The sequence below is a fragment of the Virgibacillus byunsanensis genome, assembly GCF_042675965.1.
Taxonomy (GTDB): Bacteria; Bacillota; Bacilli; order Bacillales; family Amphibacillaceae; genus Virgibacillus_R; species Virgibacillus_R byunsanensis.
Map to the genome: position 1 here is coordinate 1 of NZ_JBHTKJ010000065.1, position 57,251 is coordinate 57,251.

The 57,251-nt window shown below is 37.9% G+C and carries 63 protein-coding genes, 1 pseudogene and 1 riboswitch (1 of these 65 running past the window's edge); of the genes and pseudogenes, 13 read left to right on the plus strand and 51 right to left on the minus strand.

Features of this window, described 5'->3' with window-relative positions:
* Positions 1-172 precede the first annotated feature (172 nt).
* Complete coding sequence (locus ACFQ3N_RS17625) at positions 173-673, plus strand: DUF3231 family protein (protein WP_390364052.1); 501 nt, start codon at positions 173-175, stop codon at positions 671-673.
* A gap of 48 nt (positions 674-721) precedes the next feature.
* Positions 722-1,939, plus strand: a complete 1,218-nt coding sequence (locus tag ACFQ3N_RS17630; RefSeq protein ID WP_390364198.1) for an MFS transporter — start codon at positions 722-724, stop codon at positions 1,937-1,939.
* 5 nt (positions 1,940-1,944) lie between these two features.
* Here the strand turns inward: ACFQ3N_RS17630 and ACFQ3N_RS17635 are convergent, their stop codons facing one another.
* Positions 1,945-2,559: a YitT family protein gene (locus ACFQ3N_RS17635; RefSeq protein ID WP_390364054.1), complete on the minus strand. Its 615-nt coding sequence runs from the start codon at positions 2,557-2,559 to the stop codon at positions 1,945-1,947.
* A 183-nt stretch (positions 2,560-2,742) separates the two neighbouring features.
* Here ACFQ3N_RS17635 and ACFQ3N_RS17640 point away from each other — a divergent pair, with 183 nt between their 5' ends.
* Complete coding sequence (locus ACFQ3N_RS17640; protein ID WP_390364056.1) at positions 2,743-3,999, plus strand: DNA polymerase IV; 1,257 nt, start codon at positions 2,743-2,745, stop codon at positions 3,997-3,999.
* A gap of 287 nt (positions 4,000-4,286) precedes the next feature.
* On the opposite strand, the gene ACFQ3N_RS17645 is transcribed toward ACFQ3N_RS17640, so the two are convergent.
* From ACFQ3N_RS17645 to ACFQ3N_RS17680, 8 genes are all read right to left on the minus strand, one after another.
* Positions 4,287-5,531, minus strand: a complete 1,245-nt coding sequence (locus ACFQ3N_RS17645) for a metal-dependent hydrolase family protein (protein WP_390364058.1) — start codon at positions 5,529-5,531, stop codon at positions 4,287-4,289.
* A gap of 15 nt (positions 5,532-5,546) precedes the next feature.
* Positions 5,547-6,713, minus strand: a complete 1,167-nt coding sequence (locus ACFQ3N_RS17650) for a hypothetical protein (RefSeq protein ID WP_390364060.1) — start codon at positions 6,711-6,713, stop codon at positions 5,547-5,549.
* 838 nt (positions 6,714-7,551) lie between these two features.
* A complete protein-coding gene (locus ACFQ3N_RS17655) occupies positions 7,552-10,308 on the minus strand; it encodes a UPF0182 family membrane protein (RefSeq protein WP_390364062.1) in 2,757 nt (918 codons plus the stop codon).
* Between the two features lie 336 nt (positions 10,309-10,644).
* A complete protein-coding gene (locus ACFQ3N_RS17660) occupies positions 10,645-11,208 on the minus strand; it encodes a helix-turn-helix domain-containing protein (protein ID WP_390364064.1) in 564 nt (187 codons plus the stop codon).
* Between the two features lie 91 nt (positions 11,209-11,299).
* Positions 11,300-12,205, minus strand: coding sequence for a hydroxymethylglutaryl-CoA lyase (locus tag ACFQ3N_RS17665; protein WP_390364066.1), 906 nt, complete (start codon positions 12,203-12,205; stop codon positions 11,300-11,302).
* A gap of 255 nt (positions 12,206-12,460) precedes the next feature.
* Positions 12,461-12,859, minus strand: coding sequence for a VOC family protein (locus ACFQ3N_RS17670; RefSeq protein WP_390364068.1), 399 nt, complete (start codon positions 12,857-12,859; stop codon positions 12,461-12,463).
* Between the two features lie 26 nt (positions 12,860-12,885).
* Complete coding sequence (locus ACFQ3N_RS17675) at positions 12,886-13,644, minus strand: phosphosulfolactate synthase (RefSeq protein ID WP_390364070.1); 759 nt, start codon at positions 13,642-13,644, stop codon at positions 12,886-12,888.
* A complete protein-coding gene (locus ACFQ3N_RS17680) occupies positions 13,641-14,333 on the minus strand; it encodes a 2-phosphosulfolactate phosphatase (RefSeq protein ID WP_390364072.1) in 693 nt (230 codons plus the stop codon). The genes ACFQ3N_RS17675 and ACFQ3N_RS17680 overlap by 4 nt, the downstream gene beginning before the upstream one ends.
* Before the next feature lie 695 nt (positions 14,334-15,028).
* Here ACFQ3N_RS17680 and ACFQ3N_RS17685 point away from each other — a divergent pair.
* The 4 genes from ACFQ3N_RS17685 to cysC are packed head-to-tail and all read left to right on the plus strand — an operon-like array spanning position 15,029 to position 18,591.
* Positions 15,029-15,739: a phosphoadenylyl-sulfate reductase gene (locus ACFQ3N_RS17685; protein ID WP_390364074.1), complete on the plus strand. Its 711-nt coding sequence runs from the start codon at positions 15,029-15,031 to the stop codon at positions 15,737-15,739.
* Between the two features lie 15 nt (positions 15,740-15,754).
* Positions 15,755-16,831, plus strand: a complete 1,077-nt coding sequence (locus tag ACFQ3N_RS17690; protein ID WP_390364076.1) for an inorganic phosphate transporter — start codon at positions 15,755-15,757, stop codon at positions 16,829-16,831.
* 6 nt (positions 16,832-16,837) lie between these two features.
* On the plus strand, positions 16,838-17,998 hold the full coding sequence (gene sat, locus ACFQ3N_RS17695) for a sulfate adenylyltransferase (RefSeq protein WP_390364200.1): 1,161 nt from the start codon (positions 16,838-16,840) through the stop codon (positions 17,996-17,998).
* Positions 17,995-18,591, plus strand: coding sequence for an adenylyl-sulfate kinase (gene cysC, locus ACFQ3N_RS17700; RefSeq protein WP_390364078.1), 597 nt, complete (start codon positions 17,995-17,997; stop codon positions 18,589-18,591). Before sat ends, cysC begins: the two co-directional genes overlap by 4 nt.
* 14 nt (positions 18,592-18,605) lie before the next feature.
* Here cysC and ACFQ3N_RS17705 read toward each other — a convergent pair whose 3' ends face one another.
* A complete protein-coding gene (locus ACFQ3N_RS17705; protein ID WP_390364080.1) occupies positions 18,606-18,842 on the minus strand; it encodes a YppG family protein in 237 nt (78 codons plus the stop codon).
* Between the two features lie 148 nt (positions 18,843-18,990).
* Between ACFQ3N_RS17705 and ACFQ3N_RS17710 the strand changes: the two genes are divergently transcribed.
* Positions 18,991-19,770: a DUF2268 domain-containing protein gene (locus tag ACFQ3N_RS17710; RefSeq protein ID WP_390364082.1), complete on the plus strand. Its 780-nt coding sequence runs from the start codon at positions 18,991-18,993 to the stop codon at positions 19,768-19,770.
* Positions 19,771-19,866: 96 nt separating this feature from the next.
* Here ACFQ3N_RS17710 and ACFQ3N_RS17715 read toward each other — a convergent pair whose 3' ends face one another.
* Positions 19,867-20,124 (minus strand): hypothetical protein, encoded by a 258-nt coding sequence (locus tag ACFQ3N_RS17715; RefSeq protein WP_390364084.1) that lies wholly within the window; start codon positions 20,122-20,124, stop codon positions 19,867-19,869.
* 361 nt (positions 20,125-20,485) lie between these two features.
* Between ACFQ3N_RS17715 and ACFQ3N_RS17720 the strand changes: the two genes are divergently transcribed.
* The 3 genes from ACFQ3N_RS17720 (at position 20,486) to ACFQ3N_RS17730 (ending at position 22,303) form a co-directional block, all read left to right on the plus strand.
* The gene (locus tag ACFQ3N_RS17720) at positions 20,486-20,617 is read left to right on the plus strand and encodes a YjcZ family sporulation protein (protein WP_390364086.1); all 132 of its coding nucleotides are present in this window, start codon (positions 20,486-20,488) and stop codon (positions 20,615-20,617) included.
* 199 nt (positions 20,618-20,816) lie between these two features.
* Positions 20,817-21,548 (plus strand): ABC transporter ATP-binding protein, encoded by a 732-nt coding sequence (locus tag ACFQ3N_RS17725; RefSeq protein WP_390364088.1) that lies wholly within the window; start codon positions 20,817-20,819, stop codon positions 21,546-21,548.
* Positions 21,545-22,303, plus strand: a complete 759-nt coding sequence (locus ACFQ3N_RS17730) for an ABC transporter permease (RefSeq protein ID WP_390364090.1) — start codon at positions 21,545-21,547, stop codon at positions 22,301-22,303. The genes ACFQ3N_RS17725 and ACFQ3N_RS17730 overlap by 4 nt, the downstream gene beginning before the upstream one ends.
* A 119-nt stretch (positions 22,304-22,422) precedes the next feature.
* On the opposite strand, the gene ACFQ3N_RS17735 is transcribed toward ACFQ3N_RS17730, so the two are convergent.
* The 12 genes and pseudogenes from ACFQ3N_RS17735 to ACFQ3N_RS17790 all read right to left on the minus strand — a co-directional run bounded on the left by ACFQ3N_RS17735 (position 22,423) and on the right by ACFQ3N_RS17790 (position 29,681).
* The gene (locus ACFQ3N_RS17735) at positions 22,423-24,102 is read right to left on the minus strand and encodes a glycoside hydrolase family 13 protein (protein ID WP_390364092.1); all 1,680 of its coding nucleotides are present in this window, start codon (positions 24,100-24,102) and stop codon (positions 22,423-22,425) included.
* Between the two features lie 28 nt (positions 24,103-24,130).
* Positions 24,131-24,349, minus strand: a complete 219-nt coding sequence (locus tag ACFQ3N_RS17740) for a DUF5110 domain-containing protein (protein WP_390364094.1) — start codon at positions 24,347-24,349, stop codon at positions 24,131-24,133.
* A 63-nt stretch (positions 24,350-24,412) separates the two neighbouring features.
* On the minus strand, positions 24,413-24,802 hold the full coding sequence (locus ACFQ3N_RS17745; RefSeq protein WP_390364096.1) for a DUF302 domain-containing protein: 390 nt from the start codon (positions 24,800-24,802) through the stop codon (positions 24,413-24,415).
* Positions 24,803-24,879: 77 nt separating this feature from the next.
* Positions 24,880-25,176 (minus strand): annotated as a pseudogene (locus ACFQ3N_RS17750) (rhodanese-like domain-containing protein).
* Positions 25,177-25,201: 25 nt separating this feature from the next.
* Positions 25,202-25,984, minus strand: a complete 783-nt coding sequence (locus tag ACFQ3N_RS17755) for a sulfite exporter TauE/SafE family protein (RefSeq protein ID WP_390364097.1) — start codon at positions 25,982-25,984, stop codon at positions 25,202-25,204.
* A gap of 45 nt (positions 25,985-26,029) precedes the next feature.
* Entirely contained in the window at positions 26,030-26,257 is a 228-nt protein-coding gene (locus tag ACFQ3N_RS17760) for a sulfurtransferase TusA family protein (RefSeq protein WP_390364099.1), read from the minus strand.
* 17 nt (positions 26,258-26,274) lie between these two features.
* Entirely contained in the window at positions 26,275-27,405 is a 1,131-nt protein-coding gene (locus tag ACFQ3N_RS17765; protein ID WP_390364101.1) for an MBL fold metallo-hydrolase, read from the minus strand.
* 41 nt (positions 27,406-27,446) lie between these two features.
* Positions 27,447-28,019 carry a sulfurtransferase TusA family protein gene (locus ACFQ3N_RS17770; protein WP_390364103.1) on the minus strand — a complete coding sequence of 191 codons (573 nt, stop codon included), beginning with the start codon at positions 28,017-28,019 and terminating at the stop codon, positions 27,447-27,449.
* 14 nt (positions 28,020-28,033) lie between these two features.
* On the minus strand, positions 28,034-28,333 hold the full coding sequence (locus tag ACFQ3N_RS17775) for a rhodanese-like domain-containing protein (protein ID WP_390364105.1): 300 nt from the start codon (positions 28,331-28,333) through the stop codon (positions 28,034-28,036).
* Positions 28,334-28,430: 97 nt separating this feature from the next.
* Positions 28,431-28,910 carry a DsrE/DsrF/DrsH-like family protein gene (locus ACFQ3N_RS17780; RefSeq protein ID WP_390364107.1) on the minus strand — a complete coding sequence of 160 codons (480 nt, stop codon included), beginning with the start codon at positions 28,908-28,910 and terminating at the stop codon, positions 28,431-28,433.
* 145 nt (positions 28,911-29,055) lie between these two features.
* The gene (locus ACFQ3N_RS17785) at positions 29,056-29,316 is read right to left on the minus strand and encodes a metal-sensitive transcriptional regulator (protein WP_390364202.1); all 261 of its coding nucleotides are present in this window, start codon (positions 29,314-29,316) and stop codon (positions 29,056-29,058) included.
* Positions 29,317-29,336: 20 nt separating this feature from the next.
* Positions 29,337-29,681: a hypothetical protein gene (locus ACFQ3N_RS17790; RefSeq protein WP_390364109.1), complete on the minus strand. Its 345-nt coding sequence runs from the start codon at positions 29,679-29,681 to the stop codon at positions 29,337-29,339.
* Between the two features lie 159 nt (positions 29,682-29,840).
* On the opposite strand from ACFQ3N_RS17790, the gene ACFQ3N_RS17795 reads away from it, so the two are divergent.
* Positions 29,841-31,514, plus strand: a complete 1,674-nt coding sequence (locus ACFQ3N_RS17795) for a CoA-disulfide reductase (RefSeq protein WP_390364111.1) — start codon at positions 29,841-29,843, stop codon at positions 31,512-31,514.
* A 249-nt stretch (positions 31,515-31,763) separates the two neighbouring features.
* Here ACFQ3N_RS17795 and ACFQ3N_RS17800 read toward each other — a convergent pair whose 3' ends face one another.
* The 11 genes from ACFQ3N_RS17800 to ACFQ3N_RS17850 form a co-directional block, all read right to left on the minus strand.
* A complete protein-coding gene (locus ACFQ3N_RS17800) occupies positions 31,764-32,108 on the minus strand; it encodes a four-helix bundle copper-binding protein (RefSeq protein ID WP_390364113.1) in 345 nt (114 codons plus the stop codon).
* Positions 32,109-32,231: 123 nt separating this feature from the next.
* The gene (locus ACFQ3N_RS17805; RefSeq protein ID WP_390364115.1) at positions 32,232-34,295 is read right to left on the minus strand and encodes a heavy metal translocating P-type ATPase; all 2,064 of its coding nucleotides are present in this window, start codon (positions 34,293-34,295) and stop codon (positions 32,232-32,234) included.
* A 327-nt stretch (positions 34,296-34,622) separates the two neighbouring features.
* Positions 34,623-34,853: a hypothetical protein gene (locus tag ACFQ3N_RS17810; RefSeq protein ID WP_390364117.1), complete on the minus strand. Its 231-nt coding sequence runs from the start codon at positions 34,851-34,853 to the stop codon at positions 34,623-34,625.
* A gap of 88 nt (positions 34,854-34,941) precedes the next feature.
* Entirely contained in the window at positions 34,942-35,610 is a 669-nt protein-coding gene (locus ACFQ3N_RS17815) for a response regulator transcription factor (protein ID WP_390364119.1), read from the minus strand.
* Entirely contained in the window at positions 35,603-36,991 is a 1,389-nt protein-coding gene (locus ACFQ3N_RS17820) for a HAMP domain-containing sensor histidine kinase (protein ID WP_390364121.1), read from the minus strand. The genes ACFQ3N_RS17815 and ACFQ3N_RS17820 overlap by 8 nt, the downstream gene beginning before the upstream one ends.
* 55 nt (positions 36,992-37,046) lie before the next feature.
* A complete protein-coding gene (locus ACFQ3N_RS17825) occupies positions 37,047-37,286 on the minus strand; it encodes a hypothetical protein (protein WP_390364123.1) in 240 nt (79 codons plus the stop codon).
* 98 nt (positions 37,287-37,384) lie between these two features.
* Entirely contained in the window at positions 37,385-37,579 is a 195-nt protein-coding gene (locus ACFQ3N_RS17830) for a hypothetical protein (protein WP_390364204.1), read from the minus strand.
* A 162-nt stretch (positions 37,580-37,741) separates the two neighbouring features.
* Positions 37,742-38,647, minus strand: a complete 906-nt coding sequence (locus tag ACFQ3N_RS17835; protein ID WP_390364125.1) for a F510_1955 family glycosylhydrolase — start codon at positions 38,645-38,647, stop codon at positions 37,742-37,744.
* 85 nt (positions 38,648-38,732) lie between these two features.
* Positions 38,733-39,341, minus strand: a complete 609-nt coding sequence (locus tag ACFQ3N_RS17840) for a class I SAM-dependent methyltransferase (RefSeq protein ID WP_390364127.1) — start codon at positions 39,339-39,341, stop codon at positions 38,733-38,735.
* 5 nt (positions 39,342-39,346) lie between these two features.
* Entirely contained in the window at positions 39,347-39,571 is a 225-nt protein-coding gene (locus ACFQ3N_RS17845; protein ID WP_390364129.1) for an SHOCT domain-containing protein, read from the minus strand.
* 122 nt (positions 39,572-39,693) lie between these two features.
* Positions 39,694-40,059, minus strand: coding sequence for a YidH family protein (locus ACFQ3N_RS17850; protein ID WP_390364131.1), 366 nt, complete (start codon positions 40,057-40,059; stop codon positions 39,694-39,696).
* A 314-nt stretch (positions 40,060-40,373) separates the two neighbouring features.
* Here ACFQ3N_RS17850 and ACFQ3N_RS17855 point away from each other — a divergent pair, with 314 nt between their 5' ends.
* A complete protein-coding gene (locus ACFQ3N_RS17855) occupies positions 40,374-40,961 on the plus strand; it encodes a cell wall hydrolase (protein WP_390364133.1) in 588 nt (195 codons plus the stop codon).
* 466 nt (positions 40,962-41,427) lie between these two features.
* Here the strand turns inward: ACFQ3N_RS17855 and ACFQ3N_RS17860 are convergent, their stop codons facing one another.
* From ACFQ3N_RS17860 to ACFQ3N_RS17940, 17 genes are all read right to left on the minus strand, one after another.
* A complete protein-coding gene (locus tag ACFQ3N_RS17860) occupies positions 41,428-41,601 on the minus strand; it encodes a hypothetical protein (protein ID WP_390364134.1) in 174 nt (57 codons plus the stop codon).
* A 48-nt stretch (positions 41,602-41,649) separates the two neighbouring features.
* Positions 41,650-41,775 carry a sporulation histidine kinase inhibitor Sda gene (gene sda, locus ACFQ3N_RS17865; RefSeq protein WP_390364136.1) on the minus strand — a complete coding sequence of 42 codons (126 nt, stop codon included), beginning with the start codon at positions 41,773-41,775 and terminating at the stop codon, positions 41,650-41,652.
* A 420-nt stretch (positions 41,776-42,195) separates the two neighbouring features.
* Positions 42,196-43,953 carry an adenine deaminase gene (gene ade / locus ACFQ3N_RS17870; RefSeq protein ID WP_390364138.1) on the minus strand — a complete coding sequence of 586 codons (1,758 nt, stop codon included), beginning with the start codon at positions 43,951-43,953 and terminating at the stop codon, positions 42,196-42,198.
* A gap of 96 nt (positions 43,954-44,049) precedes the next feature.
* Positions 44,050-44,373, minus strand: a complete 324-nt coding sequence (locus ACFQ3N_RS17875) for an XdhC family protein (protein ID WP_390364140.1) — start codon at positions 44,371-44,373, stop codon at positions 44,050-44,052.
* A complete protein-coding gene (locus ACFQ3N_RS17880) occupies positions 44,370-45,200 on the minus strand; it encodes an XdhC family protein (RefSeq protein ID WP_390364142.1) in 831 nt (276 codons plus the stop codon). The genes ACFQ3N_RS17875 and ACFQ3N_RS17880 overlap by 4 nt, the downstream gene beginning before the upstream one ends.
* Positions 45,201-45,209: 9 nt before the next feature.
* Positions 45,210-47,546, minus strand: a complete 2,337-nt coding sequence (locus tag ACFQ3N_RS17885; protein ID WP_390364144.1) for a xanthine dehydrogenase family protein molybdopterin-binding subunit — start codon at positions 47,544-47,546, stop codon at positions 45,210-45,212.
* Positions 47,543-48,421, minus strand: a complete 879-nt coding sequence (locus ACFQ3N_RS17890; RefSeq protein WP_390364146.1) for an FAD binding domain-containing protein — start codon at positions 48,419-48,421, stop codon at positions 47,543-47,545. Before ACFQ3N_RS17890 ends, ACFQ3N_RS17885 begins: the two co-directional genes overlap by 4 nt.
* 43 nt (positions 48,422-48,464) lie before the next feature.
* A complete protein-coding gene (locus ACFQ3N_RS17895; protein ID WP_390364148.1) occupies positions 48,465-49,052 on the minus strand; it encodes a nucleotidyltransferase family protein in 588 nt (195 codons plus the stop codon).
* Positions 49,049-49,537 carry a (2Fe-2S)-binding protein gene (locus ACFQ3N_RS17900; RefSeq protein ID WP_390364150.1) on the minus strand — a complete coding sequence of 163 codons (489 nt, stop codon included), beginning with the start codon at positions 49,535-49,537 and terminating at the stop codon, positions 49,049-49,051. The genes ACFQ3N_RS17895 and ACFQ3N_RS17900 overlap by 4 nt, the downstream gene beginning before the upstream one ends.
* A gap of 51 nt (positions 49,538-49,588) precedes the next feature.
* Positions 49,589-49,686: riboswitch (purine riboswitch) on the minus strand.
* Positions 49,687-49,790: 104 nt separating this feature from the next.
* Positions 49,791-51,131: a 5'-deoxyadenosine deaminase gene (locus ACFQ3N_RS17905; protein ID WP_390364151.1), complete on the minus strand. Its 1,341-nt coding sequence runs from the start codon at positions 51,129-51,131 to the stop codon at positions 49,791-49,793.
* Positions 51,132-51,843: 712 nt separating this feature from the next.
* Positions 51,844-52,968 carry a M20 family metallopeptidase gene (locus ACFQ3N_RS17910; RefSeq protein WP_390364153.1) on the minus strand — a complete coding sequence of 375 codons (1,125 nt, stop codon included), beginning with the start codon at positions 52,966-52,968 and terminating at the stop codon, positions 51,844-51,846.
* Positions 52,969-53,583, minus strand: a complete 615-nt coding sequence (locus ACFQ3N_RS17915; protein WP_390364155.1) for a DUF1989 domain-containing protein — start codon at positions 53,581-53,583, stop codon at positions 52,969-52,971.
* Between the two features lie 24 nt (positions 53,584-53,607).
* Entirely contained in the window at positions 53,608-54,291 is a 684-nt protein-coding gene (locus tag ACFQ3N_RS17920) for a cyclase family protein (RefSeq protein WP_390364158.1), read from the minus strand.
* Between the two features lie 11 nt (positions 54,292-54,302).
* Entirely contained in the window at positions 54,303-56,114 is a 1,812-nt protein-coding gene (ade, locus tag ACFQ3N_RS17925; RefSeq protein WP_390364206.1) for an adenine deaminase, read from the minus strand.
* 24 nt (positions 56,115-56,138) lie between these two features.
* Entirely contained in the window at positions 56,139-56,405 is a 267-nt protein-coding gene (locus ACFQ3N_RS17930) for a EutN/CcmL family microcompartment protein (RefSeq protein WP_390364160.1), read from the minus strand.
* A 13-nt stretch (positions 56,406-56,418) separates the two neighbouring features.
* Complete coding sequence (locus tag ACFQ3N_RS17935; RefSeq protein ID WP_390364162.1) at positions 56,419-57,153, minus strand: hypothetical protein; 735 nt, start codon at positions 57,151-57,153, stop codon at positions 56,419-56,421.
* A 2-nt stretch (positions 57,154-57,155) separates the two neighbouring features.
* Positions 57,156-57,251: the 3' portion of a BMC domain-containing protein gene (locus tag ACFQ3N_RS17940; RefSeq protein WP_390364164.1), read on the minus strand. The gene runs 183 nt beyond the window's last position; the window shows 96 of its 279 coding nt (coding positions 184-279); the start codon falls outside the window, past its right edge; its stop codon occupies positions 57,156-57,158.

Here is a 57,251-nt window from a genome sequence, read left to right on the forward strand (position 1 = left end):
GAAGTGTATTTCCAGAGCGAATAACAGCACCAACCATCATCTCAAGTTACTTCGCATTATATATCTATTGTGACAAAAACAACAATCTTCAGGAAACAGTCTATTCTTTTTATGAATGGCATATTTTTTGACTTCCTTGGGAAACTATACGGAAAAAAGGGGGTTATTTTTTTTGGGCATTTTAGATGGTAAACAACAAGAAGAACCGTTTCATTCTGGAGAGGTTTTCCATCTCTGGTCTTACTTATACAGCGTGAAAGCAACGTTAGTAACTTTACAGGTCTTAACTAATCATACAGGTGATCATGATTTAAAAGCATTCTTGGAAGATCTCTTAGAAAATACATTTACCCAAGAAGAACAACAGGTGGAAACTATTTTAAAGGAAACCGGTATCCGCCTCCCACCTGCACCTCCTGATCGACCAAATGTAGAACTACAGGACATCCCCGCTGGAGCTCGGTTTAACGACCCGGAAATTGCTGGACTGGTTCAAAAGGAATTAATGACAGGACGAATTTTGTGTAGCTATATAATGGGAATTTCGATTCGGAAAGATATCGGAACTTTGTTTGGCGAATTCCATATTCAAAAAGCGGAGTATGAAGCTAAACTTCTAACAATCACAAAAGATAAAGGCTGGATTGTATCTCCGCCAATCAACATAAAATAGTTATTATATATTTCGGGAGTTGAGAAAGTGCCAGCAAATAAAAAGAGTATGACAATAGCCGCAATAGGTTCCATTCCGCTCATCATGACACTAGGAAATTCCATGCTGATTCCGATCTTTCCTGCGATGAAATCTGCATTAAAGTTATCTCAAATGCAAGTAAGTCTAACTATTACTGTTTTCTCGATAGCAGGAGCTATTTTCATTCCCATCGTTGGATACCTTTCTGATCGGTTTTCAAGAAAGATCATTATTATTCCATCACTTATTTTGTTTGGACTAGGCGGTCTGCTTGCAGGACTTGCTGCTGCCATGTTTTCCAATTCGTATGTATGGATTCTAATAGGAAGAGCGATACAAGGCATTGGTGCAGCGGGGACTGCCCCTATTGCCATGGCACTAACTGGGGATTTATTTAAAGGAGGCGAACAAAGTCGGGTCCTTGGTATATTTGAAGCATCAAACGGGTTAGGTAAAGTTATATCACCCATATTGGGCGCCATTTTAGGGGTAATCGTTTGGTATTCTGTTTTTCTTGCTTTCCCAGTAATTTGTCTTGTTTCACTTCTATTAGTCTGGATCTTCATTAAAGAAAAAAGCAATCGTCAAGCCCCTCCCCCCTTCCGTAAATATGTCCGTGGCTTGTTAGGTGTTTTTAAGCATGAAGGAAGATGGCTTTTTACTACGTATCTTGCTGGAGGGACATGTTTATTCACACTTTTTGGCATTCTTTTCTTTTTATCAGATATGCTCGAAGTAAAGCATGATATTAAGGGAGTATTAAAAGGAGTTATTTTAGCCATTCCTTTACTTGTTATGGTAACAACCTCCTATTTGACCGGAAGTAAAATAGGAAAGAATCTAGAACGAATGAAACGAATTGTCGTCATCGGATTTGTGCTCATGACTATTTCCTATGGCACACTCGTTTTTTTTGAAAAACTCATTCCTTTTCTTATCGTGCTTGCGATTAGTAGCGTTGGTGCAGGTCTCATATTACCTTGTGTAAACAGTATCATAACAGGAGCAGTTGGAAAGGAGCGAAGAGGATTTGTTACATCTTTATATGGTTCTGTCCGATTTCTCGGTGTTGCAGTTGGGCCACCTATCTTCTCTCGCTTAATGGATTGGTCACGGAATGGAATGTTTTTATCTATCGCTGCATTTACCCTGCTTGTTGGTCTCTTGGTTTTACTCTTAATCCGTGTAAAAGGAAAAGATGGTAAAGAAAATAAAAAAACCGCTGTTCGTTATAAATATATATAAAGGATTTATGTTTTTTTACGCCAACCTAGTGTGTAAGGCTGATAACTATCAATACGGCATATAATATCAACTACAGTCGTGGAAATCCATTGACTTACGAGAGCAAAAAAGAAGATTTCCCAGCTTATGATTGCTGCTGTTGTAAGAAAAATAAAGCAATTAATGATGAACAATGGTTTGCCAGGTAAAATATTTCTTCCATGTGAAATTATAAAAGCAATAACACCAACGCCACCATTAGATACCCCCTGACGCATTAGAATTCCAATCCCTGTCCCAAGGAAAACAGAACCAACAACCAAATCAAATAGAAGATTTCTATACGGGATGGAAAAGATGCTTGCGAAAAATGTAACGGATAAAGAAGTCACTGTAATGCCCATAATCGTCCATAACGTAAATCGCTTACCAATATATTTTACCGCTAGCATCAACATGGTAAAATTTACAATCCAAAGAGAGAGTCCCATACTAATGTGAAAGCCGTGATTAATTAATATCGCTATCCCCCCTGCACCTCCGGATGGAATTGACTGTGGAAACAGAAACAACCCCATTCCAAACCCTTGAAATGCTCCTCCTACTAGCACTAGTCCACCTTTAGTTATAAATTGTTTCATGGAATCCCCCTTATTCGGACCAGTAAATCTTCGCTGTTTTTTAGTTTGGACAACTCTCCCTCCTAATGCTTATTCGACCCTTGTCCTAATCATGCTTAATTACATTACAATTAATTTCCATTGATAATTTACATATATCTACATATAATAGGAACATACGTTCTATTTTGGTGGTGAATTTTGATGGACTATTCAGCTTATCCCCGTAACGATGTGCTTTGTATTGATATGCGTTCTTTCTATGCAAGTGTGGAAGCCGTTAAATTAGGATTGGATCCGATGAAAACGTTATTAGCAGTCGTAGGAGATCCAAATCGGTCAGGCAGCATTGTTTTAGCTGCATCCCCAGCCTTAAAACAAAAACATGGTATCAGCAATGTTAGTCGTTTTTTCGAATTGCCAAATGACCCGAAAATCCATATCGTTTCAGCACACATGGCTGACTATCTTCATGTTTCTGTTGAAATCACAAAGCTAATCAATCAGTACGTACCAAAAGAAGCCATTCATCCATATTCTGTCGATGAAGTCTGGGTAACCGTAAATGGATTGGAAAAGCTTTTTGGAGACCGCTGGCAGGTAGCTAGGAAAATCCAGCAAGACATCCTGGACAGTTTTGGGATTACGAGCGCTATAGGAATTGGTGATAATAAATTTCTCGCAAAAGTAGTCATGGATTTGCATGCAAAAAAAGCAGATAGTGGAATTGTGGAATGCCATTATGAGGATGTTGAGGAAAAGCTTTGGCCATTTCCTGTCGAAGTTATTTGGGGTATTGGTAGCAGAATGAAACATAATCTTAATCGAATGGGAATCATCACACTCGGGCAAATTGCCAGATTTAAACTAGATCATCTAAAAAAACGATTTGGCATTATGGGTGAGCAATTGTATTGGCACGCATGGGGAATTGATTTAAGTCCTGTTTTCGGTGACTTCACTAAAACAGAACAAAAGGGATTTGGTCATGGAATATCTTTGTTACGTGACTATTCCAAAGAGGAAGTCGCTATTTGTATTCTTGATCTCTGTGAAGAAGTATGCCGCCGTGCTCGCGGCGCAAACATGACTGGCAAAACCATTCATCTCGGGATCGGTTACTCTCAGGAAACAGGAGGCGGATTCTCACGTTCCAAGTCAATTGCCATTCCCACCAATGTAACAATGGATATGCATGAGGTATGTATGCAGCTATTTCAAAAATTCTATGATGGAGAAAGTGATATCAGACGTGTATATGTCACCTTGGATAATTTATTTGAAAAAGGAGAAACACAATTAGATTTATTTGAGGATCGATCAAAGAAAAACGACATCGGTTATGTAATGGATGCCATCCGTAACAAATATGGATCAAACGCCATTTTACGAGCTAGTAGTTATACAGATGCAGGAATCACATTAGAACGAAGCAAAAAAATTGGTGGGCATAAAGCATGATCAAAAATAAGAAAAGTGCTCCGTTATGATAGAGCACTTTTTCAACATATTTAAGTATGACTGTTTTCGCTTGCATTATTGCTTTTTTTATCTTCATAGTTGATACATAATGCGATGTAACTTGAAAACACGATCAGTGCTCTGCTACCGTTGCGGAGAAATACTACGCTTTCTGCGGGCTCGCAGCGGAAATCAACCTGGCCGATACGTCGCATAATATATCTATTCTCTCATAAGCAACAATTTTTACGAAAACAGCCTTAAGTATTAATTAACTAAATAATATCTTAAACAAGGGTATTCTTTTCTACTTTACCATTTTTGACAACAACCTGAATGGTATCATTGTCTGCAAGCGAGTATATATCCTCTAGTGGATTACCTTTTACGATAATCAGGTCTGCAAGCTTGCCTTGTTCTAGCGTTCCTACTTTATCTTCCCAGCCTAAACATTCAGCTGCCGTTTTAGTGGAAGCTACAATCGTTTCCATTGGAGTCATGCCACCATCTGCCATTAATCCAAGCTCTCTAAGATTGGTACCATGTTTCATAACACCCGCATCGGTTCCCATCGCAATTTTGACACCAGCTTTATAAGCTTTTGTGAAGCTTTCTCTATGTTGTTCAATAACTTCTTTTGATTTTTCTACCGCAGAATCGGGCATTCCTTTTTCATCTGCTGTTTCCAATACAGCAACCGGTGCAAGTAAAGTAGGTACTAAATAGGTACCATTTTCAATCATTAATTCAATTGTCTCATCATCCAAAAAGATACCATGTTCAATAGAATGTATACCTGCTCTCACCGCATTTTTAATTCCTTCAGCACCTTGGGCGTGGGCCATCACCTTAACGCCTTTTCTGAATTGGCCTTCTTCCACAATTGCTTTTAGTTCATCCGGTGAAAATTGAGTAAATTCAGGATGGTCAGTAGCACTTAACACCCCACCCGTAGCATGAACTTTAATAACTTCAGCACCAGCACGCAGCATTTCACGTGTCTTTTTACGTACTTCTGCTACACCATCACATTTACCACTAGGCATTCCCGGATAGTCCGAATCCAATAGGTCGACAGTATTACCAGAAACCGTATAGCCATCACCATGGCCTCCTGTAATGGTTAATGCATTAATACTCAATTGCAATCTAGGCCCAGAAATCAAGCCTTCTTTTATTGCTTTTTTCACACCCAAATCTGTACCAAGTGCATCCCGTACCGATGTAATACCTGCATGCAGTGTGTTCTCTAGATACTTAGCTGCCTGGTAATACTTGAATGAAAATGGTGTTTCCAATCGCTGAGAAACTGGTGAAAATTCCATCATCATATGAACGTGCGTATCAATAATACCTGGAAGAATCGTACCACCTTGTGCATCTACTACTGACTCTTCTCCAGTTGCTAGGTAATCATTTTCAGCACCCACATAAACGATACGACTACCATCGACAACAACAATAGAACCTTTTTCCGGTTCACCCCCATTACCATCAACCAATAAACCATTTTTCACGATCTTTTTTGCCACTTTGAGTTCCTCCCTTTACAACGTTTGAATTAATATTCCGGCAACTACAACAGAAGCTACTGTAACAGTAGTAAAACCTCCTATTAACATAGGTGCCAACAACTCGTTGAATATTTTTTTCTCTTCTTCTTCATTTCTGGCTACACTTCTGCTAACTTCCTCACAAAGGATATAATCCCCCGGAAAGCCGAACAGAGCTGTTAAAGCTACAGGCATTCCTTTAAATGGATGCCACTTGAGTAACCTGGATACGATATACCCACCTAATGTAATGCCAAATGTTCCAAGAATTAAAATGAATAGAATACTAGGCAAATTACTTACTACATCCTGAGGTGTTACATCAGCCATCGTTCCTATTACTACAAATATAATAGCAATCATGATAATAGTAAATGAATTAGCTCTCTCTAGTGAGCGAGACTCAAACAGACCTAATCTCAGACCGATAATACCAATTAGTAAGCACCATATACTGAAATCAATTGGTGTTACATCACCAAGCGCTGTTCCAATAGAAGCTCCTACAAATACATAAAATAATTTCAAAGTCATACTAGCTCTTAGTGGACTGGCTTTGTGATTTTCATCCTTCACTTCACCCTCACTTGGACTAGCCATTGGGACAAATGTATTATCATCCATTTCTTTCTGCATTTTAAATGCATATCTTCTCATGAAATTTAAAGCTAACGGCATCCCCATTACGCCTTGAAAAGCAACAATTAAAGCAGGAATCACAATAATACTGGACATACCAATTTCCGTTAATTTTTCGGAAGTAATAAGTAATGCAATAATTCCACCGCTAATTGGGCCTACTCCGGCAACTGCTGTTGCATAATCAAAGATCTTTGGAATAATACCCAAAATTAAAATACCTGATACGGCAATACCGCCTAATGCAATCAATGCCGCTTTCCATTGAGTTTTAAGCATGGAGAAGGGAATCATTGTACCCATGTGTACGATTGCTGGACCGACAAGAACTGCTCCTAATGCTGCAAACGTAGATCTGTCTAAAATGTCTTCTGGATAAATACCTGTCCAAACCATAACCAGAAAACCTACCATTGCTGTAAGAAGCATTGGAATTCTAGCCCTGGATATGATGGATAGCCATTCTCCTAGTGCGATTAATGCAAAAATTAATACTGTAGCTATAAGTGGATTACTTAGCATGACAATCCCTCCCCTTCAAATAATTCTCAATAATATAACACCTTAAATATAACTTGTCTATACCGTTATTTTAGACTATTTTACAAAGTGGAAATGTTTGTAGTAGCTGTATTGTATATAGTCAGAAAATTGGTCAAATGGTTAACTGCTACACCTCAATAAAGAAAACGGTTACTATTTTTATATTAAGTGATTACTATTTTTTTGCAGGAGGAAATAATTTCAAATAAAAAAATTTAAATTTTTTTCTCATCAAAAAAACGCTCCAATTTCCGACGGGTTCCGTTCCCTATCACAAAACTCAAAATTACACTATGAAATGCATACCTAATTGCAATGGATCTGTAGTTAAAAGTAAAAAAATCTCAGTTCCATTAACTGAGATTTTTCTTGAATTTATTTTCAATTGCTTACACCCGTTAATTAAATAGAAATTACACTGCTTGAACATAAGACAGCCTATCTTTTTTGAGGACTCATTGGATCTTATTTCCTTTCATTATGTATAATTATCGCTGTTGCCGGACTCAGAAGACCTTATTTGTAACAGTTCTAGGAGTTATAGCTGTTTTTTTATGCAATAAGATCCCCTGAGTCCGCTTGGCCTTAAAAATCACTGTTTTGGACACGAATAAGGGCACTGAGGTCCGCTTAAAATTCGTTCGTCTATTATCTACCTCGTTTACACAAGAAGCGACTGCTCTTCCTGAGCAATCACACCAACAAAAAATGACCATCAAATTAGCATACAATTTGATGGTCATTTTACATTACACTTTTAATGTTTGTGATAGGTAACGGAACCCGTTATCCCATTTCGGAACACTTTTTTGCTAAACTATTCTAATTCACTTAAACGACTTTCAATTTCTGACATTATTTCTCCAGCTCGTTCCCATTCTCCGTCAGAAAGAGCATTCTGATAAGAACTAAATAAATCGGAAAGCTCCTGCAGAGATTCTTCTGCATTTAAAATCGGCTGGGTTGGATCTTCAGGTTCTTCCGTTTCTTCACCAGTTTCTTCATCCGGAATATCTGGAACTGTCAAATCATCATCAATTCGTCCTGCACTTAAATCAATTATCTTTTCAAGTGCTTCATCAAACGTTCTTTCCATGACGATATAATTTTCATAAGCTATTACCACCCGTTGTACTTCAGGCAATGAAGTCGTATTGGATGATTCAATATAAATCGGTTCAACATACATAACCGTATCTTCTATTGGAATAGCCAGTAGATTACCACGTATAACTTGTGAGCCACCTTGCGACCAAAGGTTCAGTTGTTCAGAAATTTCACTGCTCTGATTGATTCTATTTTCAATCTGTTGCGGGCCGTAAACATTTGTCTGTTTTGGAAAACGGTAGACAAATAGCTCACCATAGTTTTCCCCGTCATTACGAACACCCATCCACGAAATCATATTTTGCCGATTGTTTGGTGTGAACGGCGTCATCAGAATAAATTCTTCCTCATCACTTTCAGGTAATTTCATCGTTATATAATAAGGTTCCATTTGAATATCTTCGTTAAAATATTTTTCTGTTGGGATCTGCCAAATATCTTCCCTATTATAGAATACTTCTAGATTATCCATATGATACGTACGATACATATCTGCCTGAATCGAGAATAGATTTTCAGGGTAACGGAAGTGTGCTTGCACATCCTCTGGCACCTCTTCTGTAAATAAATCCGGGAACATATTCTGGTACGTTTGCAGAACTGGATCGTCTGGTTGTACAACATAGTAATCGACTTCACCAGTGTAAGCATCAACAACAACTTTAACTGAGTTTCTAACATAACTGTTGTCTCCTTGATAAGGTTCCGCATAAGGATAACGTTCAGCAGTTAAATAGGCATCAATGATCCAGGCAAGACTTCCATCATCACGAACAAATATATACGGATCGGTATCATAGTCGAAAAATGGTGCGATCCTATTTACGCGATCCATAATGTTTCGTGTAGCTAGTAATTGACTGTCACCTGAGACCTGATCAGATATAAGCATTCGGAAGGAACCTTCATTAAGTGCAAATAGGAGCCTATTTATTCCAGCTAATGGAATACCAGTATCTGCATCAAACCGAGATGATACGTTTTGATCACCTGACGGATAATCAAATTCATCTACCTTACTATTGACAATTACATTCTGAGAATTTTCTTCCCCGAAATAAATCTGTGGCCGTTCAATATCTAATACTCCCTCAGGCGGAAGATCCTCCATCATATATTCCGGTTGTCCTTGTGCAGTTACTTTATTAACATGACTCATAGCTATACCATATCCATGTGTATATCTCAGGTTTTGGTTAACCCATGTTTTTGCTTGGGATGGAAGGTCATTTGTATTTAATTCCCTTGCACCAACAAAAACTTGTTCATAGTTTCCATCAATTTCATACCTGTCGATATCGATATCATTAAATTCATAATACGTACGGAATGTCTGAATTTGATTGTACACTTCCAGTAATGGTCTTACATCATTAATTCGTATATTATCAATTGTCATCTCATTACGTTCTACCATATCCTCATCTAACGAATAGTTACCAGGATGATCTTTCTCCTCAATTTGACCAAGCTCATAAGCATCTCTCGTATAGGATAAGTTATGTTCTAAATAAGGAGTTTCTTTAGAAAATTCATTAGGTGATACGATATAATTCTGTACGACAACAGATGCCAATTGACCGACAATTATCAACGCTACATAGGCAATAATAGGAGTTGCCATTGCCTCTACCCTTCTTCGGTTCAAAGCTATAATCATCCAAACAGTTCCAATTATCGCTGCTGCAGCTAAGACATAAGCCTTAGGAATATTGATAAGCTGATCTGTATAACTTAAACCGTGAACCACACTTTCCTGAAAGATGTTTACCTGATTCGTTAACAATGTATCATATGGATCAAGTAGATGCGTACATGCTAAAAGTAAACCGATAATTCCGAGTGTTACACCCATATGTAACTGGGCTGATCTGCTGGAGCGGTACATATTAAATACAGAATAAGCTCCGATCTCCAGAAGCAAAATAAAAATACTTAAACCCAGTAACAGGTTCACAATAAATTTTAAAAAGGGCAATACAAACACGTAAAAAGAAATATCCAAGTTAAAATACGGGTCTGTTTCACCAAAAGAAGCATGGTTTAATAGTTTTAGTGCAGACTCCCAACCAATCCCCTGTACAACGGAGCTGCCAATAGCTCCAACAAAGATTGCAACAACCGCTATTATAGCAGTGCTCTTTTTACGGCTTAACATAATAGGTGGCAGCTGATGCCCGTCAAAATGACCAAGATATGAGCGCCTGATCCACCAAAGTGTGAAATAAGTAACTACTAAAAATAGTAGAAAGCCGATTACTCCAAGCACTATCTTACTACTAAAAATAGTTATAAATACTTCCCCAAATTCAAGGGAGTTCATCCATATGTAGTCGGTAAACCATTGGGATGCAATTAATCCTACAATTAACAAAAGGATTATAAATCCAATTGCAAAGCCAATTGGCTTCAATCTCTTTTTCCATTTTTTTATCTGTTCTTCCGATACATTTTCACCAAAATCCATGTTTGTCCCCCTACTATTCTTTCATGTTATTCTATACTATGATATCAGATATATAGCTTTCTTTCTTCTCTTACGTACGTTCACGTAAGAATAAAGTTTCAGGTAAGACAAAAAAAGCGCAAGTGCCTTGAAAGACACGACAAGCATAAGCAGGTCGCGTAGTGTGGATGCCTTTGCCACACGGAGTCGAACTGCTTATGTCTCGAGTGTCTAGGCGCTGAAGCTGAACGTGGCTGATTCTGTAAATAAATATACATAACTTTCAAGCTATACATTCATTACTCACAAAAAATCCCGAGTCTTTGATTCTTTCAGACCCAGGTTTCATATCTTACTTTAATACGTGTCTTCTATAAAAATGGTTAATACTTTGGCACCTTTATTATCCACCGGTACAAATAGATGGGGATTTTTGCCCTTAAAATAAGCAGTGTCTCCCTGCTCCATATGACGCTTTTCACCATCATAAAGCAGACTGATTGACCCTTCTAAAATATAGATGAATTCATCCTGAGAATGGGTGTATGGCTCGACACGCTGATTCGTATCTTTCGGTGTTACATGCACAATGGTTGGTTCGATACTGGAAAAACGGGATCTATTTGCAAGTAGTTCAAATGAGTAGCCCATATTCTCATCACCAACTTTGAACTGTCTATCCGTTTTCGCTAGCACCATCAGATCTGTTTCTGGATGGCCATCCAGCACCCAAGAAAGAGGTACATCCAATGACTCGCATATTTTAGAAAGGGTGGCCACTGCTGAAGATGTTTGGCCATTTTCAATTTTAGATAGTAAGCTTTTAGAAATACCACATTCATCTGCTATTTGCTGCTGTGTTTTTTTGTTGCGTAAGCGGGCTTCTTTAAATTTCTGCCCAATGTGTTGTATGTCTATCACAATCTTCCCCTTTCCCCTCCGTACAGTCCAAGTGTTTACTATAATAGAATAGTACGTTAAATCCGTCAAGAATAGGGGTAGGAAATAATAACTATTGCTGAGCTGCTGCGTAAGTCATTGACTTACTTGGTAGGGTCTTTCCCAACTTGCTCTGCATGAAAAAGGCAGCTTTCTGCATGTCACCTTCCTGTATACCTGTTTTAATACCCATGCCATGTAACAGATAAAGCACATCGTTTGTCGCAACGTTGCCAGCTGCACCAGGGGCGTATGGACAGCCTCCAAGCCCTCCTACTGAGCTGTCAAAGCGAGTGATTCCATATTTAAGCGAAGTCAAGATGTTCGCAATTGCCATTCCTCTTGTATCGTGGTAATGCATGATGATTCTTTCTTTTGGATACCTATTTAATATTTCCTCGAGCAATTGTTCTACCTGAGATGGAACGGCAGTCCCAATCGTATCACCCAGCGATACATCATCAACTCCAGCTTTAAATAAATGATCACAAACTTCCATTACTTTTTCTGGTAATATTTTCCCTTCAAATGGACAATCAAACACGGTAGAAATATAACCAGTTACATGCTTACCAGCTTTTTTCGCTTCACCAACTACTTCCCCAAGTACAGGATACGTCTCGGAGATTGTTTTATTAATGTTCTTTTTATTATGCATCTCACTTGCAGACATGAAAATGGATGCACCATCAATACCCGCGTCTAAAGCTAGTTCCAACCCTTTCATGTTCGGGATAAGCGCGGAATAACGGACATTTGGCTTACGCTTAATTCCCTTTCCGACTTCATAAGCATCTGATAATTGTGGAATCCATTTTGGATGAACAAATGATGAATACTCTATTTCTTTTATACCCGAATCAGATAGCATATCAATAAATGCAATCTTATCCTCCGTCGTGACTTGTTTCTTCTCATTTTGCAGACCATCACGAGGTCCAACTTCTTTTATCTGAACAAATTTTGGTCGACTCGCCATCTTTTTCCCCTCCTGTTCGTTATGAAAAAATGAATTAAAAAGCTGAAAAAGATTTCTCGAAAATGAATGCGCTTTCAGTTCGTTAAAAATATATATTTGCTTCTACTATACCTTACCCTATTTTATAGATATTCAATCGTGTTTCCTTTTATTCAACATTGTTGAATATACTATATAATAAATATTCCGAAAATGTCAACTAATACTAGTTGAAGTGTGAAATGGTACCCCAAGTTTTTTGGGGTACCATTTCATTTAATAAACCATGTCAGGATTATGATAGTACTTAAACTCCAGTAAATTGTTTGCTGGATCAACCAGAAAAAATGTCATGTGTTCTTCTTTTTTCCCTTCAAACCGTACCATTGGGGTTTTAAAAAATGAAAGTTCATCACGAATTGCAGATTCTAATGCTTGATCATATTCTCCCTTTTCTAAAAACGTAATACCATAGTGACGAGGGTACATGTTAGGGGCTTCATCTACTTCGTCAGGACTTAAATGACATACGACTTGATCTCCAAAAAAATCAAACGTTACACGGTCATCATATCTTCTAGCAAGCTTGCATCCTAATTTTTCATAAAAATCTACTGTTTCATTTAACTCCTTGCATGGAATTGCCAAATGAAACACTTTATTTGTTTGTCGCATTTTATTCCTCCTCAAAAATTATCCAATTACTGATGAAATGTATCAGATCGCAATCCTAACCGTAACGTCTCTAGTGAAATGACATCTGATAAAGCTATGTTGGCAAGATTAACGTTTGGTCCCACTTGCTGAATAAAAAAGGTTTGCATTTTCTTAGTTGGCGCCTCAAAAATAAGTCTTTCAAAAGGAATACCAGAGTTAGTCAATTGATCAAAGATATCCATCCGAATATCTCCATCTTCGGAGCACATTCCACTCGTGCCGCTCTCTCTTGCTTCGGTAATTACTTTTGTTGCACCAGCCTCGATATCCTCATAAATGTTTGACAGCCATTCAGAAGAATCCTGAATATTTGCCGTTTGAGGGTCTTTGTTACCTACCTCACTAAAAACGGTAAATTCGCGTGAGAAATCGGTAATAAATTTAGCTTTACTATGATTTGAAATAGAAAGTGTTCCATTAGAAATTTCTACATACTTACATTTATATTTTTTACAATACAGATAAAACTTTTCTATTTTATCCTGACTAAGAAATTTTTCAAAAAGTGTACCTCCGAAAAAAAAGTCGATTTCATTATTTTTTAGGTACTCTAATTTCCGTTCCAAATAGGTGGTTACCAGGGAAGTCCCCCATCCAAACTTAATTACGTCAATATAGTCACTGGAACTATCAATTGTATCCATAAATAATTGAAGTGGTGCACCATTATCGATCAATATAGTTAATCCATTTTCTCTGGGTTTCTTCTCCCTGGCAGGCAGTATTAACTCCGTTTCTTTCATACATAGACCCTCACAATCATTGGAATTTCACCAGTCTTACTCACTTTCATAACGAAATCTGAATGAAGTCTTTTTATACAATAAAAAATATCTTCAACTATAAACGCATCATTACTAGTATCAAAAAACTTTTCAGCTACGTGAGATTTCTTTACTCTTTCAATTACATCAGCTTCTGAAACAAGATTGGTATCTTCTATTCTATTTTTTATATACTCCGCACAAGCAAGATCATCATCACCACTCGGATGGGTTGCCATAATCTGAACCAACGTCTCTTTTTCATTAGTCATGTTTTCTCGAATAAAATCAGCCGTTTTTCTGGCATTCGTAAGCCCCGTGACAAATATATGATCAGAGGACAAACTTCTTAACGCCCCCCTTACCCCGTTCGTCGTTTTTAAGACGAGTGTTTTCCCACTAAGGTCCGTTTGCTGGATTCGATATGGAGAGTTTTCTAAATCAAACCCCTTAATCGCTAATCCATCAATTTCTCCTGCTAAAAGATATGTCGGATTTGCTTTCTTGATCAAAATTGCTTGTTCTACCGTTTCGGCAAGAAATATACGCTTTGCTCCTTGTAAAAAGGCATAGTGAGCCACTGTAAATGCTCGAATAACATCAATTACAATCGTGATGTCTGCACGAACTGTCGGGGTATCGCTGCCTTGATCAATCTTTATCTCCATTTTTTTTACTCCTAACGTCAAAGAGGTCAGTTTTTAACTTGAAGGACTGTAAACAACTTACAAAAAGTATATTCGCCCAGTTTATAACTGTTACAACATTACATTACTTTCATCTAGAAGCGCCCGCGCATCGCGGGTGGGTCGACGTTGCCGCCGAAAGCGGCGAAGTTAGTCGATCTTCCAAATCCGTATGAGATTCACTCCAGAGTATAAGATTCACTCTGACTTTCGCCATTATTGGCGAAAAGTCAAGTTCATCTAAAAGGAAACATGCCCCTTCATAGGGGTATGCCGACGTTGGGCCGGGAGCCCGCTTTTAGTCGGCCTTCCTTTCCTAAGCGATTCGATGTTGACTTATCAAGGAGGATCAGGAAGCCCACTAGCAGTACGGGCGCTGGCCGATGAAAACGCCACGTCCTTGAAAAAGAAAAGCACTTTTTCTGCGTGCGATACTTTTTCAGGGAAGCTTTCCTTATCCTGTGGCATCATCGGCACTAGTACGTCCTGTACGTCGGAGCTGGACGTGACTTAAGCAGTAAATAAATTATCCATAGGCTCCTAATTTTATAATTTCCTAGACAACTAAAAATAGGCTCTTTCGCTTTAACAATCTGTGAATGAGTTGAATACATTGACTTTAAGGCAATAGCCCAAAACTATTCTCCTTTTACCAAACTATAAAGTAGGTGAAAAATATGGATGAAAAATTAACCTATAATCATTGGGGTGATCACGTTCATAAGCGACTTAATAATGAATTAAAAGATTTCATGGATGTCCTTAAGTGGGCCTATCGCTTATATCAGGACAAAATCGTTTACGCCTGCAGCTTTGGTGCTGAAGGCATTGTCTTAATCGATCTTATTTACAAGGTTAACCCAACTGCAACAGTAGTCTTTTTAGATACTGACTTACATTTTAGAGAAACCTATTCTCTCATCGAACGAATGAAGCAAAAATATCCAAAGCTTCATATAAAAATGACCGAACCAGCATTGACACTGAATCAGCAGACAGAAAAATATGGTGACAAATTGTGGGAGCATAATCCAAACCTATGTTGTCAAATAAGAAAAACAAAACCCTTGGAACAGGAACTTTCCCATGTAGATGCTTGGATTTCAGGATTAAGACGGGAGCAGTCTATGAGTAGAAAAAACACCAACTATGTCAATAAGGACCATAGGTTTAAGCGAGTGAAAATCTGTCCGCTCATTCACTGGACGTGGGACGATGTCTGGGAATATATAACCTTAAACAACCTACCCTACAACGAACTACATGATAAAAGCTATCCCAGTATCGGTTGTGAAATGTGTACACTCCCCGTTACCAATCAGGAAAACTTTCGATCAGGAAGATGGGCAAATTTTGAAAAAAAAGAGTGTGGACTGCACCAAGCTTAAGTAGGGACTGTTTATATGATAACAACATTACTCGCATGTATGATTGCTTTCTTTTTTGCTATTAATATTGGAGCAAGTGGTGCAGCGGCTTCGATGGGAATTGCATACGGATCTGGGGCAGTAAAACATAAAAAAACAGCTTTACTGATATGTGGGATTGGTGTGTTTCTCGGTGCCGCATTAGGTGGAGAAGAAGTTGTCAGAACAATAGGTTCTGAGATTGTGCCCGAGAGTATTATCTCCATTCATGTAGCCCTCATTATCCTTAGTTCTGCATCTATATCCCTTTTTATCGCCAATCTAAGTGGCATCCCTTTATCTACGAGTGAAGTTACTGTTGGAGCCGTGGTCGGTGTCGGCATCGCTTATCAAGTATTATTTGTAGATACACTGGTCATTATTATCATGTACTGGATCCTCATACCATTCGTTGCATTTCTATTGGCATATATCACAAATAAAGGTATTAAAAAAATCACTGTAAAATACCCTTTTCTTTTAAAAGGAAATTGGTCCAAATGTTTAGGGATAGTAGTTATTTTAACTGGTTTTTTGGAAGCATTTTCAGCAGGGATGAATAATGTTGCAAACTCAGTTGGGCCACTGGTCGCTAGTGGAATCATCACAATTGAACAAGGAACTGTTACTGGTGGATTATTTGTTGCATTAGGAGCCTTTTTCTTAGGTGGAAAAGTAATTGAAACGAATGGTAAAAAATTAACCAATCTAAATTTATTACAGGGAAGTGCTGTCTCAGGAATCGGAGCAACCCTCGTAATGATAGCCTCAGTCTTTGGAATCCCGGTTCCTCACACCCAAGTCACGACGTGTAGTATTTTAGGCGTTGGAGCATCTGATAAGGGAAACGATATTTGGAAAAATGCAATCGTTACAAAAGTAGTGAAAACGTGGGTTATATCCCCATTTTTCTCCCTTGTTATTTCCTATAGTTTAGTAAAACTATTCGCAGACTTTAATGTTTCCAGAGTGGTCGTACTGGTTCTGTTTATAGCTGTTGTGTATATAGCGAGTTTGTGGGTACCCAAACAAAGCCAACACATGTATAAAAGGAAAATGGCAATCAAAAAATAGGAGGTAATAAATATGAATAAACCTCATGGGGGTTTACTAGTTAATAGAGTTGATCAGAATTATAAGATTGATTATAAAAATAAACAAGTGAAATTGGATCGAATCGCTTTAAGTGATCTAGAGTTGCTCGCAATTGGAGCATATAGTCCCCTAACAGGATTTATGGATGAAGGAAATTATCAATCCGTCGTACAATCGATAAGGCTTACCAATGGATTGCCTTGGAGTATTCCAATCACCCTTCCAGTAGATTCAGACACTTCAAACACAATAAAAATTGGGGAAACAGTCAATTTAGTTCATGACTACACAGTATACGGGATAATGACAGTTACAGACATCTTCTCTCCTGATAAAAATGAAGAAGCTAAAAAAATCTACCAAACAAACGATCCGAAACATCCTGGGGTTAGAAAATTATTGGAACGCCCTGACACTTACATGGGTGGACCTATTAAAATGATTAACTATCCAATTAAGGATAAGTTTGAGGAATATTTTTTAGAACCTGCCCAGACAAGAGAAACATTCAAACAGCTCGGATGGGAAACGGTAGTCGGATTTCAAACACGCAATCCCGTTCATCGAGCACACGAATACATTCAAAAATCAGCATTAGAAACCATAGATGGACTATTCCTTCATCCACTAGTCGGGGAAACAAAGACTGGTGATATACCTAGTGAGTTACGAATGGAATGTTATCAGATTTTATTACAAAACTACTATCCCAAGCATCGTGTTCACTTATCTGTTTTTCCAGCGGCCATGAGATATGCTGGTCCCAAAGAAGCAATATTTCATGCATTAGTTCGCAAAAATTATGGTTGCACTCATTTCATCGTTGGCCGTGATCATGCTGGTGTGGGTGATTATTACGGTACTTATGATGCCCAAAAGATATTTCGTGAATTTTCCGAAGAAGAAGTTGGCATAAACATTCTTTGTTTTGAAAACAGTTACTACTGTAACAAATGTGAGAGCATGGGTACTTCTAAAACATGTCCACACGATAAAGAATTCCATGTCTCCCTTTCTGGAACAAAAGTAAGAGCTATGCTACGAGAAGGAAAAATGCCTCCAAAGCAATTTACTAGACCAGAAGTAGCTACCAAACTAATGGAAGGTATGTCCAAAACGCAAATAGAAACGAGGCACGGGTCATGATTCAACAGAATATTGTATGGCATCATACAGTCATTAAGAAAACGGATCGACAAAAATTAAACAACCATAAAAGTTGTGCAATTTGGTTTACCGGATATTCTGGTTCAGGGAAGTCAACAATTGCCAACGAATTGGATTTTCAATTGTATCATTTAGGAATAAGAAGCTATGTGCTTGATGGTGATAATGTTAGACACGGACTCAACAAGGAGCTCGGTTTCAGTCCAAAAGACCGAATAGAAAACATTAGAAGAGTAGGTGAAGTTGCAAAGCTTTTTGTAGACAGTGGTCAAATTGTTGCGACGGCATTTATTTCGCCCTACCGACAAGAACGCAACCAGGTAAGAAATATCTTTGATGAAGATGAATTTATCGAAGTATTTATTAATTGTCCATTGGATGTCTGTGAAATGCGGGACCCAAAAGGGTTATATCAAAAGGCCAGAAAAGGAGAGATTCACGACTTTACTGGAATTGACTCCCCTTATCAAGCTCCAATTGATCCTGACTTAACGATAAATACAGAACAATACCCAGTTACAAAAGCAGCCAATATAATCATTACTTACCTTAAAGATAAAGGGATAATATAAACAATCGCCTTAAACTATTTCTTCATAAACTTTGTGATCATAGGACTGATCATAGGACTTACTTGCCCATAAATTTTAGTCATTTGTTGAGCAGTAACTGTTATTTTATCTAAATCCAGATTTCCTTCTTGGTCACGAAATTGATTCAAAAGATTCTGCTTAGCTGGTTGTTGTGGATTCTGTACTTGTTGTCGCCCCCGCCCAGGCGGAAGTATTGGCATTGGGCCTCTCGGTGTTCTCTCTGGAAACATTGTTAGCACCTCTCTTTACTAAATTCTGATATATATTATTCAAAAGTAAACTTTTTGAGAAGGTATTTGTCCCTGTAACCGGTAATGTAACAGTTAATTAAAATACGCATATGATAATGATCATAAATGTGTAGTTAGGGGTGCTGAAATGAGTGTTGTAAGAACAGACAAGTGGCTACAAGAATCGTATGATGACCCTTTAAAACTTTGTAAAAAAATAAAATCGTATTTTGATGGAGTTCAAACCTCTGAAATCTATGATTATTTAACTATTCATGGAATGTATCGTCGCCCCTCCACCAATAATAGTGATCTAGTAAAGAGCTTACAGGATAACAAAGTATGGCAAATTGTAGTCAAAGAAAAAAGACAACTTCAAAAACTGTGGAATGGACCAACTATCCCTGTGTTTATTTTGCCATCTGACCCAGATAATCATAAACTAGTTAAAGATCATAATGGAAAATCCGGACTAGCCTTCGGTGATAAAATGTTTTTATTTTTGTCTGAAAGTAATACAGAAATGGAAATAAGAGCGTTGTTCACGCATGAATATAATCATGTTTGTCGCCTAGCTAATTATCAAAAAAAAGAAAACGATTACGTGTTATTGGATACCATAATGCTAGAAGGTTTAGCTGAAAATGCAGTTCGTGAGCGATTAGGCAAAGAAAATACGGCTGGTTGGACATCGTATTATTCACAGGATCAATTAAAAAAAATATGGAATAGCCTGGTACGCCCAAATCGACAAGCCAGCAAGAATGACCGTAAACATCATGAAATCTTATATGGATTACATTTTCATCCAAAAATGGCAGGGTATTGTGTGGGGTATTATTTGGTAGAAAAATATTTAGATAAACAACGTATAACGTGTAAGGATCTACTACCTGTATCCTCCGATCGTATTGCTCAATTAAACTAAAAAACTTATAAAAAGGAAAACTACACCTCCAATTATTAGATGTGTCTAATAAATTGGGGTGCAGTTACTAGCGTCTTTTTTATGATTCCATTAAAATTACCAGAAGAAAAATGGTAACAAAGCCAATGTAGCAATAGAACCTAACGCAAGCCCCAGACCAAACCTACCGAACCCGCCATAAAACCCATAACCAAACCCACCTAAACTTCTCGTATGACCAATAGGCTTTAAATAGACTCTACGATGGTCAACATGCTGAATAATTCCTTTGTGAACTCTTCCATCAACGGTTCTGATTGCAACAGCTCTACCTTTATATCGCTGGCACAGTTCGTGATAATGCCCAACTGACATCCTTTCACCCCCACATCCTCATCAAACATATGACATTATATGAGTGGAGACCAGTTATAGTAAGGGTCATATACACCGGGAGAATAGTGGAGATTTAAGATGACCATTTATTAAAATATAACTCAAATAGCCCAAATCAACCAAAATATGGGGAATTATCCATATCAATAAGTCCATAAGTTCATATAGTAACTATATATGGGGGTGTTTTAGTATGGGTGATGCTGATGCCGGGGCGGATACAGGCTATGGCGGCAAATTCACCTTAATTGTAGTGTAGTTTATCGTATTAATTATTGTTGGTGAATCTTAAGTTAGATTTGGACCAAAAACAAAACGAATACATGTTAGGAGGGATTTTATGTCATTTGGACATTGTGGTGGATATGGCTATAGCGCACCCGTTGCTGGTGCTAGTTATGGCGCTGGCGGTTTTGCGTTAATTGTCGTTTTATTTATCCTTCTCATTATCGTAGGGGCTGCTTGGCTGTAAGTTTTCACAATTAGAAAACTTGGCTTATCTACTAAAAAGGTAGTCTTCACAGGCTAACAATATTAAATTTAAAAAGCATCTCAGGCTGTCGGTCGCTCCCGACAGCCTTTTTCTATTCTATAAATGTTGGAGAGAATTGAAGAAGTCGGGGAAAGCTTATAGAATAGATAAAGAAGTTTCCAGGTAAGGAAGTGAAAAAATGGTATCAAATGACACAGTAGCTATTCAGTTGACCAATGTAAACTATTCCGATGATGAGGTACATATTCTAAAAAATATTACAGGATCATTTTTTAAAGGAAAAATCACCACTTTAGTCGGTCCTTCTGGTGCGGGAAAAACATCGTTGTTCAAATTATGTAACGGCTTAACATCACCTGATTCTGGAGAAATTTATATAGATGGCAAAGTAATTGACGACTATGATCCAGTTGAATTACGTCGCCATGTAGGGATTGCCTTACAAAGTGCAACAATGATTAACGGTAGTGTACGCAAAAATTTAGCACTCCCATTAGAACTACAAGGAAAACAGTTACCAGAAGAAGATGTAAATGAATTATTACACATTGTAGGCTTAAATAAGGAAATGTTGTATCGAAATGCCAAGGATTTATCAGGTGGACAACGGCAAAAGTTATCCATAGCACGCACACTCGTAAACAGACCTAAGGTTTTATTACTTGATGAAATTACATCTTCATTGGATCGTGTATCTCAGCAGGATATCGAAAAACTTATTGTAAAAATCAATGAGAAATACGATACAACTATTCTATGGATCACCCATAATTTACAGCAAGCACTTACCATTGGAAACTATACATGGGTAATGATGGACGGAGAAGTCATGGAAACAGGTAATAGTAGTTTATTAAATGAACCTAAGAATGACAAAGTGAAGCAATTTGTAGAGGGGGAATTTGAATGAGCTTTCTAACTTTATCCATCACACTTATATTTGTTATCATCCCACTTGTCTTGTCCAAAACGTTTAACTTAGGACTTGAGAGGGATACGCTAATCGCAACTATTCGTTCTATTATCCAGTTACTGGCTGTTGGGTATATTCTTCAATTTGTATTTGATGCCGAAAATATGATTTATATCGTATTAATGGTGTTATTAATGGTTGGTGCTGCTACACAAAATGCCAGGAAAAAAGGAGCAACCATTAAAGGAATTACGTGGAAACTCGCAATAACTTTTGTCTTTGTTGAAGTGCTGACACAAAGTATATTACTTGGTTTAACTATCACACCACCAACACCACAATATATCATCCCAATTAGTGGCATGGTGATTGGCAATTCGATGGTGCTTGGTATTCTATTTCTAAACCGCTTTACAGCAGAACTGGAATCGCGTCAGGAAGAAACAGAGTTAATACTTTCATTAGGTGGAACACCAAAACAGGCAATTCACACACAACTAATTACTTCGATACAGGCGAGCACAATTCCAACAATCGAAAGCCAAAAAACGATTGGGCTTGTTCAACTCCCAGGTATGATGAGTGGACAAATTATTGCAGGAGCAGATCCAGTACAAGCTGTACTTTTCCAATTACTGATTCTCTTTCTCCTCTTAACAACTGCCGTGGTGACAAGTATTATGCTTGGATACTTATCCTATCCATCCCTGTTTAACGATCGCATGCAGCTGTTGAAAGTGGAAATTAAATAACCTGATGTTATAAGAAGCTTACCAACAATGATTGATAAACCTCTTTATTGAATTTAGATCCTATTCATTATTAACTCTCTAGAAAGAACTACAATTTTATCTTTCATAAACTGATTAATTTAAATAGAATAAACAACACACTGATATGGTGTTAATAAATTACGTTCTTTATTGGAATTGTCATTGGTAATCACAATAGATGCTTCTTTAACTACAGATTGAATTCCATAATCCAGTAATTCAACCTCACTATCAGAAAAATTACAAAGAACCACGAACGTTTCATTTTTTCCTATTCGTTTATATGCAAAAACGTCAGTGTCATTTCGCATAATTAATTCAAATTTACCAGTTGTGATTACATCCTTTTCTTTCCGTAATTGAATGAGTCGTTGGTAATAATAATAGATAGAATTCTGATCGGCTAATGCTTCCTTAGCATTAATTTCGGTATATCTAGGGTTAACCCTTATCCATGGCGTTCCAGTAGTGAACCCCGCATTTTCCGAATCATCCCACTGGACAGGTGTACGGGCATTATCCCTTCCTTTGGCATAAATAGCCCTCATAATTCGTTCATGTGACCAACCAAGAGACTTTTTCTCCTTATACATATTAAAAAGTTCTATATCACGATAATCATCAAGGCTGTCAAAGTGAACATTCGTCATCCCTAGCTCCTCACCTTGGTAAATATAGGGTGTGCCTTGCATCATATGTAAGCATGTTGCTAGCATTTTAGCCGATTTTAGTCGGTACTCCTTGTCATTGCCAAAACGGGAAACAATACGCGGCTGGTCATGATTGTTCCAATACAAACTATTCCATCCTGTTCCATATAAGGATGTCTGCCATTTTTCAAAGTTCTCCTTTAATTCCACTAATTCAAGTGATTTTAGATTCCATTTATCACCGTTTACTCCATCCAAATTCATATGCTCAAATGTGAAGATCATATCAAGCTCTTCATTCGCTGGATTCGTATAATCTTTGGCATCTTCTGGTGATGCTCCAGGCATTTCCCCAACGGTCATCACATCGTAGTGGGAAATAACCTCACGATTCATTTCCTTTAAAAACTCATGGATACGTGGACCATTTACAAAATATGGGCCACTATCACCGTACAGTTGGCCGTCCTCCATGTTACCATCAGGAAAACTGGTATCCTTAGAGATGAAATTTATAACATCCATTCGGAAACCATCAATTCCTTTGGCCAGCCAAAAATTCATCATATTATATATCTCCGTCCTTAAGTCTGGGTTTTCCCAATTTAAATCCGGCTGCTTAGTAGCAAATAAATGGAGGTAATATTGATTAGTTTCTTCGTCAAACTGCCAGGCAGATCCACTAAAAATCGATCCCCAATTAGTTGGTGGATCACCGTTTTCTTTTCCATCACGCCAAATATAATAATCACGATAAGGATTGTCTCTACTACTTCTCGATTCAACAAACCATTGATGCTCATCAGAAGTGTGGTTCACTACTAAATCCATTACAAGCTTCATTTTCCTTTTATGCATCTCTTCTAGGAGTTGATCCAAGTCTTCCATTGTTCCATATTGTTTAAAAATAGTATTATAGTTTCGTATATCATATCCATTATCTTCTTGTGGGGAATCATATATAGGAGAAAGCCAGATTACATCTATTCCTAGTGTCTTTAAATAATCAAGCTTTTCAATTATACCTTGAATATCCCCAATTTCATCCCCATTTGTATCCTTGAAGCTTTTTGGATAGATTTGGTAAACAATACTTTTTTTCCACCAATCTTTAGTTGTTACTGTCATATAATCACCTGCTTTTTTGTGTTTAGTTTTATCCAATTGTTTTCACATTCTGTATTGATGTGTATTTTGTATATAAGCCTTCTCTTTTAGTATTCAGTTGTTTTTCCTTATAGATAAACGTTCTAAAACAAAATTGATTGTCTTGATAATTGTAAGAGTAACCATCATCCTCATATAAGTATCCTGTCAACGCAACGCCAGACATTCCGAGATTCATAATCATAGGCAGTGACATTTCCAAATGCATTTGATATAGAGAAAAGGACAATGAAAGTTGTACATTTTGCTTCCATTGTCCTTCTTCTCTTATTTACAGTTCAATACTTTTATCCATACAAGTAATTAATCTTTTTTCAATATCCTCTGCTAATTCATTGATTGATTCATCGTTTACCATTTGAATTAATGCAGTTGGTCTTGGCATACCAATTTTTGTTTTTCCTTCATCTTCGTAAACAACAATTTTGCACGGAAGGAAATACCCAACCATTAAATTCTCTGACAACACACGTTGTGCTTCAACGGGATTGCATACTTCAAGCACAAGATATGGTTGATCAAAATCAAGTCCTTTCTCCTGCAATTTGTCTTTAATATCAAACTGCCAGAGGACACCAAACTTTTCTTCCTTTAAACTTCCCTCAAGTGATTGAACCGCTTCTTCCATTGTTTTAGTTGTCTCAACCGTGTAATGAAACATAATAAATCAGCTCCTTTTTTAATAGATGATCACTTATATCCAGGCACTCATGCCACCTGGTTTGAAACTTGCTCAAATCATTGTTTCTTCAGGATTTTTGATGCTTTCGTACTTCTCATTCCAATTTGGCAAATGACGACTACTTCTTTGTTTTTATCTAGTTATTTAGATTGCTTTGCTAAATTCGACAGAGGAATATTTTTAAACGGTTTACGGTGATTGGATTTGTATGCACCTGGTGTTCTTACATCTACAACCTGAATACCTTTGTCCTTAAATTTAGCTTTAGCTTCCTGTGTAGTTATATTCGATACACCTTTAACTGGCAAAAACCGATTAATATATACCCTACTGAAAGAACAATAATAATCTATTGTATAATCTCCATTTAGTTTCCCCCTAGAAAAAATCAACCCAAATTTTTATTGCTGTACCTAGTATAAGAATTGCTAAAATCCATTGCAAAATTTTGGTGTTTACTTTTTGTCCAAGTTTCGCGCCAAGTGGTGATGCTATTAAACTTGCAACAATCATGATAGCTGCCGGAACAAATAATACTTGCCCAGTAAGAACTTTACCTGTTGTAGCGCCTATAGATGAGATAAATGTAATAGCTAGAGACGTTGCAATCGTCATCCGTGTTGGTATTTTCAATACAATAAGCATGATCGGAACTAAGATGAATGCTCCTGCAGCACCTACAATTCCTGCTCCCACTCCAACTACTAATGCTAATATTGCTGCCAGCCATTTTTTAAAGGTAACTTGATCTAATGGAATATCATCAAGACCCTTTTTCGGCACAAACATCATAACAGCTGCTATTGTCGCCAGAATTCCATAAATAAAGTTTATCCCACTATCTGACATAAATTGTGAACCATATCCACCTACAAAGCTACCAATTAAAATACTTACACCCATATAAAGGATGAGTTTTTTATTTAAATAGCCTCCTTTTCGATATGCCCATACACCTCCTATAGTTGCAAATAATACTTGAATAGCACTTATACCAGCAACTTCATGAGCAGTAAATGTTGAAAGCCCAAGCATTGCAGGGATGTATAATAACATGGGGTATTTAATAATGGATCCCCCGATTCCGACCATTCCAGAAACAAAAGAACCGATGAATCCAATTAGAAAGATTGTAATTAGAAAAATAATGCTGTATTCCATTTTTTCGTTCCCCCTAAATAGAGGGGACCCTATAACGGGTCTCCTTTACCCTTTTTTAATCCAGAACTTTAGTACTTCGTTTTCTTCTGTATCTTTTAGTAATTCATGGCCGCCAGATTTCGCCCAAGCAGCTAGGTCACTTTTTGCACCTTTATCTGTTGCATGAACTTCTAGTATTTCACCTGCATTTATTTCGTTTATTGCCTTTTTCGTTTTAACGATCGGCATTGGACATGCCATTCCTTTTGCGTCTAACACTTTTGCTGCTTCCATTATTTATTCCTCCTTCGTTATCCTTGAACCGCACAACGGTTTGGTCCAGTTTCCATTTCTCTTTTTTTTTCATTTTCAGGGTTGATTTTCCCCATATTTGTTTCGCGTATTTCTTGATATGCATTTGGTTGTGGTGGAAGGTTTTCGGTTACCATTTTTCTAAATGCATTCTCATCATCTACTTGTAATCCTTCATTTTGGTTATAAAGATTTCCTAAACGTGCTGAAACACTGCCACCTTCACCTAGTTCTTCTGCAAATGAGTAGTGAGCAGGTAATACCGTTAAATCATCTGACAATTCTTTATAACGACTATACAGCGTGTTACGAAGATCTCCTACCCAATCATCTGCTTTTCCTGCTAAGTCCGGACGACCGATTGACTTCACAAATAGAATGTCTCCAGTTAACAAGAACTGATCATCAATAATTAATGACGTACTTCCTATCGTGTGTCCAGGTGAATAAATTGGTTGAACGTTAACCGTTGTATTTCCAACGATAATATCATTGCCTTCCTCAAGAGCTGCATAATCAAAAGTGACTTCATCTGCGTCTTTTGGTGGCAGATGATAGGTTCCACCCACTTTTTCTGCTAACTGACGACCACCAGAAATGTGATCTGCGTGTAAATGAGTATCAATTAAATGCTTGATTTTTACACCTTTTTCTTCTGCGAAGGTCTCATAATTATCAATCATACGATTCGAGTCCACAATTGCAGCTTCTCCGTTTGATGCGATAAAGTAAGATAAACAACCTTTACCAAGACGAACAAATTGGTATAGACTTCCACCATCTTTTAAATCACCCAATTTGACGGGTTCTAGATGTTCACTCCATGCTTTCATTCCACCTTCAAGATCATATACATTGGTGAAACCTTCTTCTTCCATCATTTCAGCGATCATCTGTGAGGAACCACCTTTTGCACAGACAACTATAATCTCTTGATCTTTATTAAGCTTATCAGCGACGGGATCTATGCCATCTAATAAGTTAAAGTATGGTTCATTGATAACTTCTACTTTTCCACCCTCAATTTTCCAATCATCAAATTCATCCGTATTTCGAACATCCAATATGAACGTTTCTTCATGATTCACAACTTTTTTTGCTAATTCCTTTGTTGTCATCTTTGTTGACATATCCTTTCCCTCCTAGATTAATAGTTTCGTCCAAGTTTATCTTAGTTATTCTTATCAGTTGGACCTTCCCAAGTTGACATACCAGGTACAACATTTTTTACTCCTTTAAACCCTTTTTCAGTCAATTTTTGTGCTGCTAAGTCACTGCGGTTTCCTGTTCTGCAAACCACATGTAGTTCTTTATCTTTATTAACTTCTTCAAACCTATCCTCTAACTCACCAAGCGGTATATTGATTGCTCCTAGGATATGTCCAAAAGCAAATTCCGCTGGTTCTCGAACATCCAAAATAGCTATATCTTCTTCACCTTCTAATTTGCTGCGAAGTTCTTCTAAATCAACTACATCCGCGTGTTTAATCTCTTCTTTTGTTTCAGCATCACTTGCTTTTCGAATATAATGCTTCAGAACATCGTGTTCTTCAACAGTTCCAAGATATTGATGCCCAGTACTATCTGACCAGGCTTTGATATCTGCAGTAGACCCTTTATCTGTTGCTTGAACCTCCATCACTTGCCCTGGTGCCAAGTTAGTAATGGCCTTTTTTGTTTTTACAATTGGCATCGGACACGCCAATCCTTTTGCGTCTAATGTTTCATTTGCCGTAATAGTCATGTTAACTCCTCCTCTTATTTCTCTACTTTATCTTCCCAATCCAACATACCGCCGGCCATGTTCGTGACATCATAACCTTGTTCACTTAAAAATGAACAGGCATTACCACTTCTGCCACCAGAACGGCACACCATGAAATGATGCTTTTCTTTATCAATTTCATTTAAGCGTTCTGGTATTTGGCCTAACGGTATATGTTTGGCACCAGGAATTTTCCCTTGTGCAACTTCTTCATCTTCTCGCACGTCAATAATGCTTACATTCTCACTATCTTTTAATTTACTTGCTAAGTCTTTCGCTGTAATTTCCTTCATGATTTTCCCTCCAAATTATGATTCCTTTTATATTCCCCTATTGGTATTTAGTTATGATCTCCATATACCTATATGGGTATTATAATTACTAAAAAAATTAGATGAATAAGTTCACATTACCATCTTCAGCATCACCAATATATGCTGCAACGCCACCATATTCTATTTTCTCAAGTAATTCGTCTTTTTGAAGTCCTAGTAAATCCATTGTCATGGTACATGCAATTAGCTTAACATCCTGTTCCTGTGCCATTTCAACTAGTTGTGGTAAAGGCATTGCATTATGTTTTTTCATAACATTTTTAATCATTTTTTGCCCCATACCTAAATAATTCATTTTGGAAAGACCCATCTTATCTGCGCCTCTAGGCATCATTTTCCCAAACATCTTTTCCATTAAACCTTTTTTAACGTCAACTTGATTTTCGTTACGAAGCGCGTTTAATCCCCAAAACGTGTGGAATATGGTTACTTCGTGATCATAAGCAGCAGCACCATTAGCAATAATATATGCTGCCATTGCTTTATCATAATCCCCACTGAATAATACGATGGTTGTTTTCTTTTGATCAGACATTTAACATTTCTCCTTTTTACTAGTTAAGTTTAAAAATACATATACCTGTACGGGTATTGAAATTAACATAAAAAATAGGGTTAATGATACTGCTTAACCCTTTTTTCATACTAAAAGATTAAAAATGAATTGTCAACCTCATCCATTATCTACTTTTAACAAGCAAATTAACTGCTTCTTTAATCAGGTCTTCAGAGCTTTCCCCTTCTACCTTTTCTTCACGAATGCATTGCTCAAGATTAGTGCTAACAACTAATGCAGCAGCGCGATCAATAGCACTTCTAACAGCTGACATTTGCGTCACAACATCCCGACAATCTTTTTCTTCTTCCATCATTTTTAATAATCCTCTAACTTGTCCTTCGATACGTTTCATTCTATTTTTCATTTGGTCGTCGTATTTCATCATGAACGTCACTCCTTTCGTTAATCTTTTGAAAGACAGTACCCTACTACACGTCTACCTTTATTCCGTAAGATTCTAGCACTTAGATTTTTCCCAACATTATCGGATGTGATGACAACAATATTCTTATCGGTTGGTATATCACTAAAATATCTATTTAAATAAGGTAGCGGAATGCAATAAGCATTATTTATGGTGTCTCGACACGACGTTTGGTAATCTCTAGTATCGACTATAGCTACATTATCCTCTTTAGGATATGATACATAATTTAAGTCCATTTTGCCAATACCCAAAACTGGCATGTATCGTTTATAGAGAAAAAACAAGGAAAACGTTAGTAATATTAATATGATAATAATCATTGCTTTTCCCCTTTCAATATTTTTCAAAGCATTTTCAATAATATACCCTCATAGGTATTTTGTCAACTGTGATTTTTATCACATCTTTTTTCAAAAAAACCTTTAGTATACGTGGTGGGGTATATACCCGATGAAGTATTTTTTAAAGGAGGAAATCATATGAATAAAAAAATAGTAATAGTTGGTGGTGTGGCTGGAGGATCAACAGCTGCAGCTCGTTTAAGAAGACTGGATGAAACTGCTGAGATTGTCATGTTTGAAAAGGGAGAATATATTTCGTTCGCAAACTGTGGATTACCCTACTATATCGGTGAAACTATAAAAGAGCGTGACAAGCTGCTCGTTCAAACCGTGGAGGGTATGTCTAATAGATACAATCTAGACATCCGAACATTTTCAGAAGTCACAACGATTGATCGAACAAAAAAATCAATTAATGTGAAAAATCTACAGACAGGTGAAACATATGAAGAAACTTATGATGAATTAATCTTGTCTCCAGGAGCTCGTCCAATTGTACCACCTATTCCAGGTATTGAAAAAGCAAACGCACTCTTTACATTACGCAACATTCCGGATACGGACCGCATTAAAGCTTATGTTGATCATGAAAATCCAAAACGTGCCGTTGTTGTAGGCGGTGGTTTTATCGGATTAGAGATGGCAGAAAACCTATATGAACGAGGTATTGAAGTGACTATCGTAGAAATGGCTGAGCAAGTAATGGCACCAGTCGATTATGAGATGGCATCGATCATCCATCATCACTTAAAAGAAAAAGGAGTTAATCTTATCTTAGGTGATGGTGTTAAGGCTTTTGAGAATAGTGGAACAAAAATCGTTACACAGAATGGCTTAGAAATTGAAACGGACATGATTCTGCTTTCAATTGGGGTTCGTCCTGAAAATGAACTAGCAGTACATGCTGGGTTAAGTGTTGGAGCACGAGGTGGAATACAAGTTAATGCTTCTTTACAAACGAACGATCCTCATGTATACGCTATCGGCGACGCTGTTGAAGTAAAGGATTATATAAACGAACAACCAACCATGATTCCGCTAGCGTGGCCGGCTAACAGACAAGGCCGTTTAGTTGCAGATAGTATATATGGTAAGAAAGCAATGTATAAAGGCACACTTGGAACATCTATTGCAAAAGTTTTTGATTATACCGTATCTACAACAGGTAATAATGAGAAAACGCTCAGACGATTAGGCATCCCTTATGAGGTTGTGCACGTTCATCCTGTTTCACACGCTGGTTACTATCCAGGTGCTTCACCTATTTTCTTAAAACTTGTTTTTGATAAAGAAACAGGAAAAATTTATGGAGCTCAAGCAATAGGTATAGACGGCGTTGATAAACGCATTGACGTGATTGCAACGGCCATTAAAGGTGGTTTATCGGTTCTTGATTTACCAGATTTAGAACTAGCCTATGCACCTCCATATTCTCAAGCAAAAGATCCGGTTAATATAGCTGGGTATGTTGCAACTAACATCGTTGAAGGCGTAATCGAGACAATTCAGTGGAATGAGATTGATGATGTAGTTTCGAATGGCGAAACATTAATTGATGTTCGAAATCCTATCGAGCTTGAAAATGGATTTATTGAAGGAGCAAAAAATATTCCACTTGATGATCTACGGGAGCGCATTGATGAACTGCCACAGGGTGAAGTAATCTATGTAAACTGTCAAGTTGGATTACGCGGATATCTAGCAACACGGATCTTGCAGGAAAACGGATTTATCGCAAAAAACCTTGATGGTGGTTGGAAAACATATGCTTCAGTGTATGGTCAACATAACAAAATGAAAGCGTCTGTATAAATAAATAACACGCTCGTAAAACGGGCGGTTTTGGTTTCGCCCTGTAAGGGTACTTTGCTAACAAAGCCTCTAAAGGGGCTTTTTGAATTGACCGTCAACCGTTTATCTTCCTATTATTTTTTAATGGATCTACGTATTAACGCTTACTCATATTGTCCCGCAGTCACACAGGCATAGCCTGTGGTTTTAAAACCAATAATAAAAAAGTGTAGATACACATTTTATCTACACTTTAAACTTGAATGTACTTTAACTGGCCATTTTACGACATTCCTCTGCACATTGACGGCAGATTTGTGCGCATTCCTGACAATGCGTATCCTTCAATTTTTCACATTCCATTGCACACTGTTCACATACATTTGCACATACCCCGCAAAATTGAGCAGAAAATGTACTGTTTCTGGCCATATATTGTGAAGCTTGACTGCATATTTCAGCACAATCATTTAGTGTTTGTATACATGTAACCCTTGCTTGTACATCAGGTTCCTGTAAACAAGCTGTATAGCATTCTTCACAAGCCCTCATACATTTAATACACGCTTCAATACATGCATCCATGTTTGATGGTGATGTTGATAATACTCCCATAAAAAAACTCCTTTCGAACTGAATGAATAATTTATTTTTCAATTTTATAATACCCGAATTTTTTCAATATAATCTTATAATCATCTAATCTAAAAAATCTATAATAAATTACCCTAGGTTCTTTTATGCTTTTAATAACTTCGCATTAATGGCGACTATTATTGTGCTAAGACTCATTAATACTGCCCCGACTGCAGGACTTAACACGACTCCAATAGGGGCTAATACACCCGCTGCCAGAGGAATAGCAAAAATATTATATCCAGTTGCCCACCATAAATTTTGCACCATCTTCCGGTAGGTCTTCTTGGATAATTCCACTAAGGAGACGACATCTTTCGGGTTACTTTTAACAAGGATAGCATCAGCAGTTTCCATTGCTACATCTGTTCCGGCGCCAATTGCTATACCTAGATCAGCAGTGGCTAATGCTGGGGCATCATTTATACCATCACCAGTCATCGCAACCTTCAAGCCCTTCTCTTGAATTTTCTTCACCTGATTTGCCTTATCATCAGGCAATACCTCTGCATATACCTCATCGATATCTAACTGCTTCGCTACCCAGTAAGCTACTTTTTCATTGTCACCTGTGAGCATAATGGAATGAATGCCATGCTGTTTTAATGTAGCAATTGCTTCTTTAGCTGTTTCCCGAACCATATCGGCTAGTGCAATCATACCGATCAATTCATCTTCCAATAAAACAAATACTACCGTTTTGCCTTCTTCAGACATTTCATTAAATATTTCTTTATCATATTCTAGATTATTATTGTCTACAAAACCTGGGCTAACCACATTAACTTTTTTACCTTGAATAGTTCCTTCAATTCCTTTACCAGTTATTGACTCAAAATCCGATATTTTTTTTAGTGTAATGTTTCTTTCTTTGGATGATTCTACTATTCCTGATGCAATAGGATGCTCTGAATTTTGTTCCAGGCTTGCTGCCCACGATAAGACTTCTTCTTCCTCGTAGCCTTTATTCGGTACGATATTGGTTACACCAAATTCACCTTTTGTTAGCGTACCAGTCTTATCAAACACAACCGCATCTATATTACGCGCGCCTTCAAAATTAGCACGATTACGAATTAGCAAACCTTGCTTAGCTGAAATAGCTGTCGAAACCGCTACCACAAGTGGTGCTGCTAAGCCAAGCGCGTGCGGACAAGTTATTACCATCACAGTAACCATACGCTCTAAGGCAACGTCAAAAGAATATCCAAGCATTAACCATATAAATAGTGTCACAAACCCAGCAGTTAATGCTACGTAAAACAACCACTTTGCCGCTCTATTTGTTAAATCTTGAGTTTTGGACTTTGATTCCTGTGCTTCTTTTACCATCGTAATTACTTGAGACAAGTAAGAATCTTCGCCAGTTTTTTCCACATGAATCGTAAGTGATCCTTCGTTATTGACGGAACCTCCAATCACCTCATCACCTTTGTATTTTTCAACAGGGACCGACTCACCCGTAAGCATCGACTCATCTAAAGCAGATTTTCCATCGATAATCGTTCCATCAACGGGTACCTTTTCACCAGGTTTAACGAGAACACGATCTTCATTATTTAATTCAGATACTGGTACATCATGTACTTCGTCGTTTTCATCGAGCTTATGTGCTTCACTTGGCATTAATTTGACAAGTTCTTCTAATGCATTCGATGCGCCCATAATAGAACGCATTTCTATCCAGTGGCCCAAAAGCATAATATCGATTAATGTGGCTAATTCCCAAAAGAAGTTACTACCTTCCCAGCCAAATACAGTTAATGTGCTATATCCATACGCAACTAGGATAGCAAGGCCAATAAGTGTCATCATACCTGGATTTTTATCCTTTAATTCACTTATCCCTCCAGTAAGGAATGGCCAGCCTCCATAGAAAAATACAAACGTTGAAAGGGCAAATAAAATATATTGATCATAAGTAAAACGCCAATCGACCCCAATGAATTCCTGAATCATGGGTGACAAGATCAGAATTGGTATCGTTACAATTAATGATATATAAAACCGTTTTTTGAATTCGCTAACCATGTCTCCGTGGTCGTGGTGGTCATGATCACCGTGATTGTCATGCTTGTGTTCAGCATGGTCGTTGTGATCATGATTATGATGAGTATGATTTTCATGATTGTGTTGATTGTGATGTTTATCATTATCTTTTGTCATACGTTCATCTCCTTTTACACTTACTATTCCATTTACGCTTAAATAAATGCTTATTGAACACTACCACTATAAAACATCTTTAAATCACCACAACGATTAGAAAACTTGGCATTCGTTAAAGGGGTTCTTGGTAAGCGTACTTTGCTTTTTTAGAAGCCCTTATGCTTTGGAGTGCAATCCTTTATAGCGAATGACCTAGTTGCACTTATGTAAATAAGACAGTTTTTATGCTTTCTTATCTACTAAAAAAATAGAACTATCTTTTAGTTAGATAGCTCCATTCAAGATGTTAGGGGGTTACATGCTAATATAGTTTTCACATTACACTTACAATTGATTATTCATCACAGGGGATCCATTATTATTGGAACCGTGACAATCCTGATACATTTGTTCCATTTCTTGTTGCTCCATTTCTGGATGCATTTCTTTCATAAATGGAATCATTTCCTCAAAGCTCCATCCATTATCACTTGGCCCACTATGTGCAAAAACTACATTACCTAAACCTAAGACCATAACTGCAGCTAATGAAAGAGTTACCATTTTCTTTTTCATTGTTTGTTCCTCCCTTCATCTACTAATATAAAGGAGAGTTATCGAGAATTTATCAAGAAAATGTTACAGTGGTATGAAAGATATAATTCTAATTAATCCATTTATACCCTACACCCCATACTGTTTTAAAATGATCATCAATTGGGAAACCTACTTGCCTGATTTTATCTCTTATGTTCCGGACATGCGAATCAACCGTTCTTCCTTCTGTATGTGTATCAAATCCCCATATTAAGTCAATCAACTGTTCCCTTGCAAAAACTTGATTTGGCTTTTTCATTAGAAGTCCAATCATTTTAAATTCTTTAGGGGTTAACTTAATTGGCTGTTTATGAAAAGAAAATTCATATCTGTCCTCATCCCATAATAAACCATTTATTTCAATACTATTCGCCGGAATCCTTCTTCGTAACAAGGCTTCCATTCTGGCTATTAGTTCATTTTCATTAATAGGCTTGGTAATATAATCATCTGCGCCTAACGTCAACCCCTTTACAACATCTTCTTTCTGCTCACGAGCAGTTACCATAATGATTGGGACATCAGATATACGTCTGATTTCCTGACATAGATCCCACCCATCCATTTCAGGCATCATTATATCAAGCAAAACGAGATCAAATGTTTCCTCAGCCAAACTCCATAAAGCTTCCTGGGCTCCTAGGGCTTTTTTACATTTATAATCATGTGGCCTTAAGTACAATGCTAATAAATCCAGCATACGTTGCTCATCATCAATGATTAGAACTTTATTCATTATTGCCACCTCTTGTTAACCTAATAATAACGCTCGTTCCTTCTCCCTGTTCACTCTTAGCTTCTATGTGACCACCATGCGACTCTATAATTTCTTTTGCAATGGCTAACCCTAGACCTGTTCCACCACTTTGTCGTGATCTCGACTTTTCAACACGATATAACCGTTCGAATATGTATGGTAGATCATCTTTAGGTATCCCATCACCTTCATCAGAAATAGTAATTGAGATTTCCTGTTCCATTTGGCTTACTTTTAGCCAAACCCTCCCACCTTCAAAAGAATGTTTTTTTGCATTATCCAATATATTTATTAAAAGCTGTTGAAATCGTTCTGGGTCAACAAAAGCAATAATCTCTTTAGGACAGCTAACAAACAAAGTAATATCTTTATCTGAAAATGCTGGATTAACTCGATCAGCCACCGTTTGAATAACGGTACATAAAGATACTTCTTCACGTTGAACCGAAAATTTGTTTTCATCCATTTTAGCTAACTCGAATAAATTCTTAATTAATATGGACAAATGCTCTGATTCCTCACGAATGATTGTGATATATTCTTTTACTTCAGCGTCCGTTATGTCTTGGCGGTTTATAATATCGGCATAACCTTTTATATACGTTAAAGGCGTTCTCAGTTCATGTGAGATACTTGCCAGAAATTCATTTCTTTCCGTTTTCAATTGATCTAGCTCGTTGGCTAATTTTGTAATCGAATTAGCCAGTTCTCCTAACTCATCCTTACGATCCGTATGTAACTCTACTTTGTTTTTCCCCTTACTCAATTGTTCTGTTGCTTTCTTCATTTTAATTAATGGATGTGTAATAAGTCTGGATAAAATAAAAACAGTAATAATCGTAAGACCAACTGTCATTAAAGCAACGAAGATAAACTGATTGCTGAGCTCATTGACAACGTTTTTCACATTGTTCGTATCGGCAAACATAAAAACATGACCTTTGTGCTCCCCATCAACATTTACCGGACTATCAGCCGCAATATATTGTTTATCATCCCAACGGTCTTCCACAACTTTTCCCTTAGTAGAGATTTCATCATAATCAGTGTGCTTAATCACTTCCATCATTTCTGGTTCTATAGGATCAGAATGAATTATTACATTACCTGCTTCGTCAGTGATCACTACTACAAAATCAGAAGCAGACTCCATAATCCCAACATGTTCAATGGTTGATTCATCAAAATTTGTTTCCAGTACTTCACTATGTGTATTACCCCGTGCTAATAAATTGTCCATCACTTCTTCAATTCGTTCATTCGCTAGATTCGTATATAATACAAAAAATAGGATAGATTCGATAATGAAGATGAAAATGAAAAATAGAAACCCAATTTTAAATGAAAGTTTAGTAAACATATTCTACCTCTTATATCCAATAAGTTAATGTATCAAAAACTCCAATAATGATAAGTCATGCACCAGCTCTTTTTTGAATAATAGCTCCAATCTTTCTACGTCTCTTTAATATAGCACCGCTTGCACCAAAGTACCATATCATGAAAATAACAACTTGCAGCGGAAGTGATGTTCCAATTCCAAATACCGATGGCAAAACCAGGCCGTAGGATGTTACAAGAACAACAGGCATAAATGTTAATAAAAACAACAGAAACATAGTTGGAAAAAAAGCTGAAGTGAAGCTCACGCCCATTAAAAAACTTCCTAAATAACCATTTTTTTAAAAGTTAGTCGGAAGATTAAACAGGTGCCAGGTTTTCTTCCAGCGAAATAATCCAAACATAATTAGCCCTAACATATAAGCAAAGATCCAATTGCTTTACGGAGTACAGGAAATACTTGCGTCAATGAACTGTATACACCTTGACCCAAAATCCATATCACAAACCCTATTACAGAAACAACAACCATTTTCCCAAGAACAAACAATAACACATGGAGCCATGGAACTTTTTCTACTAAGGATTTTTTACCATAAATAGTAATTGCACTAACACTTCCAGTGAGCTGACATGGAGCAACTGCTCCAAGAAGCCAAACAACAAAGGAAGATGCTCTAAACCATAGGCTACTTCTATAATTGAACCGCTTACTGTGCCACTAATCTGGTTAAATAAGTCAAACATACCTTTTCAATTCACAATAAGGTTATTTTATTTGTCCACTTTCTAAAATCTGAACCCAAGACGCTGCTGCATTCCCTGACAAATAGGCATGTCCCTTTGTAGTGTAAATAGCGAATTCCTGATTGTCTTGTTGACTTTGAGCAATATATACAGGGCCATCCTCTGTTAACTCTGGCAAATTCATTGGCTCTTGATTACTAGTTTCAAGGTTATATTTAACAAGGGAGGGTGTAGTGTTGTAGCTTGCATAAAATAAATTATCTTCATTAAAGAATACCGCTGTTCCCTGTGAACCTTCTGTGATCAATTGAAAATTTGTTCCTCCATCGTTAGATAGATAAATACCTGTTGTTGTTGCGATCGCAACGAATTTAGAATCTGTAGGATGGATAGCTAATGCAAAAATATCGCCTTCTATACCTGATGCAGTAATACTTCCCCACGTTTCACCATTATCAGTGCTTGTATAAAAACCTTCTTTCAGCTTAGAATTCTGCTCGGGGCTTCTCAAAAAAATGTCATGACTTTTATATCCTACTGCCATATCATGAAAATCTGTTTCTCCTTCAAACTGAAGACTTTCCAGTGTTTCACCACCATCAAAGCTTCGATGGATACCAATTGGGTTCGGCAAGTCTGAATCTTTGCCTGGATGGCCCGAAGTGTAAAAACCTTTATCAACTGCATTAAACCCCATATAATCGTTAAAGTTTTTCGTGGTTTTAAACCATTCACCGTCACGATAAATTTTCAATCCTGTATGAGAGGCAAAATATAAGCCATCATCCTCCCCAGCATATCCCATTCCATGAACGTGATCCACGCTCCCATCAAATGAGGTTTCAAATGCTTGATCGTCATTATTACTACAACCTGCTACTAATATTCCGGTAATAATAGTTATAAAAAATGCTACTTTCTTTACCATAGATTGTCCTCCAATAATCCTTTTTTCATGGCTGTCATGATAAAACATATTATAGAAAATGATTATCGAGTTTTTATGCAGAATTTTATTTATTTGGAGACAAAATCAACTTTCTCATGATAGATGTCATTAAATAGGTTTGCTCCTTAATCTTTAATCCTGCTTTTTCTATATTCTCGATTGTTTTACGATTAACATTTGCGCCCACCATTCTTACAGTAAGTGGATTCATTACATCAAGCAACTTACCAGCAATTGGATTCTCACTTCGCATATGCTCAAGCATTACTATCTTACCCTCAGGTTTTACCACACGGCGAATTTCTTTGAATCCCTCGACCGGATCTGGAACGGAACAAAAAACACACGTTGAAACGACAACATCAAATGTATTATCTAAAAAATCCATCTGTTGTGCATCCATTTCCCTTAATGCAATAGTGGCTTTTGCGTCTTCTATTTTCCCATATGCTTTTGCAAGCATTTTTGGACTAAAATCAATCCCGGTAACGTGTACGTTTGAAGGATAAAGGGGAAGGTTGGACCCTGTACCAACACCAACTTCTAGAATATCACCATGCAAATTTCCAAGTACCTCTTCACGCCAGGATGAACGGATCATATGATCCATTACATCGAAAATAGAAGCTATTCTATCATATCGTTTTCTAATAATGTCTGTATGACGATTCACCGTTATCAGCTCCTTTCATCTCGTTTTAGAGCAGACTTCAATTGTTCATATTCCGCCTCGCTTATCTCTCCCTTTGCTAACCGTTCTTTTAAGATCTGCATGGGTGTTCTCTTGCGACCACCACCATTGATGTAACTTGTAACAAGGTAAATTCCTAAAATTAATAATCCAACCCAAAATATAACCATCATCCACCAAAATGTACCATATCCATTCATCATGTGCATCATGGAACCACCTCCAATATTTATAGTATATCAATGAAATTTCGAGAAAATTTGCAAACTATAAGTGATTTATCAAAAATCATTTAAAAATCCGGTAAGATATTACTAGGTTTCTAGTAGAACTACTATTGTTTAATAACAAATAAGCTATAAATAGACACTAAAAATAAAACCAAGCAGATCACACACGTCATAAAAATAATTAATTTAAATGAAGAATGGAATGATTGGGTATTAATGTTGCGCCTATTACGGATATAAATGAGGGTTGAGAAGGAAATCGTTATAAGTCCAAATAAAAGTGTAAACAGACTAATTAGAACTATTAGCGAATTATTTACATGCTCATTCATTGGAGTATTAAAATGTAAAGTTGTTGCTAAAAATCCTATTCCTATAATAGCAAGAGCAGTCCTAACCCACGCTAAATAGGTTCTTTCGTTTGCTAAATGTTGTGTAACGTATTTGGATTCATCATTTTCATTTTTCATGTACAAGATCTCCCACTAGGTAACAACCATTTTCTATTTTTATTATTAATAGATGTCTTTGTGTATATACATTGGTTACCGTTTTATTCGATGTAATACTTCTGCAATATGCTGTTATAATCTTTCCTTTTTCCACTATTTAAGTCAATTTCTGTATATTATTGATAGCTGGCAAATATTCCCATAACGCAATGCATTACATGAATGATATGGGATACATAAGTTGGGAGCTTAATAGTTAATTTTTGCTAATGCTAAAATATATTACATTTAGTAGCCTTTAATAGAAAGCTATTTTACTAGGAGGTTAACTCATGAATAAAATCATACAATTAGTGTTAGCAGCTGCATTATCAATAAGTGTTCTAACTTTACCAACTAGTGCTGACGCTTCTTCATATAAAGTACAAAAAGGTGAATCATTCTGGTCTATATCTAATAAATTTGGAATATCTTTATCAAACTTGCAATTAGCTAATAATCGGACTGGTAGCCTTTTGTATGCGGGGGAAACATTAAACATTCCGAACTCTGTTTCATATAAGGACAAACAGCTGATGGCTAAGCTTGTCCACGCTGAAGCTAAAGGAGAGTCCTATGCAGGAAAGGTTGCTGTAGCAACAGTTGTATTAAATCGTGTAGATCACAATGAGTTCCCTAACACGGTAAATGGAGTTGTTTATGAACGTTCAGGTGGTCACTATGCATTCACACCTGTTCAAACAGGTTCTATTAACCAAGCACCAGGTGCAGAAGATATGCGAGCTGTCAATGAAGCTATTGCATTTAGAGGTCAAGGTTCAGGTTCTATCTATTTCTATAACCCTAAAACCGCAAAAAGTGATTGGATCTTCTCACGTGAAGTAACAGTAACAATTGGAAACCACCGTTTCGCAAAATAAAAATGCAAACAAAAAGTCGTGATTCCTTATATGAAAAGGATCACGACTTTTTTGGCTTCTACTAATAAAGTGCGGAAAGGACATAAAGATGTAATAGGATTTTCAATTTTACCACAGAAGTACCTCCACTCTATATGCCATCACTTTCATACCACTTGTTGCAACTTTGTTTCAGGCTGCATTGTCATAAACTTGTGATCATAAATTACTGTTTTTTGTAGTTGACGATTATATCTTTGGTACTGTTAATAAAGTTTTAATCTCTAAATAAACTATTAAATGCCTGCCTACAGTAAACAACTGTAGGCAGGCATTTTAACTTTCTAGAAAACTAGTTTTCGACCAACTAAAACTCTTTTAGTCCATATGAATCTCTTCCAGCATCTTTACTTCATAGAGTACTATATCTGCATTTTTCAACATCAAAAACGGCGTTCCTAGGAAAGATGCCATTGCGATACACATACTAGTTGTAAATCTCCTGAATAGTTTGATGAGTAAGTTCCGTACCCTCCATAGCAGAGCGATTTAAGAATTTATAAATATATTCCGATTCATTTTCTATTCTAATGACAAACACCATGTCACTAATTCCATTCATCACTATTTTGTCATATGTAAATTCATCTGACTTATACATGCTTATTCCCATACTTCTTTACTAACAGATTTCTTGTCAAAACGATAATTATTTTACTTCTATCCCTCTATTAAGTATTTCTTTTTTTAACAAGCTCAGGAAACTCTTGTCCAATTTCATTTCAATTGCTTCATTATAGGCGTTTGTTAACGCATCATCAGTTAAATATTGCATGTATTAAAACCTCGTTTCGCTATGGAATTGTCTTTTAGTTGAATTAAAAATGAAGTGATTATCTAGGGGGAGGCTGTTTCTTTCGATATACAACAAAGTAAACCAAGTCTTCCAACCATGTATTGGACATAATTTATTATTATATGTTCTTCCCAGGGTTAAAGAGTTTTAAACCTATCTTTAATTTCCTGTAATGAAAATAGAGTAAAAGTTGGTTAATTCTTTTACTCGACTCATTACGCATTATTCAAAGTTTCATTACTTTAGGTGGTTCACCTTTCTTATTCATCAAGCGAACTAATATCGGCTCGATTTCCAATACAATATAATCAGGATCTTCAGGTCCACTGAATTAACAAAATATATTTAATCTCCTACTATCAAAATGTCCTGAACATGATGATGTTCAGGACATTCCTTCTATCTTTTTTGAGCGTATGTTTCGCTAACCTTAACTGTAATATGCTGAAAAGACTGTACATTAAACAATCCAAGATCTGTTAGTTTTATTTCGGGTATCACAGGCAATGCCATAAACGATAACGTAATAAAAGGATTAAAGTCTCCTGTAAACCCAATCGACAGAAGAGCATCATTTAATGTATGTAAGCCCGCGTTTACAGTACGATAATCTTCATCAGAAATCAGTCCTGAAATTGGTAATGCGATTGATGCAACCACACTGCCTTTATCGACCACAACAACTCCACCGCTTATTTCTTTAATACCGTTTATAGCTGTAAGTAGATCGATATCATTTGTCCCTGCTGCTACGATATTGTGCGAGTCATGAGCGATAGTTGAGGCTATTGCTCCTGATTTCAGACCTAATCCCCGGAGTATCCCAAGTCCAATATTCCCCGTTTGGTTATGTCTTTCCACAACAGCCATTTTTAACAAATCTTTTTTTATGTTAGGTTGAAATAGACCGTTATTCACATCTACTCTTTCAACAATATGCTTGGTTACAATACTATTTGGCACAATAGATATAATATTAGCCATTTCGTTGGAAGAGTGTTCGATACGAAGATCATCTAGTATCATATCCTTCATTCGGATGCTGTTTACTAATTCTCTTGAAGGCTGAACTAAACTTTTATGTTCGGTAACACACTTTCCATTTCGAGCAACAGACTCCCCTTTTATAAAAACTTCCGCAATGTCAACGTTATCAAGGTTATCAAGCAATAGGAAATCAGCCTCATAACCTGGAGCAATAGCACCTTTATTTTTTAAACCAAAACATTCAGCAGCATTTATAGTAGCCATTTGAATCGCAGTTATCGAGTCAATCCCATGTTCAATGGTTAACCGAATGTTATGATCGATAGAGCCTTCCTCTATCAGGTCATCCAGATGTTTATCGTCGGTAACAAATAAACAACGTCGGGCATTTTTTTCATTTACTGCATGTAAGAGAGTTTGTAAATCCCGTGATGCAGAACCTTCACGCAGCATGAGATACATACCACGTTCTAGCCTATCTTTTGCTTGTTCAGCTGTTGTGCATTCATGATCACTATGGATACCCGCAGCCATATATACATTAATTCCATTTTGATCAACACCCGCTGCGTGACCATCAATCACCTTATTCTGGGCCATAGCATCAACCAATTTATCCAGCATAGCGTCATCTCCATGGAAGACTGCTGGATAATCCATTACTTCCCCAAGACTAACAACACGCTCATGTTCATATAAAGGAAGTATGTCTTTGGCAGATAGTACTGCTCCCGCATTTTCAAATGGAGTTGCTGGAACACAAGAAGGAATACCAAAATATACATGAAGTGGAATATTTTCTGATGCATCGATCATAAATCTCACCCCATCAATTCCACTCACATTGGCAATTTCATGCGGGTCAGCAACAATGGATGTTACACCATGAGGTACGACAACATTAGCAAACTCTGCTGGTGTAATCATTGCCGATTCAATATGAACATGTCCATCTATGAAACCTGGTGCAATGTATTTACCTTCAGCATCAATTATATTCTCACCTTCAAAGCTTCCAATTCCAGCAAAAACACCATCCACAATAGCAAGGTCTGCTTCGATTATTTCCTGGTTAAATACATCTATAATTTTCCCGTTTTTAATAACGGTATCTGCTGAGATCTTCTTGGCTGCAACGGCAATTCTTTTTTTCAATACCTTTTTGTCCATTAATTTCAACCTCCTTACAAGCAAGGACAACAATATTAGCCAAAATAAAAATTATTCTATTTTGTCGGCTAACCATGTAGTACACCTTGGCTTTGACTAGGTGCTTCGGATTGGTTCAATAAACACATCCATTATTCCACCACATATACCACCATCTTCATAAAACAGCCCTTCGGTTAAATCGACTTGATGCTGGATAGGAACTCCTTTTTCCATAACAGAATAGGATTTCTCAATAACTTCTCCTTCCCCACATCCTCCGCCAATTGTACCGAATATTTCACCACTAGGGTATACGATCATCTTAGCACCGGTTCTTCTCGGTGTGGATCCTTTTGTCCTAATAATAGTAGCAACTGCTGCACTACTACCGTTTTGATCAATAGCCATTACTTTCTTATAAAATTCAAGATTAGTCATTTTCTATTTCTCTCCCGAAATGTTAATTTAGAGTAACTTGAGATTTTCTCTTTCAGGGAATTTCCACTGGAAGCATTTTTCACTTTTAAAACTTCCGCCATTATACTGACAGCAATCTCAGCAGGAGTTTGCGCACCAATATCCAACCCTACAGGTGAATAAATATTCACAAAATTATGATCGGTGAATTCACTTTTCAGCTGCTCAAATACACCAGATATTCTTCGTCTACTACCTATCATTCCAATATAAGTGGTGCGTTCTTCAATACGCATCATTTCTTCTCGTTTTAATAATTCTTGTAAACTGACAACATCGAATTTGTGTCCGCGTGTTAAGAGTAGGATATAAGTTTGTGGTGTAATCCGAACATTTTTGAAAAAATCAATATAGGACGAGCAAACCACATGGTCTACATAAGGAAACCGTGAGTGGTTAGCGAATTCTTTCCGGTCGTCTATTACCGTTACGTAAAAATCTAACATTTTGCCAATCTCAGCAACGGGCTCTGATACATGACCCGCACCGGCCACAATTAAATGGGCTGGAGTTGGAAACACCTCCACATAGCATTCCATTTCTAAATCATTATATGAAAATCGAACCGTTTTTGTTTTATGCTGGTTTAATAAAGGTAAACATGCATCTATTAATCTGGACCTAAGCCCCTGTGATAAGTTGTTTTCATCATAAAGGTCAGCATTTTTTTGTAGGAGAAACGTTGTACCGATAAGCGTTTTCTCTGGATGATTTGTAATCGTAATAAGTGCCACTTCCTGGTGATTGTTTACAGCTTTTTCAAGTTGTTCCCATAATGGCTGACTCATCAATTGGCATCACCTCGAGGTAAGTTTTTGTTTTTTACTAGCTTGAATTGCTTGATAGATACGTTCTGGTGTTGCTGGCAGATGATTAATCCGTGCACCTGTTGCATCATATATAGCAGCCATAATAGCTGGTATAATAGGAATCATAACCACTTCTGCTATACCTTTTGCCCCAAACGGACCAGTTTCTTCATTGGACTCTACAGGAATCGTTTCAATAACAGGCGTTTCTCTAATTGTCGGAATAATATAATCGGTAAAATTTTTCGTTTTATGGTAGCCGCCTTCGATCAATACATCTTCGTATAATGTATAACCGATTCCCATCACAGCTCCACCCTCACTTTGACCTTCAAGACCCTGAGGATTCAAAACTTTGCCGACATCTGGTATGGCTACGACATTCAATACGTCCGTTTCTCCTGTTAACATGTCAACCTCAACCATCACAACATGTGTCATATAGCCATATAGATGATGAGGGGCTCCACCTGAATTTTTTAGTGCTTCCTTTTCTTTTGGTAAGTAAAAGTGTCCTTCCACACGAGTGGATTCATTTTGATCATAAAGGCTGTCATAGATTTGTTGGTACGTAAGGAACTGGCTTTCATCATCTACATTTATCAGTTTATTCTCAGCAAGTTCCACTTTACTTAATGATATATTTAATAGTTCAGCTGCTTGTTTAGTTAATAGATGGATCATGTTCGGAGCAGCAGTTGCGATCGCACGCCCACCTGTATACGTTGATCGTGACGCTGAGATCGTACCACTGTCAAGCGTCTCGGTTGTATCCCCTTGTATAACTACAATATTCTCAATACTGCAATTCAAGCATTCAGCAGCTACTTGGGCATAGACTGTTCCGTTTCCAGTACCAATTTCTTCAATAGCCATTCCAACTTTAAATCGCCCATCTTCTAAGAGTTCAATCGAAGCTGCACCATAATCAGGCGTACCAAGTCCCATACCAACACCATGATAGGAAGTAGCCACTGCAACACCGCGCTTTTTCCAGGGTTCACTTATTTGCGATTTGTACAGATCTCGATTCACCCACAGGTCGCACGCTTCTGCCTTCTCAAGTGTTTCGATCGTTCCAACGCTTGACTGCACAACATGACCCAGACTGGAGATATCGCCTTGACGATACGCATTCTTCTTTCTAATTTCGATCGGATCAAGACCCGTTTTCTCAGCCAACATATCAATATGTGTTTCGATACCAACACATACTTGGTTTACGCCAAATCCACGAAAAGCACCAGCAATTCCGTTATTGGTATAAACACAAAAACCTTCCATATCCACATTAGGAATCTTATATGGACCAGATGCGTGTTCAATGGCGAGCGCAATAACCGCACCACCAAGCGAGGCATATGCCCCAGTGTCGGCAACAGCGCGAACTTTATTAGCCACAAGTGTCCCGTCTTTTTTCGCCCCTGTTTTCACAGTTACCTTGAAAGGATGGCGTTTGATCCCAGCGATCACCGACTCTTCACGGCTTAAATGAAGCTTTATCGGTCTGCCGCCAGTATTTAACGCGAGTAAAGCGAGATAGATTTGAACGGTAATCTCATCTTTCCCACCAAAACCTCCACCATTTGGGCTTGAGTAAACATTAATTCGTTCTGGATTTAAAGCTAGAGACCTTGCTATTTGCAATTTATCCCTGTGACCATATTGAGCAGGACATTGAATGGTCAATGAGCCATCCGCTTCTAAAAATCCCCAACCACCTTCTGTTTCAATAAATGCATGCATTTGCCGGGGGGAATAATACGTGTTTTCAAAAATATAATCTGCTTCTTCAAATCCTTTATCTATATTGCCGTTTACAATCGTCACATGACTATGAATGTTGCCATCTGGATGAAGCTTGGGTGCACCTTGGATCATAGCGTTTTCTACATCAGTAACAGGTTTAAGCACGTCATAGTCTACCTCGATTAATGCAATTGCTTCTTCTGCCGCTTCAAGCGTTTCTGCTGCAACTAATGCGACTGCATCACCAGTGCATCTTACAACATTTTCACATAAGACGGGTTGATCAGGTGTAACAATCCCGAATCCATTAAATCCAGGAATATCCTTATGGGTTAACACACAAACAACTTCCGGATGTGCCTCGGCTTTTGATGTGTCAATCGCTTTTATTTCAGCATACGGGTATGTGGAACGGAGCACTTTACCCCACACCATATTTGGATAGTTGTAATCTGTCTTATATTTCTGTTCGCCAGTCACTTTTTCAGGACCATCGATCCGCTTAACGGACTTTCCAACCCATTTTAATTTCTGTTCACTCCCACGCTGTTGAACTTCCGCTAGTTGTTTACTCATCGTTCTTCCCACCTTTCTATTAAGCGGTATAACCCTCGTTCTAATAGGGAGCTTGCCATGCTGCGTCTATATTTAGCACTGGCTCGAACATCTGAAATTGGCATAACCTCTTTCCAGGCCGCACCTGCAATATCTTGAATGGCAACATCATCCAGCGGACCAAGTGTAAGCATTTTTTCACATTTTGCAGATCGGATGATGGTTGGGGCAACAGAGCCAAAGGCAATTTTACCGCTGAGGCATTCCCGTGGTTTCATACCCATTTTTAATGAAATGGCAACATTTACGATCGAAATAGACTGGGCTTTACGTGGGCCAAGTTTTTCAAAAATCCCGATTTCATTCTCTGTTTGCGGGACGATCCGAATAGCTGTAATCATTTCATCTTGTTTTTGCACGGTTTTACCTGGGCCAGTGAAAAATTCACGGATTGGAATGATTCTACTTTCATGTAGAGAGGATAGTTCAATTTTTGCATCTAGTACAAATAAAGCTGGAAGTGTATCTCCCGCTGGAGAGGCAGTACCAATGTTGCCTCCGATGGTCCCCATATTTTGCATTTGGATGGCACCAATTTCTTTTGCAGCTTCGACTAATACATCTGCTTTTTCTTGGAGAAGTTTTGACGTGGCAATATCGGTATGTGTTGTTAATGGTCCGATGTGAATTTCATTCATTTCTTCCCGAATATAACGTAATGTTTTAAGGTGTTTAATATTTATCCATACAGAAGGACGCAGGATACCATCTTTCATTCGCACAACAGCATCCGTTCCACCTGCGATAAAACGATATGTTTTATCTTGATCACCTAGAAGAAACAAACACGCTTCAACAGATTTCGGTGAAACCATATCGATAGCAGAAACTCTCATGATTTGCCCCCTTACCAATTAATTTTTATTCACAAACAGCGAGCTAATTCTTATGGAAATAATCATTCGGTTCATTCAAGTTTAGTAAAATAGCAGGGTCACGAACGTCCAAGTAGGAAATTTCGTCATGATACGTTTGAATCACCTTTCGAAGTCCTTTAGATTGTTCATTTACAGTTAACAACTCTTCTTTTAAGTTTCCTTGAAATAAAATAGGATGTCCCCGTTTCCCTTGATAAGATGGAATGACAATGGAAGGTTGATCGATTCGAAAGTGTTCTACCATTTTCTGAAGGATAAAACTTGGAACAGGTTGGTCAACGGCCAAAATGAAAATACCTGATGGGTTATCCGTCATACAAGATACACCTTTTTTAATGGACGAACTTTTCCCATCTCGATAGTGTTCGTTAAACACTGATTTGACATCGTACGGCGATATCACTTGAGCCAATTCATCTGCTTTATGCCCAAGTACCATGATAATTTCTACAATACCAGCATTCTTCAATTGTTCCATTTGATACTGAATGAGTGGTATTCCTTGCCATGGAAGTAAAGCTTTTAATGTCCCCATCCGACTGGAAAAACCAGCAGCTAATACTATTGCCGATATATGTTCCTTGCTCAATTGGTTTTTCCTTCCGGTGCAAGTTGTCTTTCAGCAGCTGTTTGTACGGCTTTTATAATTTTAGTGTAGCCAGTACAACGACACAGGTTACCTCCTAGCACCGTCTTTACCTCATCAACGGTAGGAACATAATTTATGCCGTTTAAAAATGATCGAGCATTAACGATAAAACCAGGTGTACAATATCCGCACTGGGTTGCACCTTCATCTGAAAATGCTTGTTGAACAACATCCATATTCGTTGTCACCCCAATACCTTCGACCGTAATGATGTTTTCATTTTCAACTTGCCCAATTAATACAAGACAAGAACAAATGGAATACCCATCAATAAGCACCGTGCATGAACCACATTCACCTTTCCCACAACATTCTTTACTACCTGTTAAATCAAATTCATCACGTAATACATCCAACAACGTTTTTGTTGGTGGGCATGTAACAGATACTTCTTCACCATTCACCTTAAAGTAAATCGTTTTCAACTGATCAACCCCTTCATTATATTAAAAAAAGCTACAAAAAGGAGCCTTCACATGTGGAAGACGCCTTTTCGTAGCTAAGGTTTACGGTTCCCTGTAGAAACCCCTACACCAAGTAATAGGGTTATACGAAAATGGTCATTTAAACATTCACGACAAACACTTCATGTTTGTATATGTTGTATTAAATTATATCCACATGTTCATTTTTGTCAATACTGAATTTTCAAAACTATTAAAAAACAAGTATCTACTATTAAATATTTACGATGGATGGAACACGTTTTAGGAGTCTTTTAATAGATTTGTTCGCTTCATGTAAGACAATATCCTTGTTTACTGTTTTTACGTTGCCATTTTCCATGACTACCTTGCCATTTATAATCGTTGTATCAACATCAGCTCTTGTTGCAGAGTAAACAATTCTTGATATAGGATCTATTTCAAAGGAAGGATACGTGTGAAAGTTGTTTAAATCCAATATCGCTAAGTCAGCCTTTTTTCCAACTTCAATACTACCAATTTCATGATCTAGCCCCACAGCTTTTGCACCACCAATAGTAGCCATCCGGAATACCGTCCTTGCATTCATGGCAGTTGGTCCATGTATCGGTTTTTGAACTAAAGATGCCAACCTCATCTCATTAAACATATCAAGGTTATTGTTACAAGGTGCTCCATCTGCACCCAAACTGACATTAGCCTCAATTTCCAATAAATCCGGTACATCAGCAATACCTGATGCTAATTTTAAGTTAGAACCAGGACAATGACTCATCTTAATACCACGCTCTTTAATGATGCGTTTCTCCTCATCATCAAGCCACACACAATGAGCCAGGATAAGATTTTCGTTAGCCAAACCTATTCGATCGAGATACACAACATTTCTCATACCTCTTTGCATCTCAACAATCTTTATTTCTCCCTTGTTCTCCGAGGCATGGGTATGTACTTTGACCTGAAAGTGCTTCGATAGATCTCGTACTTCTGTTAACAACTCTTCTGTACACGAAACAACAAAACGTGGACAAAAGGCATATTGAATGCGACCATTATCATATTGGTGCCACTTTTCAAGGAGATCAACACTTTTCTGTATCGATCTCGTCGTATCTTCCCGTAGTAAATCAGGTACATCGTCTCCCATGTCCATCATCACTTTTCCGGCAAGACAGCGAATACCACTTTCAGCCATTGCCTGAAGTGCGGCATCGGTATGATTCACCGTCTCCATATCCACGATGGTCGTAGTTCCACTCTGCAATAATTCCCCTAGGCCTAACATAGCAGAATAATAACTGGACTCCTCGTCATGGGATGCTTCTAATGGCCAAATCTTTTTCTGCAACCAATCCATAAGCTCCAGGTCATCAGCCTGACCACGAAACAGCGTTTGACATAAATGCAAATGTGTTTGGATAAAACCAGGTATAATTGTTTTATTCCTTGCATCGATCACTTGATCTGCTGCGATTCCTAAATCTCCACCAACTTTTGTAATTCTGTCATTCTCGATGTAAATGTCTCCATGAATAATTTCTTCACGTGCATTCATCGTTATGATTTGGGCATTTTTTATTAATATAGTAGACATTCCATTCCCCCCCCTTGAATTTGGGAAATATATATATAACAGAAGCACTAACCAGGATCTTTTAATAAAATTTGTTTGATATTGATGTAGACTGCGACGTAACTTGATGTGACGGTTAACCTACCGCTACGGAAATACACTTCGCTTTCACCCATCCGGGTACAAGTGCGACATCTGCTTCGTTTCACTACGCAGTGTCTTCTACCCGTGGGCGGCTGATGAGCCTCCTCGAGCTAACGCTCTCTGGTGTCTCAGGCTAGGCCTCTGCTCCCACAGGATAAGGAAAGCTACGTAGATAGACATCGCACGCAGAAAATCGGTTTGTATTTTCAAGGAGTCTACGTGTATTTCCTCCGCTGTTATTTCCCTTACTGTCGTGGGACTGTATTAGTATTAATAAAACCTCTTACCAGTCAGGGTGAGCGGAGGGCGGTGACTCCTGCGGGAACAGCACGTGTCCGAAGACCCCGCAGAGTGGTTTTCTCGAGGAGGCTGAGGCCGTGCCCGCGGAAAGCATCCGCCCGTAGCGACCCCAGACGGCGGCAATAGCACGCGTTCTTAGAAAAAAGCCTAAAGTTATGTCGCAATTTATATCAACTACTAATTAGGGTTCAACACAAAGAAAAAACAATCTTTTAGAAAACAGCTTATAGATTTATATAGTTCGCTAATATATGTTCATCCTTTACTATTTTATGCTTGAACAAATCGGTTATGAAGTAAATGCGATCGCTAACTTCTTATAGAATTCGATGGAACGTAAATAAGCATGTACATCAACATATTCATTGGGTTGATGAGCAAGTTTTTCGTCACCCGGACCATAAATTAAAGTTGGGATTTTGCTATCAGGATTCAGGACAGCACCATCTGTATAATAGGACACACCGTAAACGGAGTCCTGATTTTTTATTTCTAAAGCTGTCGTAATAATGTGACTGGATTTTTCCGTTAAGATAGATGGTCGATCTAGTAATATATCTACGAAGTAATCAGGAGCATTTTCCGCTGAAAATAATTCATTCAAATTTTGATTTATTTCCATGATTAACTCTTCATGTGATTGAGGTGGGATAGATCTAATATCCACATGTAAACTGCACCGATCTGGAATAACATTCGTTTGCACCCCGCCATTTAGCTTGGTAATAGCCAGACTACTTTCGCCTAAAGGAACAGCAGAAATTTTCCATTTCGTTTTTAAGGATTCGATCATCTCCATAACCTTCTGCATCCACTCCACAGCATTAATTCCCATCTCAGGCATCGAGCCGTGTGCTGTTTTACCCACCGTAATAATTTCAAGCCATAGTGCGCCCTTATGACCCACCACTACTTTCTCATTGGTAGGTTCACCAATTACCAACGCCTTCACATCATCATCTAAATGCTGTTCCTGCAAATACTTTCTAGCACCACAGCTATCCACTTCTTCACCTGCAGTAGCGAGGAAAACAATATCCATCGGTAGACGTTTCTGTTCGTTAAACAATGATTCCACTGCAAGAAACATCGCACAAAGACCGCTTTTCATGTCTGATGCACCGCGCCCGTACAGTTGATCACCAGCTATTTCACCAGAAAACGGGGGGAATTTCCATGGTTGCTCCCCAGGCAAAACGGTATCCATATGACCACAAAATATGAATCTTCCGTCCCCTTCTCCCTCTATACGAATCTCAAAATTACTTCGGTTCGCACCAACTTCTGATATCGTATACGGTATACCTGACTGGTCACATCTTTCAGCAAGCAGTCTAGCAATATCATTCTCGTTTCCTGGAGGATTGGAACTATCAATCTGAATCATCCGCTGTAAAAAACGAATAGCATCCATTTAGCTCCCCTCCATGATCTGCATTTTTAATGACGTTACTTTCCATCCATTAACAGAGGCCATATCCTGTGAACAGGTTGAGCATGCAATAACTACCTCTTCGGTTGCCTTTAAGCGTACAAAATCACCAGGCTTGGATAATGGTTCATGAATCTCATAATCTCCTGAATCGTTCAGTACGTTATTCATGAAAAAGTTGATCGGATCTGGAACCGGTTCCTTGCCCAGTCCATACTTTTCCAAAGCGTTTTTTAAATTATCGTGGCAGTTCGGATGATTCTCTGAGTCAAAGTCCACTTTGTAGCGATAGTAATCACATGCTGGAAAAAAGAAATCGTGTTTTCCAACGGTATCACCAACAAACGTCATCAATGGTCTACGTCTATTGCTGTATAACGCATCACCAATTTTTAACCGGATACTGCTAAGGGATGCTCTCATATGGACAGGCGATACGAATTCTGTTGGGTCATTCTTGTTAAAACATACAAAGTCACCAACCTGTTTGCCGTCAACGTCAATAATAACAAGCTCATCACCAGGCTTTAACAAAGCACTTCTTCCTTCATACGGTGGGATTAAAATCTCTTCTTTTATTCTCTCTGTATAGGCCACATCTAACACTCCTCTCTTGCCGCTTTAATCAATAAACACAGCGACCGCTCTAATTGGAGACCCTGTACCTTTTCTGATTTTGAGTGGTAAGCCAAAATAGAGAAAACGTTTCCCAGCAACTTCGTTTAAATTAGCTAGATTCTCTGTATTTGACATCCCATACTCCCTGCACACAAGATGCCCTGAAAATTTAGTGTCATTCGGATTATCAATTGCAGGAGCATCGATTCCTATATTGACTACACCTCTTTCAGCAAGCCATTTAGCTCCCTCATAATCAAGACCTGTATACCGTGTTAGCCATTCATCTGTTCCATACTTGCGGTTATAATGACCCGTATATAATAAAACGATATCGCCTTTTTCAAGCACCTGCTGTGATTTTTGTAATGCCTTTTCTAATTCGTGAGGTGTAATGTAATCCTCAGGTGAGATATGCGACAGATCCAGGCATACTGCCGGTCCATAAAAATAATCCAGAGGCATTTCATTGATGTATTTTCCGTTTGGGTCGTATTCATAAGTAGCATCGGTATGTGTTGGTCCATGCTCGTTAATAAGGAGATTGTTCGTTGCAAACTCAAATCCTATTTTCTCCTTACTTTCTTCATGCGTTACATTCGGGAATATCAATGTAGGCTGATGTAATGGAAAAACAGGCATACCTTGATATATTTCCTGTGAAAGATCAACTAATTTGACTGCCATGATTTACCTCCTTATTCAACAACAGGGGCAAGGATTTCAAATTTATCGGCATCGATTAACCCCATATCGGTAATTTTCCATTCAGGACTGGTAACAAGTGACCAGAAGGAAAGATGCATAAATGGCACATGAATACCACATCCTAGTTCACTTTCTGCCAATCTTGAGAGTTCTGCAATCTTTTCACTTACTTCCCTGCCGTTTAGTTCATCCGTAATCAAACCACCTACTCTTAGGGGTAGATCGCCAACCACTTTACCATCTTTAATCATGGCAATACCGCCATCCATGGATATTACTCTGTTAACAGCGGTTACCATGTCTTCATAATTCGTTCCGGTAACAATGATATTATGCGTGTCATGTGCTACACTCTCCGCAATCGCACCACTTTGCAGTTTAAACCCATTTAAGAAGGCCTTTCCTATGTTCCCTGTCCTTCCGTGTCTTTCGACGACAACAAGTGGTAACACATCCTGTTGTAAGCACGGCTGAACAACCCCATTGGATACATTCATCTTAAATTCCTTAGCACCTGTCAGGTTTTGGTCTGGAATAGCAACGACAGCTCGCACCTTTGCACGACTTCCCTTTGCCTGGATGTGAAGATTCTCTACGTTTACAGGATCTCTTTTGACCGATTTTTTCACACTCTCTGGATACGTGTATGACCCAAGATTAATGGTCAGTTCCCCTTTTTCTGCAGCTAAACTTCCATTAAGATACACTTGATCAATTGTCATTTCATTCAAATCGCTGATCACCGCAATATTAGCTCGCTTACCAGGAGCCAATATGCCAACGTCTTTAAATCCGAAATGAGTAGCAGGATTAATGGTTGCCATTTGAATGGCCTCAACAGGATCTACCCCTTGAGCAATTGTCCGTTTGACAATATCATTCATATGACCGTCCTTTAGTAAGTCCTCTGGCACCATATCATCCGATACAAGCATGGCTCGCCGTGAATCCAGTCCTTCTTCTGTTATCGCGCGGATACATGCTGCCATATTTCGTTGTGATGAACCCTCCCGCATAAACACACTTACACCATATCGGAGCTTCTCTACCATTTCTTCTTTTGTCGTTGTTTCATGACAGGAAACATGGGTGCCACCACTTATGATATGTGCGGCCAATTCTTTACTAAATAGTCCAGGTGCATTACCTTCTACGGTTTTCCCTATACTTTTCGCGTATGATACGGCTGCGACAAGATCATCTATTAGTTCTGGGGCATTTTCATAAACGGGATGAATATTACTGAAACTTTGAATCTCACCAATTCCTTGGACATAAGGGTCATTTAACAGCTCTTCCATATGTTTGGAATTCACATCAAACCCCGGTGTTTCAAGTCCTGGTGCATCAGGTACGGCACAAGGAACCGTAAAATAAACCTGATTGGGTAATGTTTTAACTTCTTTTATCATTTCCTGCATCCCTTGAACTCCCAAGACGTTTCCTATTTCATGCGGGTCACCAATTAAGGTTGTGGTTCCAGTTGGAATGGATAACCTGGAAAATTCCGTACACGTTAGCATCGAGCTTTCAAAATGCATATGAGAATCAATAAATCCCGGTGAAATAAACCTTCCTTTTACGTCTTCCACCTTTGTTTTACTGCCTATTAACTCGCTAACATCACCAACCATTAGAATATATTCGCCTTTGATTGCAACATCAGCTTCATAAATTTCTCGTGTTACCGTATTGATGATGTAGCCTCCCTTAAGCACAAGGTCGGCAAATTGATTCGAATCAAGCAACACATCAATAAGTTTTCTCCACTGAATTGCTTCTTTAATGTTTTCAGCCTGCATCACTTCTTTGTCACCCTTTCACAACTAGCAATCTAAATTATCAATAATACCCACAATTGCTGCATCTATTGGGGCATCTTTGTTTTTGACAGCACGAGATGCCATGCTTCCTCTGACAAAAAATACTTGTTCACCAACACCCGCACCAACGGTATCTACTGTAATAATAGGTACAGAAGTAAGGGGATTGCCATCTATACCGATCGATTGAGTGATCAATAACTTGGTACCAACTAAATTTTCATCTTTTCTAGTTGCTGTAACTCGTCCGACTACGATTCCCATTTCCATACTAGCTTCCGCCTCATTTCTCACCAATTTCAATATTATGTTCTCTAGCAATATCTCGTGCTAATGGTGTTATAATGGTTCCCTGTTCCCATTCAATGGATCGACGTCCGATTTTTGCCTGTTTTTTCATGTCATCCGCGGTAATAACTTGTCTCTTTTCTTGATGAAAGTCTGTTATAAAATGATTTACAACCTCATCAGCATGATCGATTAAGTGAACACCGAATCCTCTGATTTGCTGTAATTGTTTCTTCATTTGATGCTTTAATAATGGGGTACCATGGTTCATCTTTACATCCTGCCAGATGGAATGGTATGGGTTAGCACCGGCTGAGAAGGCACTTACTTTTTTGCCTTTCATCAATGCACCCATCACCATCCGAATAGAAGACCGTGTATCATTGAAGTTCAGCAAATCGGATACGGTTGAAAACGGCAAAATGGGGATATAAACATGATCTACCTGTTGCTTTTGATTTTCAAAATCATTCAAGGAAATCCAGTCATCAATTCCAGCTCTTCTAGCAAGATCGGTCACACGATAATGGTCAAGAATCCGTTCATCAGGTATGATCCGGACTCTTATTCCATGTTCATGTAACGCTTTTAAACTTTGTAAACCTTCTTCCATTCCGCCCATATGATAGAATAGTAGAGCATACACTGTCTTTTGGTGTGCTGTTTTGTTTCGGAGCAAAAGTTCCCGCAAAGTTGCATCTACCACTGAACTTTGCTGGTTAACTTGCACGTTTATTCTCCTTTAGATAGTAATGCACGTTCAATTTCACTGTGTGGTCTTGGAATGACATGAACACTTACAAGTTCGCCAACGCGACTAGCAGCATC

Coding starts and splice junctions, on each gene's coding strand:
- ACFQ3N_RS17725 (WP_390364088.1), top strand. CDS start 20,817: ATGGTATCAAATGACACAGTAGCTATTCAGTTGACCAATGTAAACTAT.
- ACFQ3N_RS17890 (WP_390364146.1), bottom strand. CDS start 48,421: ATGAGAGTTTCTGCTATCGATATGGTTTCACCGAAATCTGTTGAAGCG.
- ACFQ3N_RS17880 (WP_390364142.1), bottom strand. CDS start 45,200: ATGAGTCAGCCATTATGGGAACAACTTGAAAAAGCTGTAAACAATCAC.
- ACFQ3N_RS17685 (WP_390364074.1), top strand. CDS start 15,029: ATGGATGAAAAATTAACCTATAATCATTGGGGTGATCACGTTCATAAG.
- ACFQ3N_RS17765 (WP_390364101.1), bottom strand. CDS start 27,405: ATGTCAACAAAGATGACAACAAAGGAATTAGCAAAAAAAGTTGTGAAT.
- ACFQ3N_RS17635 (WP_390364054.1), bottom strand. CDS start 2,559: ATGAAACAATTTATAACTAAAGGTGGACTAGTGCTAGTAGGAGGAGCA.
- ACFQ3N_RS17795 (WP_390364111.1), top strand. CDS start 29,841: ATGAATAAAAAAATAGTAATAGTTGGTGGTGTGGCTGGAGGATCAACA.
- ACFQ3N_RS17665 (WP_390364066.1), bottom strand. CDS start 12,205: ATGGCGAGTCGACCAAAATTTGTTCAGATAAAAGAAGTTGGACCTCGT.
- ACFQ3N_RS17860 (WP_390364134.1), bottom strand. CDS start 41,601: ATGTATAAGTCAGATGAATTTACATATGACAAAATAGTGATGAATGGA.
- ACFQ3N_RS17775 (WP_390364105.1), bottom strand. CDS start 28,333: ATGAAGGAAATTACAGCGAAAGACTTAGCAAGTAAATTAAAAGATAGT.
- ACFQ3N_RS17930 (WP_390364160.1), bottom strand. CDS start 56,405: ATGGAAATGGGAATCGTAGTCGGACGAGTTACAGCAACTAGAAAAGAT.
- ACFQ3N_RS17825 (WP_390364123.1), bottom strand. CDS start 37,286: ATGGGCGTGAGCTTCACTTCAGCTTTTTTTCCAACTATGTTTCTGTTG.
- ACFQ3N_RS17640 (WP_390364056.1), top strand. CDS start 2,743: ATGGACTATTCAGCTTATCCCCGTAACGATGTGCTTTGTATTGATATG.
- ACFQ3N_RS17810 (WP_390364117.1), bottom strand. CDS start 34,853: ATGAAAAAGAAAATGGTAACTCTTTCATTAGCTGCAGTTATGGTCTTA.
- ACFQ3N_RS17670 (WP_390364068.1), bottom strand. CDS start 12,859: ATGCGACAAACAAATAAAGTGTTTCATTTGGCAATTCCATGCAAGGAG.
- sda (WP_390364136.1), bottom strand. CDS start 41,775: ATGCAATATTTAACTGATGATGCGTTAACAAACGCCTATAATGAAGCA.
- ACFQ3N_RS17745 (WP_390364096.1), bottom strand. CDS start 24,802: ATGTTTCATTACACGGTTGAGACAACTAAAACAATGGAAGAAGCGGTT.
- ACFQ3N_RS17655 (WP_390364062.1), bottom strand. CDS start 10,308: ATGGATTTTGGTGAAAATGTATCGGAAGAACAGATAAAAAAATGGAAA.
- ACFQ3N_RS17905 (WP_390364151.1), bottom strand. CDS start 51,131: ATGTCTACTATATTAATAAAAAATGCCCAAATCATAACGATGAATGCA.
- ACFQ3N_RS17740 (WP_390364094.1), bottom strand. CDS start 24,349: ATGCATTTGGAAATGTCACTGCCTATGATTATGAATCTCGGAATGTCT.
- ACFQ3N_RS17820 (WP_390364121.1), bottom strand. CDS start 36,991: ATGTTTACTAAACTTTCATTTAAAATTGGGTTTCTATTTTTCATTTTC.
- ACFQ3N_RS17710 (WP_390364082.1), top strand. CDS start 18,991: ATGAGTGTTGTAAGAACAGACAAGTGGCTACAAGAATCGTATGATGAC.
- ACFQ3N_RS17855 (WP_390364133.1), top strand. CDS start 40,374: ATGAATAAAATCATACAATTAGTGTTAGCAGCTGCATTATCAATAAGT.
- ACFQ3N_RS17650 (WP_390364060.1), bottom strand. CDS start 6,713: ATGCTAAGTAATCCACTTATAGCTACAGTATTAATTTTTGCATTAATC.
- ACFQ3N_RS17790 (WP_390364109.1), bottom strand. CDS start 29,681: ATGATTATTATCATATTAATATTACTAACGTTTTCCTTGTTTTTTCTC.
- ACFQ3N_RS17630 (WP_390364198.1), top strand. CDS start 722: ATGACAATAGCCGCAATAGGTTCCATTCCGCTCATCATGACACTAGGA.
- ACFQ3N_RS17715 (WP_390364084.1), bottom strand. CDS start 20,124: ATGTCAGTTGGGCATTATCACGAACTGTGCCAGCGATATAAAGGTAGA.
- ACFQ3N_RS17755 (WP_390364097.1), bottom strand. CDS start 25,984: ATGGAATACAGCATTATTTTTCTAATTACAATCTTTCTAATTGGATTC.
- ACFQ3N_RS17675 (WP_390364070.1), bottom strand. CDS start 13,644: ATGAAAGAAACGGAGTTAATACTGCCTGCCAGGGAGAAGAAACCCAGA.
- ACFQ3N_RS17720 (WP_390364086.1), top strand. CDS start 20,486: ATGTCATTTGGACATTGTGGTGGATATGGCTATAGCGCACCCGTTGCT.
- ACFQ3N_RS17835 (WP_390364125.1), bottom strand. CDS start 38,647: ATGGTAAAGAAAGTAGCATTTTTTATAACTATTATTACCGGAATATTA.
- ACFQ3N_RS17910 (WP_390364153.1), bottom strand. CDS start 52,968: ATGGATGCTATTCGTTTTTTACAGCGGATGATTCAGATTGATAGTTCC.
- ACFQ3N_RS17735 (WP_390364092.1), bottom strand. CDS start 24,102: ATGACAGTAACAACTAAAGATTGGTGGAAAAAAAGTATTGTTTACCAA.
- ACFQ3N_RS17780 (WP_390364107.1), bottom strand. CDS start 28,910: ATGTCTGATCAAAAGAAAACAACCATCGTATTATTCAGTGGGGATTAT.
- ACFQ3N_RS17850 (WP_390364131.1), bottom strand. CDS start 40,059: ATGAAAAATGAAAATGATGAATCCAAATACGTTACACAACATTTAGCA.
- ACFQ3N_RS17770 (WP_390364103.1), bottom strand. CDS start 28,019: ATGACTATTACGGCAAATGAAACATTAGACGCAAAAGGATTGGCGTGT.
- ade (WP_390364138.1), bottom strand. CDS start 43,953: ATGGACAAAAAGGTATTGAAAAAAAGAATTGCCGTTGCAGCCAAGAAG.
- ACFQ3N_RS17680 (WP_390364072.1), bottom strand. CDS start 14,333: ATGGAGATAAAGATTGATCAAGGCAGCGATACCCCGACAGTTCGTGCA.
- cysC (WP_390364078.1), top strand. CDS start 17,995: ATGATTCAACAGAATATTGTATGGCATCATACAGTCATTAAGAAAACG.
- ACFQ3N_RS17785 (WP_390364202.1), bottom strand. CDS start 29,316: ATGAAATACGACGACCAAATGAAAAATAGAATGAAACGTATCGAAGGA.
- ACFQ3N_RS17815 (WP_390364119.1), bottom strand. CDS start 35,610: ATGAATAAAGTTCTAATCATTGATGATGAGCAACGTATGCTGGATTTA.
- ACFQ3N_RS17845 (WP_390364129.1), bottom strand. CDS start 39,571: ATGATGCACATGATGAATGGATATGGTACATTTTGGTGGATGATGGTT.
- ACFQ3N_RS17875 (WP_390364140.1), bottom strand. CDS start 44,373: ATGACTAATCTTGAATTTTATAAGAAAGTAATGGCTATTGATCAAAAC.
- ACFQ3N_RS17920 (WP_390364158.1), bottom strand. CDS start 54,291: ATGGCAGTCAAATTAGTTGATCTTTCACAGGAAATATATCAAGGTATG.
- ACFQ3N_RS17760 (WP_390364099.1), bottom strand. CDS start 26,257: ATGGAAGCAGCAAAAGTGTTAGACGCAAAAGGAATGGCATGTCCAATG.
- ACFQ3N_RS17730 (WP_390364090.1), top strand. CDS start 21,545: ATGAGCTTTCTAACTTTATCCATCACACTTATATTTGTTATCATCCCA.
- ACFQ3N_RS17800 (WP_390364113.1), bottom strand. CDS start 32,108: ATGGGAGTATTATCAACATCACCATCAAACATGGATGCATGTATTGAA.
- ACFQ3N_RS17690 (WP_390364076.1), top strand. CDS start 15,755: ATGATAACAACATTACTCGCATGTATGATTGCTTTCTTTTTTGCTATT.
- ade (WP_390364206.1), bottom strand. CDS start 56,114: ATGCAGGCTGAAAACATTAAAGAAGCAATTCAGTGGAGAAAACTTATT.
- ACFQ3N_RS17805 (WP_390364115.1), bottom strand. CDS start 34,295: ATGACAAAAGATAATGATAAACATCACAATCAACACAATCATGAAAAT.
- ACFQ3N_RS17705 (WP_390364080.1), bottom strand. CDS start 18,842: ATGTTTCCAGAGAGAACACCGAGAGGCCCAATGCCAATACTTCCGCCT.
- ACFQ3N_RS17885 (WP_390364144.1), bottom strand. CDS start 47,546: ATGAGTAAACAACTAGCGGAAGTTCAACAGCGTGGGAGTGAACAGAAA.